The following is a 56,432-nucleotide window of genomic DNA, read 5'->3' as shown; positions in this document are numbered from 1 at the left end:
ATAACCTGGTTGGCCTTGTATTCGAGGTCGTTCTCGCGCTTGAATTTGCGCACGATCGCTTCACGAAGCTGCGGTATGCCCGCGACGGGCGTATATTTGGTTTCGCCGCGGCGGATGGCGGCAATTGCTGCTTCCTTGACATTATCGGGCGTATCGAAGTCCGGCTCGCCGACCGATAGGGAAATGACATCACGGCCCTCGGCTTTCAGATCGCGCGCTTTCTGGGTGATCGCAATGGTTGCGGAAGTCTTCACACGGGAAAGGGCGTCTGCGAGGAATGCCATTTTGTCGTTCTCCAGAAACGAGGGTTGATAACCGCCGGGCGGTTGCGGGGTTCGTATGTCGCAATGGAGGGCGAATCGCAAGCAAAAGCATGCCCTGAAGGCTTTTCATCGCTCACTTTCTATGCAGGGTGTGACATCGAACTGGCGAAGCATCAGCTTCGCTTGTCCCATCCTTCAAGCAAAATGATTGGACATTGCGCGAAGGAGCGAAAATATTCGCCTGCCACAGGAGACCATCCATATGCCGAAACTCTACTCACAGCCCGAATCCGGAAACTGCTACAAGCCACGACTTTTGATGGCGAAATTGGCGATGCCGTTCGAGCATATCCATGTGTCTTCCGTGGACGGTTCAACGCGCAAGCCTGAATATCTGGCAAAAAATCCGAACGGCAAGGTGCCCTTGCTCGAGCTCGACGACGGGCGGTTCATCGCAGAATCAAACGCAATCCTGCTGCACCTTGGCGAAGGCAGCCGCTTCATTCCCGAGGACCCCTACGAGCGGGCGCTGATGTATCAGTGGCTGTTCTTCGAGCAGTATACGCATGAACCGAACATCGCCGTGAGAAAGGCCTTGTTCGTCTATCCGGAACGGGCCAAGGAGGCGACGCCAGAGCGGCTCGCGGCAACGCTAGAGGGGGGAAACAAGGCGCTCCTCGTCATGGAAACGCAGCTGCAGAAAACGCCATATCTGGTGGGCAGCAGCATGAGTCTCGCCGACATCGCCCTCTACGCCTATACACACGAAGCCAATCGCGGCGGCTACGATCTTTCAGCCTACCCGTCGATTGCAAAATGGCTGAGCCGGGTTGCTGCAGACGAAGGACACGTGCCAATCACGTGGATTCCGTAAGAACCATCCCACTCGCCCTAGTCACTTGATCTCGCGGTCTGCGCCGGTCATGCCCGGAAGGCGGCTCGCCAAGGCGTCGACGAGGACGCGCAGGCGGGCGGGCATGAAGGGGGCGGTCGGCCATACCGCGAATGTGTCGAAGATCAGAGGCTCAAGCCCGGTCAACACCTGAACCAGACGGCCTGCGCGAACGTGATCGCGGATCAGCCAGCACGGCGCCCATACGAGGCCAAGACCGCTCGCGGCAGCATCCGCCGCAGCCTCAAGATCGTCAACGATGAGCAAACTTCGCGTCGGGGCAGCGAAGGTGCCGCCGCGCCCGTCAGGGAACAGCCAGGGGCGGGCATTTCCGTCGCGGCCATAGGTGATGGCATCGTGTGCAGCGACGTCATCGAGTGTACCCGGCGTCCCGCGCGCGGCGAGATAGTCCGGCGACGCGCAGATGGCCATGCGCTGGCGGGCGATACGGCGTGCGCTCAATCCTGCCCTGTCCGGAAGCACGGTGTTGCGCACGATCAAGTCGTAACCCTCTTCGATAAGGTCCACGGTCCGGTCGGTGAAGGAGACGTCAAATCGCAGTCGCGGATATTGCCGGGCGAGATCGAAGACGACCGGCGCCACGCAGCGCCGGCCGAAGATTGCCGGTACGCTGATCCGCATGCGGCCGGCTGGCTCGGCCATTTCCGAGGTCAGAGCAAATTCGGCCGCCTCGACTTCAGCGAGGACGCGCAGCGAGCGCTCGTAGAAGGCGTGCCCCTCTGCAGTCAGCGCAAATGCCCGGGTTGTGCGATGGCAGAGCCTCACGCCAAGCCGCTGCTCGAGGCGTGCCACGGTCTTGCCCACCGCCGACCTCGACATGTGCAGGCGTTCGGCCGCTGCCGAGAATCCGCCCGCGTCGACAACTGCAACAAATTCCTGAATGCCGGCGAGTTTGTTCAACGTCCTTGATCCTCATTGTAGACAGTAGCGATACAATATTGATGCTGATTGGCGCAACTGTTGTGCTCGCGGCGCATATATGGTCGACACCTCAACCCGGAGGCGGGTGCGATAGAAAGGTGTATCCATGACAACGACGATGCGACGCTGGCAATTGACCGCGGCCGGCAGGGAAAATCTAAAGTTGGCGGAGGTACCGGTTCCGCAACCAGGGCCCGGCGAAATATTGATCAAGGTCTTCGCCGCGTCGTTGAACTATCGTGACAAGCTGCTGATCGATGACGGTTTCGGCTTGCCCGATCCGCTGACGGAACCGGTGGTGCCTGCTTCCGACCTTTCCGGCATCGTCGCCGGGGTCGGCGACGGCGTGACGCGCTTTGCCGTGGGCGACAGCGTCATCTCCACGTTTATTCCCGATTGGATAGATGGCGACGGCCCGGGGACCGCGAGAGAGCCCAACGGGCGCACGCTCGGGGGCACGGTGCAGGGGGTTCTTGCCGAGTATGTCGTTCTCCACGAAGACTGGGCGGTGCGAGGCCCTGCCACCCTTACGCACAGCGAGGCCAGCACGCTGCCCTGCGCTGGACTGACCGCGTGGATGGCGCTTGTCGAGCGTGGACAATTGCGGGCGGGACAGACTGTCCTCATTCTTGGCACCGGCGGCGTTTCGCTGTTCGGGCTTCAAATCGGCCTGATGCACGGGGCCGAAATCATCGTCGTTTCAGGGGACGACAAGAAGCTGGCTCGCGCGAGCGAACGCGGCGCCCACCACGGAATCAATCGCAAGAAAGAGAATTGGGTGGCCGCCGTTCATCGCCTGACGCGCGATCACGGCGCCGATCATATTCTCGAAACCGTGGGCGGCGCCCATCTTGGCAAATCGCTCGAGGCGGCTGCCGTCGCGGGGCGCATCTCCCTTATTGGCATTCTCGAAGGGCTGGATGTGTCCGGGAGCTTTGGCGCATTCGCCCGCAAGCGACTGATCGTCGAAGGTCTTCAGGTCGGCCATCGGCGGGGACTTGAAGATCTGGTAAGGGCCTATGACGTTTCAGGCGTAAAGCCGATCATCGAGGCCAGCTACACGTTGGCTGAGCTCAACGCTGCGCTTGATCATCTTGATCGGGGACCGTTCGGTAAAGTTGTTGTTGAACTCGCTTAGAAGTTGAGTCCGGCGGACCGACGAATCTCTTGATATAAAACGAAAAAGGCGGGGTGAACCCGCCTTTCTCAATTCTGTGCTTCAGAAATCGAACGATTCCCGGTTTGCGGCATCAACCCGCGACGCTGAGGTTGTCAGCGGACGACTTGCCCGAACGACGGTCCTGAACGATTTCGTAGTTGACCTTCTGACCGTCATTGAGGCCGCGCAGACCTGCGCGTTCAACAGCGGAAATATGGACGAATACGTCGGCACCACCGGTATCAGGCTGGATGAAACCGTAGCCCTTAGTGCTGTTGAACCATTTCACTGTTCCCGTAGCCATGGGAAATTCCTTTCAGATGTATAAGACAGGCAGCATGCACATATGCAGCCCAGGGAATCGAACCTATGCAATGGAGTTCATCAGGAAGCGCAACGGGTTACGCAGGTCGCAAAGTCACTCGACCGATAAAATCGATGACGGATACATATGACAGATTCCGGCCCAAAACAAGCCGGATTCAAAATGGCCTGCCATCGAGGTTACCGCGCAGCGCTTGCGCGCGTAAATTTTGCCCCTACATTCCGTCTTGCATTTCAGCGCATTATCCGACGTGTGTTAGAAGGTAGAACAAGGCCGACTCGCGGTCGCCCACAGGGGAAACTCATGGCGGAGCAGAAACCGAACCGATCCACGCCCACCTCCGTCGCGGGCGAAGTGGAAGCGGGTCTCTGGGCGCAGCTTCGCGTCATCGGCAATATCTACTGGATTTCGCCGGTTCGTAACCGCCTTATTCTCCTCATTCTCGGCGTCTTCGCCATTATCATCGTCACCTCGGCGGGGCAGGTCCTTCTCAACCGCTGGAACGTGCCGTTCTATGATGCCCTGTCGCGCCGCGATTTTTCGGCGTTCGTCGATCAGCTCATGGTGTTCTTCGCCATTGCCTCGGTGCTGCTCGTGCTCAACGTGGCGCAGACCTGGCTCAACCAGATGGCGCGCCTCAAACTGCGCGAGGGGCTGACGCGCGATCTCGTCGGCGAATGGCTGCAACCAAGACGGGCATTCAAGCTCTCCAATTCTGGTCCGATCGGCGTCAATCCCGACCAGCGCCTGCATGAGGACGCCCGCCACCTCGCCGAAATGTCGACCGATCTCGGCTTCGGGCTGTTGCAGGCGTCGATATTGCTGATCAGCTTCGTCGGCGTGTTGTGGACGTTTTCCAGCGGCTTCGTCTTCAACGTGGCGGGCTACAGCTTTTCCATACCTGGCTACATGGTCTGGGCAGCATTTCTCTATGCCGGCATCGCTTCGTGGATCAGCTGGCTCGTCGGACGCCGGCTCATCCATCTCAATGCCGACCGATACCAGAAGGAATCGGAACTGCGCTTCTCGCTGATGCGGGTCAACGAACATATCGATGCGATTTCGCTCTACCGCGGCGAGGCCGACGAAAATCGCCGGCTCGGTTTCGATATCGACCGACTGCTTGGTGCAATTCGCCTGCTGGTCACCGCCTTGACCCAGCTGACCTGGGTCACGTCGGGTTACGGCTGGATCACCATCGTTGCCCCGATCCTCGTTGCAGCGCCGGTCTACTTTGCCGGTAACCTGTCCTTTGGCGGCTTGATGGCTGCGATCGGGGCGTTTAACCAGGTGCACGACGCGTTGAAATGGTTCGTCAACAATTTCGGCGCCATTGCCGATTGGCGCGCCACGCTTTTGCGCGTTACGTCATTCCGCCAGGCTGTTCAGGCGACCGACCTCATGAACAGTGTTGACCAGCGCATCAAGTTCACCGAGACGGATTCCAACCAGATCGTCCTGGAATCGCTGAAAATCACCGCGCCCCGGGCAACGGTTCGGCTGAAGGAAAAGAAGGCGGTCGTCAAGGAAGGCGAGCGGGTCCTGATAACCAGCGAAGCTGGGATAGACCGGACATTGCTGTTCCGCGCCATTGCCGGCCTCTGGCCGTGGGGTGCCGGAACGGTCAGCCTGCCCGCCAACACCTCGATCCTCTATATGCCGCGTTCGCCCTATTTTCCGCCGGGCAGCCTGCGGGGAGCGATGTCGTATCCGCAAGGCGAGGAAGCCTTTTCCGACGAGCAACTGGTATCGGCCCTTCATGAACTCGGCCTGACCCGGCTTGAATCAATGCTCGATTTCCGCGCGCGCTGGGACAGGGAACTCAGCGACGACGAACAGCAATCGCTGGCCTTTGCCCGCCTCAAACTGCACGAACCAAGCTGGGTGGTGATCGATGAGGCCCTCGACGCCATGGAACCTGCCGCGCATGAGCGGGTCATGAAGGTTTTGCGCAACCATCTCGCCAAGTCGACCGTGGTGCATATCGGGCGGGAGGACAAGGACGAAAAGCTCTTCGCCAAGGTGCTGCACTTCGTCAGCGACCCGTCGGGCCACGGGCTCGAGAACGAAGGGATCGAAGGGGTGTAGCGGCTACCAGATTGTGTGGCCTCGGCGTCGCGATACAGGATCAGCTATACCCAGTTCTCGACCTGAAGCCCCTGCATGCGGTCAAACTCTCGTCTATTGTTGGTCACGACGATCAGGCCCTCGCTGCGCGCATGGCCGCCGATCTGGATGTCATGGGCGCCGCAAGGCGTGCCGCTTCTCATCAATGCCGCTCGTATCTGGCCGTAGTGCATGGCTGCAGCCGCGTTGAAGGGTAGGACCTCCAGGCGGGCGACGAAATGCTCGATCGCCTGCAGGTTCTGGTCGATACGAGCGGATTTCTCCGCGCCAAAATAGAGTTCACCCAATGTGATGCTGGAAATGCACAAATAATCTGCCAGTCGGTTGAATTTATCCCGCAATTCGGCGGGATAGTTCTTCATAACGTAGATGCAAATATTGGTATCCAGCATGTAGCGCAGCATCATAGTGGCTCGCGCTCTTCAGCAGCAGGTTGCTCAAGCTCCGCCATAAAGTCGTCACTCAGCCTGGGGCCACCGCCGAAAAGGTCGTCCCACCGCTTGCCTTGCGGAACGATCAAGCGACTTCGGCCGATCTTGAGGATATCGACTTGATGGACGTTTTCGGGAAAGGCGACGGCTTTTGGTAAGCGCACCGCCTGGCTCCGATTGCTGGTGAAGACCGTTGAACTCGCCATACATGCCTCCTGTATATCCCGATGGGATATACATAATACGCGCGATTGTTTAAAACAAGCTTCCTGTCAGTTCAAACGAAATAATCCTGCAGCGGCCTGACCTCAAGCGAACCCGCCTTCAATGCCGCGATTGCTTCGGCGACCGCATCAGCACCCGAGAGGGTGGTGTAATATGGCACCTTCTGCATCAGCGTCGCGCGGCGGAGAGACTTGGAGTCCGAGATCGCCTTGGCGCTGTCCGTGGTGTTGAAGACCAACTGGACCTGCCGGTTGCGGATGGCGTCCTCGACATGCGGGCGGCCTTCCTGAACCTTGTTGATCTTCTGGGCCGCAACGCCGTTTTCCGAGAGGAAACGGGCCGTGCCGCCGGTCGCCATGATTTTGAAGCCGAGCCCCGAGAGACGCTTGACGGCCGAAAGTATACCCGGCTTGTCGTCGTCGCGGACAGAAACGAACAGCGTTCCATCGCGCGGAAGATCGACACCGGCGCCGAGCTGTGATTTGGCAAAGGCCAGTGCATAGTCATAGTCGAGGCCCATGACCTCACCGGTCGAGCGCATCTCTGGCCCAAGCAGCGTATCGACGCCGGGGAAGCGTGCGAACGGGAACACCGCTTCCTTGACGGCGATGTGCTTGCGGCCTGTCGTTGCCGGCTTGCCGCCATAATTAGCAAGCGCCTGATCCAGCGTTTCGCCCGACATTATCCGTGCTGCGACCTTGGCAATCGGCGTTCCGATGGTCTTGGCGACGAAGGGCACTGTACGAGACGCGCGGGGGTTCACTTCTAGCACATAGATCGTGTCGTCCTTGATGGCATATTGCACGTTCATCAGGCCGACGACATTGAGCGATTTGGCAAGCGCCGCCGTCTGCTTTTCGAGTTCCGCGACGGTTTCAGCGGAGAGGGAGTGGACGGGCAGGGAGCAGGCGCTGTCGCCGGAATGGATGCCGGCCTCCTCGATATGCTCCATGATGCCGGAAACCCAGGTGTCCTTGCCGTCGCACAGGCAGTCGACATCGACCTCGATGGCCTCTGTCAGATAGCGGTCGAAAAGCAGCGGGTTTTTGCCGAGGAGCGTATTGATCTGCCCGGTTTTATCATTGGGATACTTCTGCTTGATTTCCTCAGGCACGAGTTCGGGAACCGTGTCGAGAAGGTAGCTCTGCAGCGACCGCTCGTCATGGATGATCTGCATGGCGCGTCCGCCGAGCACGTAGGACGGGCGTACCACAAGCGGGAAGCCGAGTTCGCCGGCAATGGTGCGGGCCTGCTCAACCGAATAGGCGATACCGTTTTTCGGCTGGGTCAGATCAAGCTTGACCAGAAGCTTCTGGAAGCGGTCGCGGTCCTCTGCAAGGTCGATCGCGTCCGGCGACGTGCCGAGGATCGGGATACCGGCTTTCTCCAGCGCATCGGCGAGCTTGAGCGGCGTCTGGCCACCGAACTGGACGATCACGCCATGGAGCGTTCCGGCGCTCTGTTCCGTGCGTAGGATTTCAAGGACGTCTTCAGCCGTCAACGGTTCGAAGTAGAGCCGGTCCGAGGTGTCGTAGTCGGTCGAAACGGTCTCCGGGTTGCAGTTGATCATGATGGCTTCGTAGCCGGCGTCGCGCAGCGCGAAAGCGGCATGGCAGCAGCAATAGTCGAATTCGATACCCTGGCCGATACGATTCGGGCCGCCGCCGAGGATGACGACTTTCTTGCGATCGGAAACCTCGGCCTCCGAGGCGAGCGCGCCGGCGAAGGGTACTTCATAGGTCGAATACATATAGGCGGTCGGCGAGGCGAACTCGGCGGCGCAGGTATCGATGCGCTTGAAGACCGGATGGACGTCGAGCTTGTTGCGAAGCTTGGTGACATCGGAGGCCTCGACCTTGGCGAGGCTGGCGAGACGCGCATCGGAAAAGCCCATGCCCTTCAGCATGCGCAGGTTCTGCGCGTCCTGCGGCAGGCCATGCTCGCGCACCCGTTCTTCGGTGGCAATGATTTCCGCCATCTGTTCGAGGAACCACGGGTCGATCTTGCAGCCCTCGTGCACCTCCTCGACGGAAAGACCAAGCCGCAGCGCCTGCGCCACCATGCGCAGCCGGTCCGGCGTGGGCGTGCCGATGGCGGCGCGGATCGCATTGTTGTCGTTGCCCTCGCCAGTGCCGGGAATCGTAATTTCGTCGAGGCCGGTCAGACCGGTTTCAAGGCCGCGCAGCGCCTTCTGCAGCGATTCCTTGAAGGTGCGTCCGATCGCCATGACCTCGCCGACCGACTTCATTGCCGTTGTCAGGATCGGTTCGGCGCCAGGGAATTTCTCGAAGGCAAAGCGTGGAATCTTGGTGACGACATAATCGATCGACGGTTCGAACGATGCCGGCGTCGCGCCGCCGGTAATGTCGTTCTCGAGTTCGTCGAGCGTGTAGCCGACGGCGAGCTTGGCCGCGACCTTGGCAATGGGGAAGCCCGTCGCCTTCGATGCCAGCGCCGAGGAGCGCGACACGCGCGGATTCATCTCGATGACGATCAGCCGCCCGTTTTCCGGGTTGACGGCGAACTGGACGTTCGAGCCGCCGGTCTCGACCCCGATCTCGCGCAGCACCGCGATCGAGGCGTTGCGCATGATCTGGTATTCCTTGTCGGTCAAGGTCAGAGCGGGGGCAACGGTGATCGAGTCGCCGGTATGGACGCCCATCGGATCGACGTTCTCGATCGAGCAGATGATGATGCAATTGTCCGCCTTGTCGCGAACAACCTCCATCTCGTACTCCTTCCAGCCGAGCACCGACTCCTCGATCAGCACCTCGGTCGTCGGCGAGGCATCGAGGCCGCTGCCGATGATTTCATAGAACTCGGTACGGTTGTAGGCGATGCCGCCACCGGTGCCGCCCATGGTAAAGGAAGGACGGATGATTGCCGGGAGGCCGACATGGTCAAGCGCGGCCCCGGCCATGCCGAGTGCATGCGAGACATAACGCTGCTTGCGGTCGCCTTCCCCGAGCTGCCATTCGGTCTCGAGCTTGTCGAGCGCGGCGTCGAGTTCCGCGCCGGAAAATTTCGCTTTCACCGCCTCGCGCTGCTCCTGGTGCAGGCGGCGGTCGTGATCCTTGACGTCCGTGGCATTGGCCAGCATCGAGCGCGGTGTTTCGAGGCCGATCTTGGCCATCGCCTCGCGGAAAAGCGCCCGGTCCTCGGCCTTGTCGATAGCGGCGGCATCGGCGCCTATCATCTCGACATTGTAGCGATCGAGAACGCCCATGCGGCGCAGCGAAAGCGCGGTATTGAGCGCGGTCTGGCCGCCCATGGTCGGCAGCAGCGCGTCCGGACGCTCTTTGGCGATGATCTTCGCGACGACTTCCGGGGTGATCGGCTCGATATAGGTGGCGTCGGCAAGCTCCGGATCGGTCATGATCGTCGCCGGATTGGAATTGACGAGGATGACCCGGTAGCCTTCTTCCTTCAGCGCCTTGCAGGCTTGCGTGCCGGAATAGTCAAACTCGCATGCCTGACCGATGATGATCGGGCCAGCGCCGATGATCAGAATAGATTTGATGTCGGTGCGTTTTGGCATGGTCGGTTCCTATCCATAGCGTGCTGCACAAAAAACCGCACGGGTTTCGACCGTACGGACAGACACTTAAGTTCCAGATGCGAGGCTAAGGCTGCCTTATAGGCAAAGGAATCGCATTACGTAACCCCAAAAACGCGGCATTTCGTGCTTTTTCGCCGCAGTTTGGGGCATGTTTGCGGCTCGGCCTTGCCGCTGCATCGATCGGTCATGAAAGTTGATTATGTGTCGTCGGCGCCTCTGCGTTGAAAAATAGCCGCATGCGTGAAACAAATATCGCACTATACTGTTGATAGTGCAGCATATCGGCCGGTTCGTCGGCTGGCTTTGGGGAGATGGACATGCGTTGGCAAGGCCGCAGGCAAAGTGACAATGTTGAGGATCAACGCGGCGAGGGCGACGGCGGCTTTCCCGGAGGCATCGGGCGCGGCGGGTTTCGGTTGCCGACAGGCGGCGGTTTCAGCACGGCGCGCGGCGGCGGCTTTTCAGGCATCGTCATTCTCGCGGCGATTTTCCTGTTCCTGAAGTTCTGCACCAATATCGATCCCATGCAGATCCTCGTCGGTTCTGGCGAAGATGGCGGTACGCTTTCGCCGAGCCAGACCCAGTCGCCCTCGGGCGGCGACACGTCCGTCAAGAGCAATGACGAGATGACCCAGTTCGTCCGGACGATCCTTGCCGAGACCGAGGACGTCTGGAGCGGCATCTTCCAGGCAGAGGGCCAGACTTATCCGGCGCCCACCATGGTGCTCTTCAACGGGCAGGTGCGGTCCGCTTGCGGTTTCGCCAGTGCGGCGTCCGGCCCGTTCTATTGCCCCGGTGATCGCAAGCTCTACATCGATCTGAGTTTCTATGACGAACTGGACAAGAAGTTCGGCGCATCGGGCGACTTCGCCCAGGCCTACGTGCTTGCCCACGAAGTCGGCCACCATGTGCAGAACCTGATCGGCGTGCTGCCCAAGTTCAACCAGATGCGGCAGAACATGAGCGAGACAGATGCCAATGCCATGTCTGTTCGCGTCGAGCTCCAGGCCGACTGTTTTGCCGGCATCTGGGGTCACTTCACCGAGCAGAAGGGCATTCTCGAAACGGGCGATCTGGAAGAAGCATTGAATGCCGCACAGAAGATCGGCGACGATACGCTGCAACGCAAAATGCAGGGTTATGTCGTACCGGAGAGCTTCAACCATGGCACCTCGCAGCAACGCGCGACCTGGTTCAAGCGCGGATTCGACAGCGGCAAGCTCGATAGCTGCGATACGTTCAACAGCAAGATCTGATGCCGCCGGTTGCCTCCCGTAGCGGGAGGCACTCCGCTAGATGGCTTCTTGATCGCTGATCCGGTCAAGGCCGAGCGCATGGGCGACGGCCGCTCTAGAGTGGATCGTTGTCGAGTCGAATACCGGCAGGGCCAGATTGTCATCGGTCAGTGAAAGGCAGATTTCAGTGCAGCCAAGGATGACGCAATCGGCGCCGGCTTCCTTGCCGCGCTGCACGATCTTTTCGAGCGCATGACGGGAATCATCCTTGACGATGCCGCAGCACAGTTCATCGAAGATCACAGAATGAACCTTTGCGCGATCGATCTCGTTCGGCACCATGACCTCGATAGCAAAGTAATCGCGCATGAATTCGGCATAGAAGCCGTGTTCCATCGTATAGCGGGTAGCCAGCAGCAGCGGCCGGCTTTTGCCTGCGGCAGCCAGCGCTTTCGCGGTTTCGGTGCGGATATCGATAAGCGGCACGCGAATAGAGGCTGCGACGGGTTCGGCGACGAGGTGCATGGTATTGGTGCAGATGAGCACACAATCAGCGCCGGCAGCTTCGAGGTGCTGGGCCGCACCGGAGAGGAGCACAGCGGCATCGCCCCAGCGATTGGCTTTCTGCAAGGCAACGACTTCGGAGAAGTCGAGCGACTGCATGGCAATCTTTGCCGAGACCAGCCCGCCAAGTCGCTCACGGATCATCTCATTGATCTGGCGATAATAAACAGCGGTGCTTTCCCAGCTCATTCCGCCAATCAATCCAATAGTGCGCATACTAACCCCTTGCTGTGTGACCTGGGGAAAGGATAGGCGGGAACACGCGCAAAAGCTTCGCAAACTTGGCGCCTTTTGGTTGCGGCTTTGCAAAAAGTCAGCGTAGTATGCATCTAACATGCGATAATTAGGCTCGGTTTGATCAATGTTCGACGATCGCGATCGGAAAATCCTTGATTTGCTGCAGAATGACGCGTCCCTCGGCGTATCTGAACTCGCCGAACGGGTGAACCTTTCGGTATCGGCATGCTCGCGCCGCATCCAGCGCCTCGAAGAGGAGGGATTTATCGCGCGACGCGTGGTCCTCCTTGATCGTCCGCTGATGGGATTGCCGACGACGATGTTCGTCATCGTCCGCACTGCACGCCATTCGGCCGAATGGCTCGAACAATTCCGCAAGGCGATCAACGACATTCCGGAGATCGTCGAGGTGCATCGCATGACCGGTACGATCGACTATATCCTGAAACTCGTTCTGCCCCGGGTCGAGGCCTATGACGGCATTTATCGGACGCTGGTCGAAAGGGTCGAGTTCTTCGATATTTCAGCGTCGGTTTCGATGGAGATCCTGAAGACTACAACTGCTGTGCCGACGCGCTACGTGCGCTAGCATTTGGCAGCAGTTGTCAGGAGCAAGCCCGCTTTCAGCCAGAAATCGATGGCATTTTGCGCCATTTCCTGTTCATGTTCACGAATTGTTTCGCGCCTGACGACTGAAAATGCGCCCTTTGCGCCTCCGCTGCGCATATGAGGGCTGTCTGTGAGTTTTCCGATGATCGATCCGGTCCTTGCCAAACGCGGCCTCATTCTCGTTTTTACGATCCTCCTGCTCGACATCATCGGCATTGGGATCATCATTCCCGTTCTCCCCGAATATCTGGAAGAACTCACGGGCACGAACGTCGGACAGGCGGCAATCTACGGCGGCTGGCTGCTCTTCGTTTACGCGGGCATGCAGTTTGCATTTGCGCCGCTTATTGGAAATCTGAGCGACCGGTTCGGCCGCAGGCCAATCCTGTTGATATCCATCATCACCTTCTCACTCGACAATCTGATCTGCGCGCTTGCACCTAACTTCGCGATTTTGTTGCTCGGACGAATTCTCGCGGGGATAAGCGGCGGCAGTTACGCGACGGCCTCAGCCTACATCGCCGATGTCAGCACCGACGAGAACCGCGCCCGAAATTTCGGCCTGCTCGGCATCGCCTTCGGCATTGGTTTCATCCTCGGCCCGATCATAGGCGGCTTTCTCGGTGAATTCGGCCCGCGGGTTCCTTTCTTTGGCGCCGCCGCAATCTCATTCGTCAATTTCGTCGTCGCCTGGTTCATGTTGCCCGAAACACTCGCGATCAAGAACCGCCGGGCATTCGAGTGGAAGCGCGCCAATCCGATTGGCGCGCTGAGACAGATGCGCCAGCACAAGGGCATCCTCGCTATCGGACTTGCCTTTTTCATGCTTACGCTCGGGCATATGGCATACCCGTCGGTATGGGCCTATGTCGGAAGTTTTCGCTATGGCTGGAGCGAAAGCGATATCGGCCTTTCGCTCGGCGTCTATGGCCTCTGCAGCGCCCTCGTTATGGGGCTGGTATTGCCGCGCGTCGTCACGAAGTTCGGCGAATGGCGAACCGCGGTCATCGGCCTGACCTTCGCCATGCTCGGCTTCTTCGGCTATGCGAGCGCCTGGCAGGGCTGGATGGTCTATGCGGTGATCATCGCGACGTGCCTAGAAGGTCTGGCCGACCCGGCCATGCGCAGCATCGCATCGGCCAAGGTGCCGGCCTCCGAACAGGGCGAGTTGCAGGGCGCGATGACGAGCCTTTTCAGCATAACCAATATTATCGGGCCGCTGATCTTCACGCAGATTTTCGCGGTTTTCACCGCGGCGGACGCGCCGGTGAAATTTGCCGGCGCCGCCTACGTGATTGGCGGTCTGTTCGTGCTTGTTGCCGTCATCGTCTTTATCCTGCGCGTCGAAAAGCCTTCACCCGCAAAAGATGGCGCGCTTGCACCGGGCGCGCTTGCGCCCAACGAAGTGCAGTAGCTCAGGCGAGGAGCCTTCGTTCGATCCGGATCATGGCGCGCTCGAAGACCGAAGCATCCCCACGGGCCCGGGCCAATACCAGCGCGCCCTGGATGCCGGCTAGGGTCTCTTCGGCAAGATCTTCCGCGTCGACCGCACTGCAACCACTTTTGACGAGGGCCGCGGCCAGTGACGCCTGCCAATCGGAAAAGTAGGCGCTGATCCGATTGCCGAACCGATCGCGGACGTTGTCGAGAGCAAATGCGCCGACAAGGCACACGCGCCGTCCCGAGTGAAAATATCCGTTCACGCCGCGGCACATTGCTTCAATGGCTGCGCGGGGATCAGCGCCTTCCCGCAAGACCCGATAGATATTCGCTTCGAACCAGGCATCAATTTCGGCAAGCACCGCCGTTGCCATTTCCTCTTTGCCACCAGGAAAGAAGTGGTAGAGGCTGCCCTTGCCGAGGCCGGTGCGTTCACCGATGATGGCAAGGCTTGCACCCTCGAAGCCATATTCACGGAAGATTTCGGCAAGAACTGGAACGATGTCGGAGCGTTCGGCAACGGTTTTGGCCATAGCCTACAGACCGAGATCGGTTAGCCCGGGATGGTCCGCCGGACGAGGCTTCGAGCGCTCCCAGAAAAACTTCCTTTCCGATTCCTTAATCGGCAGGTCATTGATTGATGCGTAGCGTTCGCGCATTAGCCCGTTCTGGTCGAACTCCCAATTCTCGTTGCCATAGGCACGGAACCAGTTGCCCGAATCGTCGTGATATTCATAGGCGAAGCGAACGGCGATCCGGTTGTCTGTAAACGCCCAAAGCTCCTTGATCAGGCGATAATCGAGCTCGCGCACCCACTTTGCGGTGAGAAAGGCAACGATCTCGTCGCGTCCGCTGATGAAGGTGGAGCGATTGCGCCACGAGCTGTCGGGCGTATATGCGAGGGAGACCCGCTGCGGATCGCGGCTATTCCAGCCGTCTTCAGCGGCACGAACCTTTAAGATCGCTGTTTCGCGCGTGAATGGCGGCAGCGGCGGACGTTGCTCTGACATGTTAGGTTCCTTTGTGTACCGAAAGGTAAATTCTTGAGTGATTGGTACAGTCATCCCCTCTCATGTCAAGAGAGAACTCGGTAGTTTCATGCGCAAGCGAACTTACCTTCAGCCATTTTCACCATTTCACATTTGCTCTAGAAAATGGGCGCCGTTGGAAAGTGAGGTGAGAGAATGTCCCAAGGATTGCGCGTTACGCTGAATGGAGCAGGGCTCAGCCTGTCAAGGATTGTCCTCGGTGGATGGCGGCTCTTGGACGGAACTTCGAAACCAAGTGCCTCCGACGTTGCGCGGCTCATTCAGGGTTCAATCGACCTTGGAATAACGAGCTTTGACCATGCGGACATCTACGGCAACTACGGAGTCGAGCAAGCTTTCGGAGAGGGGCTTAAAGATTGGGGCGGTCCGCGGGACACGATAGAGTTGATCAGCAAATGCGATATCATGCTGAAATCAAATGCCCGCCCGGACAATCGTCTCAAACACTACGATACGAGCGCCGCGCATATCAGGGCCTCTGTCGAACGCTCGCTCACCAATCTCCACACCGACTATCTCGATATTTTGCTGATCCATCGTCCCGACCCTCTCATGAATGCGGACGAGACGGCCTCAGGTCTGGAAAGCGTCGTAAAAGCAGGGAAGGTTCGCGCTGTCGGCGTCTCGAATTTCTCGCCATCGCAATTCGACCTGTTGGCTTCGCGTTTGTCGTTTCCACTGGTGACGAACCAGATCGAACTGTCGGTGCTTCAAACATCGCCGTTATTTGACGGCAGCCTCGACCATGCGCAACGCTTGCGCTACGCGCCGATGATCTGGTCCCCACTTGGCGGCGGCAAGCTCTTCAGCAGCGATGGGCAGCGGGAAATCTACGTTCGTGATGTTTTGGGCGAAGTGGGAGCGAAAATTGGCGTGGAGGACATCTCCGCCATCGCGATCGCCTGGCTGCTATGCCATCCGGCGAGGCTTATCCCAGTGCTTGGCAGCTTAAACCTCGATCGTCTCGCAGCAATGACTCGGGCGCTCGACATCGAACTCGACCGCCAGCAATGGTTCGAAATCCTGAAAGCTGCTACGGGACGGGACGTGCCCTGATCAGGCCGCCTGGTCCCGCTCCGGCAGCGGTTCCAGACCCTTGCGCGCGCGAATGAGATTGAAGAAGCGGCGGAAGAGATAGTGCGAGTCCTGCGGACCGGGCGAGGCCTCCGGGTGATGCTGGACCGAGAAGATCGGGCGGCCGGTGACGCGCAAGCCGCAATTGCTGCCGTCGAACAGTGAGACATGGGTCTCTTCGACGCCAGCGGGCAGCGATTTGGTGTCGACCGCAAAGCCATGGTTCATCGAGACGATCTCGACCTTGCCGGTGGTATCGTCGCGTACCGGATGGTTGGCGCCGTGGTGGCCCTGGTGCATCTTTTGCGTGTCGCCACCCAGCGCGAGCGCCAGCATCTGGTGGCCGAGGCAAATGCCGAACATCGGAATTTCGGTCTCGATCAGTTGCTTGATCGCGGGGACCGCATATTTTCCGGTTGCGGCCGGATCGCCCGGGCCGTTCGAAAGGAAAATGCCGTCAGGCTGGTGGGCGAGAACGTCGTCCGCCGTGGCCGTTGCCGGAAGTATGGTGACCTTCGCGCCAAGCCCGGCAATGAGCCGAAGGATATTGCGCTTGATGCCATAGTCGATGGCAACCACGTGGAATTCCGGCGCCGACTGTTCGGCGAAGCCTTCATTCCAGACCCATGGCTTCTCGGTCCAGACCGAACTCTGGCCGGACGTGACGTCCTTGGCGAGATCGAGGTCGAGAAGGCCATGCCATGCAGCGGCGCGTGCTTTCAGCGCCGGGATGTCGAACTTGCCGTCCGGATCGTGGGCGATCACGGCGTTCGGCATCCCTTTTTCGCGGATGAGAACGGTAAGCGCGCGGGTATCGACGCCGGCAAGCGCGATGATGCCGCGCGCTTTCAGCCAATGATCAAGGTTGTCGGCGGCACGATAGCTCGACGGGGCGGTGATGTCCGCCTTGAAGATCGCGCCGACAGCGCCAGCCCGGTTGGCGGGCGTCAAATCCTCGATGTCTTCCTTGTTGGTGCCGACATTGCCGATATGCGGAAAGGTGAAGGTTACGATCTGTCCCGCATAGGAAGGGTCGGTTAGAATCTCTTCATAACCGGTAAGTGCGGTATTGAAACAGACCTCCGCCTCGCAACTGCCGGTGGCGCCGAGGCCCTTGCCTTCGATGACCGTGCCATCGGCAAGGACGAGAACTGCCGTCGGCTTTGCTTGCGTCCAGCCGGCTGTCTTCGGGCTCGTCTGGGCTGCAGCGTCTGTCGTTGTCGAGGGGTTCATGCGGCACTCCTGGCGTAGGCTTACGTCGTTGTTGTCCTTGTCGTTGCGGGGCATTGAAGAATGCCGTCCATGCGTCCATATGACGTGACTGAACGCGGTGGCCGGAAAGCTCTCCACCGCAGCAACAACAATAATAGTCTGGCTAAGGCCCACTCCATAGACAAAGCCGCGCCCGCGGTCAATTGGAACGCGAAGACTCCTGATGAATTCTCCAGGCGTCTGGACTAACGCCAATTGTTTCAGGCTGGCTCCGCGTCTAGGTTGCTCGCAAACAGGAGACGACGAATATGCGCGATACGATCGCACAAGCACTCACCGCCGCCGTCAAGGCACAGGACAAGCGCCGGGTCCCGACGTTGCGCCTGATCATGGCGGCAATCAAGGATCGCGACATTCTCAACCGGGGAACGGGCAAGGAGCCGGTGACGAACGAGGAAATCAGCACAATCCTCGCCAAGATGATCAAGCAGCGCGAGGAATCGGCGAAGCTGTACGAAGATGGCGGCCGCCAGGAGCTTGCCGAGCAGGAGCTCGGCGAAATCGAGATTATCCGCGACTTCATGCCAAAGCAGATGAGCGAGGCCGAAATACGCGCCGCTACATCGCAGGTCATCACGCAAACCGAAGCAAGCGGCCTGCGCGATATGGGCAAGGTGATGAACGCGCTCAAGGAGAAATATGCCGGCCAGATGGACTTCAGCAAGGCAAGCGCCCTAGTCAAGGAATTGCTGCAGTAGCTGTGCTCGAGTACCGTGTGCGACTTGCATTGTGGCCGGGAACTCATCGCAATTTCAGGGTTTTATGAGGAGAAGGTGGGCTCGCGCGCCATCGGGATTTGAAAGGTCAAAGCTTCAAGATGGGCAAATTGTCATCGTGCGCAATTTTTAGGCGTCATTGGCAAAAAACCATGTAGGATGCACTGAGCCACTCCGTCTGTTGCTTGCCGGAGTGGACGTTCTTCCAACGTAATTAAAGATCAGGCACAGGCGCCACTGCGATACATCGGTCGTCTGCTTTTATTGTTTTCGATTTTAGCCCCGGAGCGCCACGAATGAAGATTGAAGTCGGATGCAAGCTGACCTTCGAGTTTCCGCAGGAAACACCGATTATCGCCATACTGAATGTTCATCACTCGCGCGTTGACGATCTCATCGGCATAGAGACGTTCAAGACAGCACCACTGATCCATGCCCATGGCTACCACGATCAATTTGGAAACTGGTGCAATCGTATCCTGGCGCCAGCGGGCCAATTCAGTTTAAGCACGAATGCTGTTGTCAACGACAGCGGCTCCCCCGATCCGGTCCACCTCGGTGCCGTGCAGCATCTGGTTCAGGATCTTCCCGATGAGGTGCTGGTTTACCTGATGGGCAGCCGCTATTGCGAGACGGACTTGTTGAGCGATCAGGCCTGGCGGCTGTTCGAACAATTCCCGCTCGGCTGGCCGCGCGTTCAGGCCGTGTGCGATTACGTGCACCAGCATATAAAATTCGGTTACGCCTATTCCAATCCGACCCGAACGGCGAGCGGTGCTTTTGGCGAGGGCATTGGCGTCTGCCGGGACTTTACGCACCTAGCGGTCGCATTTTGCCGCTGTCTCAACATACCGACACGTTATTGCACCGGATATATAACCGATATCGGGGTTCCGCCGCCGCATTCGGAGATGGATTTCTGTGCGTGGATGGAGGTGTTCCTCGGCGGAGAGTGGCATGCGTTCGATCCGCGAAACAACGCGCCGCGCATTGGTCGCATCAAGGTGGCACATGGGCGCGATGCTGCGGACGTCCCGCTCACGAACGTCTTCGGTCCCAATGTCCTGACGCAATTCAAGGTGTGGGCCGACGAGGCAGTCCCGGCCTGACGGGCGAAACCTGCCTGCGCCCTCGACAGATCAGTTCACCAATTCGAAATCGCCGGGCTTCCAGCTCTTGTCGAACCACGGTTCAAGCGGTGCGTACAGGCGCAGGATGGAACTCCAGCCCTTGCCGGGTACGGTCTGCACCCAGTTGCTTTCGTGCCCGGCGGGCGCGCTCGGCGCAAACCAGACTGTCACTGATCCATCTTCGTTCTTCGTGATGTCGGGATTATTGCTGTCGATACCTGCCAATTTCTGGTCTGTTTCGAGCATGGAGCGCGTCTGATTGTCGTAGGCTGTGAACGACCAGAACTGGCCGGCGGGTATCGGCGCGGGGAGCGTGATCTTGTAGGTCTTTCCGCCATCAAGAAATGTCCCCGCCGCGTCGCGAACGGCAAAGGCGTAGGCTGATCCGGTGCCGGGCTTCGCGGCGGCCATGGCCGGCGTTATTCCGGTCGCCATGTAATGAAACATGGTACGCGGATCGAGCATGCGTTCTCCATCGTTCAGGAACTGGTAGCTGTTGCCGATGAACCCGTTGTTCCACTGGCGGTCGGGATAGAATTTGGCGCGCTCGTCGCGTGGAGCAAACACCATCGCCCGCGCCGTCGCGTTGCCCACCGCAATAGCGTCGGTGAGAATGGCTTTCATCCGTGCATCAGGCGCGAATGGCTTGCCCTTCTTTATGCCAATGGAAGCGAACAGACCGACAATCTCCGGATCGAACGCATCGCCCGGCTCGGCCTGGATAACCTCATTGATTTCTTCATAGAACTCGAAATCGTTGGAGTGGATCGTGTTGAACTGCTTGCCGGAACTGTTGACGAATATGGTTTCCGGCGGATTTTCGGCCGTCGCCAGCGGATAGACCCGGGCATGTGCCTTGACGCTTTTTACCGCTCCGGCGATGTCGCCGTCCTTTACGAATGCCCGGTAGAAGATGAGATTGGTAAAGGTCGGCGTCCTGGTGACGAAATAGCCTTGATCCGGCAATTGTCCTTCCTGGTTCGGACCGACGAACAGATACTTGCCGCCCTTGCCCTTATCCGGGCCGATCAGGCCGACATCTGTGACATAGCGAAAATAGGCGTCGTCCACAGGTCCAAGAACACCCGGCGGTACTTGGACGACGACGGGACCGTCCTTCAGGTCGATGCAGAAGAACACATATACCGTGGTCGAATTGGCTGTCAGGAACAGGGAGCGCGCATCAAGAAGGTCTTCGCTGATCGATACCGCCTCGTTTGGGTTGACGCCGATGCTCTTCAGCCCGTTGCACGCCGCGTGCACCGACGCGGCCGGCACGCCTGAGAGGAAAGCCTCGACACCGCGCGAGAAATCGATGTTGTCATAGACCTTCCGTACGGTTTCGTCGCTGGGAAGCCCGTCGGAGAACTTCAGTTCGCCAATGCGCGTCTGCACCGCGTTTGGGGTTTGGATATCCGCCGGAACTTTGGCGACAAACTTTGGCGGCTGTTGCTGCGCCAGGGCAGGCGAGGCGGCGGCGATGAGCAGCGCGGCTAGCGGTGCGTGGCAAAATCTGAACATGGATCGGCCTTTCCAACGACGCCGCGTGGGGCGGCATTAGCTTCGGAAGGTCATTGCCAAGTTATCGATGCCAGTTGAAGTACGTTACGGTAACAGTGACCGAGACCGTGCTCCTTCATCGGGCTCTCTTGAGAGGGCGCCGTACTGCCCGATCAATAGGGGCGATTTTCTGATGCCGCTTGCTCGGAAGAAGCCGGATTGCCGGATGCTTTGAAAGCGCCTTTCGCCGGGATAGCGAAGCGAAATACAGCTCCGCCGTCCGGATGATTGAAAGCCTCGATCGTTCCGCCGTGGGCCTTGACGATCGACTGGCATATGGCAAGTCCTATGCCGAGGCCGCCCTCCTTTGTCGTGAAGAAACTGTCGAATATCCGTTCCATGTGATTGACGGCGATGCCCGTGCCCGTATCCCGGATCGAGAAAACAACCTGATCGTTGTCGTCCAGGCTGGTCTCGAGGTAAATCTCGCGTCGGGTTTTCGGTGCCGACTTCATGGCCTGGATGCTGTTGACGATCAGATTGACGATGATCTGCTGCAGTTGAATTCGATCGCCATCGATCAACGGCAGGTTCGGCTCAAGACTGGATTTGATCACCACATCCTTATCTTCGCTTTCGTGGCGAAGAAAGATCAGGCATTGGCGCACGACGTCGTTCAAACCAAGCAAGGCGTAGGACGGGGCGCGCTTGCGCGCCATGTCCTGGATCCGACCGATAATATCGCTGGCGCGCTGGGCGCTGTCGACCACGCGAGACGTCAGTTGATCTGCCTTCTCGAGATTGGGCTCGGCTTTCCTCAGATATCGCAGGCTCGTCTGGGCATTCATCAGGATTGCCGCGAGCGGCTGCTTTATCTCGTGCGCGATCGACGTGGTCATTTCGCCCAAGGTCGAAAGCCGCGATGCGTGCGAAAAATCCGCCTCGATCCTGCGCAGCTTTGCTTCCGCCTCAAGGCGCGCCGTGTTGTCTATCATGATGATGATCGTTGTATCGAGCCGTTCGCCGGGAACCGGGAAGGTCACCAACAGCAGCACGTCAATCACTCGGCCATCGAACGTCTTCACCTTGAGTTCTTCGACGTGGTTCCGCGCGCCGGAAAAATGCGCCAGCATAACGCGCCGCGCGGCGCCGGGCGTGCCCGCAAACAGATAGCCGACCGGACCGGTAAAGTCCGAACGTTCCTTGCTCCCGAAGAGAGACATGGCATCATCATTGACGTCGAATACCTGCACAAGTTCGCAGGTAAGATCGACGAGATCGGGGTGTTCCTCTGAATAGGCAGCCATGTCGTCGAGGCCGCCCTCCCTCAGGCGGTCGAAAATACGCCCTGCGGCGCGGGCGTCGATCTGCCAGACCGGGATGGGCAGATAGGAGATCAGGTTGCGATATCGACTCTGGCTCGCTTCCAGTTCGATCAGCGCGTTTGGCGCGTTCAATACGGCTTTGACGCGGACGAAGACTGTATCGGGGCACCGCGGGTCAGTCGCTCGCCAACCCGTCAGAACGACTTGCTGCAATCGGCCAACGACGGGAATTTCCCGTATCTCCGGCTCCGCGTCGGTCTTTGCAACCAGGGCGGTGAGCAAATCTCCAAGTGCTGCGCGGCTTTGCTCGGGCCATAGGCTGGCAACAGGTCGGTCGATCACCCGGTCACGATCTTCCGGCAACCCGAACAGGCGTATGGCTTCGTCATTGACATCCGTTATCTGGATGGCGGTGAGGAGCGTATCCAATCGATCTGGACACCATTCATCGGCGCTCGGATCCCGGTTCGCCGGTGCATTGACGGGGGCAAACAGGGGCAGGGCACGTCTCAGGTTGAATTGCCAGCAGGCTGCCGTCCCCAACGCCGTGCTATGAGGCAGCGAGACGGCGGCATTGGCTTGCACCGTGGAAAATTCGACAACATCCAGTGGATTGCCCAAACCGTCTTTGCGAAGTGCCAACCGGATATTGGCCTCGACTACCGCGCCAGAATGCGAGAGCCGCTGCAACGCGCCGTCCCAATGCCCGTTCTTCAACAGATGATTCCAAAGCACGGTGCCCTGGTCAGGCTCCGGCATGAGATCCTGGAAATGCCGGCCGATCATGGTCGCGACAACCCATCCATAATGGGTTGTCGTCGCGGGGTTGCAGTAATGAATTGTGCCTTCGAGATCGTAGCGAATTGCACTGTCGGTCGCGTAATCTGCGAGTTCCATCTGCGACCTCCGTTTTCTGACGCGATGGTCGATTGCGTTTCAATTCACCGGCTGGCGGTGTCGTTCGTGATCGATCTTACTCCTTCGAACCACGATTGAGGGCGGATATGATGTGCCGATAGAGCACATTGTCGTCGATCGGCTTGTTCAGAAAGGCGATTGCCCCACAGTGAAGCGCCCTCGACCTTGCTGCGGGGTCCGAGTGTGCCGAAATGAAGACGATGGGTAAGCCGGGATCGACCTCGGCAAGCTTCTGCTGCAATTGAAGCCCGCTTATAGCTTTCATGTGAAGGTCTGTGATCAGGCAGTCGAACCGCCCCGGGGCATGCGCTGCCAGGAATGTTTCGGGGCTTTCGAACGCCCGGCACTTGAAGTCGAACACCTCGAGTAATTCCGCCAAGGCCTCGCGGACGCTTGCGTCGTCGTCGACGACTGCAATAACTGGTACTGGGGCCAAAATGAATACTTTCGCGCAACCTACTGTGACAACTCGATTTTAGTATCTGCTGAGTCCCGGTCTCATCACAGCCATACCAAAGACTAGGCCGCATAGTCATTGCGTATGTCCGATGGTATGGACTGCCAGGCGTGCACCAGTTGGGTGACGAACGAGGTTTTCATCTTGCGCATCACGCTGCTTCGGTGGAGCTTGACGGTAATTTCCGATATGTTCAGCTCAAAGGCGATCTGCTTGCTCAAGGCTCCCCGCACCACAGCTTCCATGACTTGCCGTTCGCGCGGCGTGAGCGTCGCGTAGAGCGCGATATTGGCGTCTTTGGTGAGTTGCGCGGCGCGTCTTTCCTTGTCGATTTCGATGGCTTTGTTCACCGCGTCGAGCAACGTCTGTTCGCGCACGGGCTTGGTGAGGAACTCGATCGCCCCCGCCTTCATCGCCTGCACCGTCATCGGTATGTCGCCGTAGCCGGTGAGGAAAATAATGGATGCTGAAATGCCACTTGCGGCAAGGCGCGATTGAAAATCCAGCCCGCTGACGCCAGGCATGCGGACATCGAGTATCATGCAGCCCGGCCGGTCGAGGAGGTCTGCGTCCATCAGCGCCTGCGTCGAGGCGAAACCGGCGGCTTCGATACCGACAGATTCCAGAAGATCGCAAATCGAAAGCCGGAGCGATTCGTCATCGTCGACAACAAGGACGATCGGATTTTGATCGGGATAAGTTGGTTTGGCAGTCACTAAGGTCCCCGTCGAAAGATTCATCTTGTCCATCCAGTGCGTTGCAAGGAGTCAAACTGTTGTTCGTCAACGATCACTCGTTGGTACTGCGCCGTCGCTTTCGTGAACTGTCCCTGACCGCCGAAATGCGGGCAATTTCGCGATTGGATGCGCGGTCATCCAGCCACTGACCGACATTTGGTCCGAAATCAGCGGGGGCCAGCTCGCCGAAACCCATTGCCAGGTCCAGCAAGCTTGTCCGGCTCATTTCATTGCGCATGCTTTTCTCGGCCCGCAGCATGACGGCGTGAACCCCGCAAACGCCACTCGTGATCCAGGTGGGGGCATTGCCGCGGAACAAAACGCAGTTCTTGCGGATATTCCTGCAGTCAAAGACGCCCTTGCCGCCATCGATCGCATCGACAACCTCGAGGACCGTGATGTCCTGCGGCGCCTTGGCGAGCCGGTAACCGCCGCTGATGCCGCTGGTCGATGTGACCAGCCCCGCCTTTTCAAGCTTGGGCATGATTCTCGACATCAATGCGGACGGCACGCCCTGCAACTCGGCAAGATCGCGGCTGCTGACCGGCTTCGCACGCGGCTCGATAAGCCAGAGCATGCAGTGAATGCCATACTCAACCGCGGCCCCATACAGACTCACTCGGCCGGCAGCACCGCCGTCTGCCGTTTTCGAGGGTTGTTCAATCCTGGGCTTCTTCATAACACAACCCATACAAGGTTGTGTTATAAATTTCCAGTTGTATTTTGTATAGGTCGAGGCCGATTGGCTCCGATCTCATCAGCGCTTCTTCGAGCGGCTGAAGTGGATTGCCTCGTCAATTCGCCATGGAGCGGTATAGCCAGTCGCCGTAGCGCAGCGAGCCAAGGCGCGATCCCTTCAGCGGAAGAAGCGTGTCGTCGTTGAGTTCGACACCATAGTAGCGCGCTCTGTCATCGCGGATGACCTCGCGCCGGTCTTCATCGGCGGCGAGCTGGACACGCGCAATTTCGTCGAGACCGAACTGTTCAGGTCCGCCTATCTCCACGGTATCGTTGCGCGGCGCTGCCATCGCCAGTTCGGCCAGAATTGCGGCGACATTATCGGCAGCGATCGGTTGGATGAGGGCCGAGGGGAGCCGGAACTCATCGCCCTTGGCGCTCATCTCGATCACCCCGTTGATGAACTCGAAAAACTGTGTGGAATGGAGGATGGTATAGGGCCTGCGCGCGGCTCTGATAAGATTTTCCTGCACCATTTTCGCGCGGAAATAGTCACTCTCCACCAGGCGAGGCGTACCGACCACGGAGAGCGCGAGGTAGTGGCTGACGCCTGCATCTGCCGCCGCGGCGAGGAGGTTCCTGGTAGATGCCTTGAAGAAGGCCAATGCCGAATCGTCGCCGAACGAGGTGGTGTTGGTGACATCGACGAGGACCTCAGCGCCGTCGATCGCTCCCCGCAGGCCTTCTTCCGTCACGCTGTCGACGCCGAGAGAAGGGGATGCGCCAACCACTTCCATGCCTGCTTGCCGAAGTTTTTCGACGAGACGCGTGCCTATGAGCCCGCTTGCTCCCATGACCGTGATTTTCATCGTTGCTTCCTTTCAGAGTTGCGTTAGGGGCCGCCGTTAGTCGCCAGGAATGCAGTTTCCATGGATTTCAGCATTTCGGTCACCGAGCGGCGGTGCGTTCGATTCCGCGTCGAATGAGCGTCGCGAAGGCCCAATTCAAATCGTTGCGCCAGTATCGCCGCAAGATCGCCGGCCATGTCAGGCCGCTCTTCGAAGAGGGGGGCCAAATGCTTCTTGTCCAACTCAAAGATTACTGTTGACGCAATTGCGGTCATGGTTCCGGGTTCTGCGGTTCCGGGAAGTAGAGCATCCTCGCCAAAGAAGTCGCCTGGAGCCAGGCGCATGATCTCGTCTTCGCCGTGCTGACCCTGCCGGGTGAGGAGAAGCACTCCGCGTTGGACAAACATTAACGAACCCAGTGTCTGCCCTTGGCGTGCGACGATCTCGTCTTTTCGGTAAATCCTGCTCGAACCCGCATCGGCCAGGGCCTGTCGCTCTTCGCCCGAAAGCGCTGCGAAGAATGGTACCGATTCGAGAAGTTCCCTGGCGGGCGAGTTTGGCGCGTCAGGGATGGCGGAGCTTGCTCCTCCCAAACTCGGTGAAGAGGCGGGGCTCGCCAAGGTCAGTCCTGCCGATCGCGTATGACGATAGACGAGGTCAATCAATTCATTCTTGGCCGAGATACTGTAAGCCAGGCTCGATACGCGAAACAGCAGATCGACCTCGATTGCCGCGGCATCGAGCCCCCGCAAGGCAACCAGCGGAGGCGGGTCCCTGACGATCGAATTGCAGCTCAAGAGGACCATCTCCATGCATTCGATGGCTGCGGCGGGTGGTTTGGTCGGCGCTATTCTCAACGACAATGGAATGCCGTGCGTCTCGTTCGGGTGGCTGACATTCGTCAGCCCAAGCTTGGCGAGAAAGCCGTTTGGCAGAACCGCGATGTTATTGCCGGAGGTCAAGAGGTGGGTTGCGCGCCAATTGCTTTCGACAACGCGACCCTCCGTGCCGTCGCTGAGCTTGATCCAGTCGCCGAGGACGAACGGCCGTCCGAGGTTGAGCGCCACTCCGGAGAAGGCATCGCTCAAAGTGTTCTGAAGGGCAAGGCCAAGAATGATCGCAAAGATACCGGATGTTGCAAGCAAGGTGCCGACGGGCACACCGAATACAAATGCGACGATCGACAAAGCGGTGCCGAGATAGATCAGCCCGACAACGATATCCTGGATGAGGCGTGCCTCGCGCGGCGTATGTTCCAGCACGAGAAACAACCTGACAAAGGCAACAAGCGCCCATGCGACATTCATCCACCACACGATTTTGACGAGTGCGAGAACGACCGTCTCGACCGCCGAGCCGCGGCCAGGATCGATGTCATAGGGCAGGATGCCGTTGGCGAGCAGTATTCCTGTCAGCGCTATGAAAAACGCAATCTGCGCAATCAGTTTCAAGATCGAATGACGGCGCACGAGCGCACGTGTGGCAGCAACACCGGCCAGGGCGACCCAGCCGGCGTTGATGATTGGCGAGGACATCATGTCCGCAATGGTTGGATCGATGTTCATGCCTCACCCTTGGCAACCTGTTTATTCATGGTAGGGCAGCACCAGATCCTTCTCGTCGGTATTGACGACGAATACCGCAAGCAGCTTGGCCGGTTCAGTCGTGCTGGCATTCTCGCTGACGGCATGGCGGTCGCCGGGATATTCCGAAAAGCTTTCGCCCGCCTTGTAGGTTTTTGCCGGGCCGTCATTGACCTTGCTCGTGACGGCTCCCTCAAGGACCGTTGCATAGATGAAAGCGGAATCGGGATGGGTATGTGCAGCGGACGATCCGCCTGGACCATATTCGACGAGTACGCCCTTCATGCTCTTGCCCGGCACATTGGGCAGCTCATGTTCGTAGACAAGCGTGACTTTCGATTCCTTGCCGGCATCGTGAGCCAAGGCGCCCGCTGCATTTCCGGCGACGATGATCGCCGATAACAAGATGGTTCTGATCATTTTGGTTTCCCTTCAGCTTGTGGAATTGGAAGGAATCACGGGAAATTCCTTCCCGTTGCTCAATTGCTACTTCGCTGGCGCCAGCTGCGATTGGCGCAGCCAATCCCGGAAGCCGATCTTGCCGATCCGTGCGCCGTCGCCGGGTACGAGCGACTGGTCATTCAGCTCGGACCCGAAGTAGAGCGCATGGGTGTCGGCCTCGACTGTCCGCGGATCGTTGATTTCCTTGAGGTAGCGGGCAACGAGTTCGTTCATCCGGACGCGCTCTGGTCCCGCAATCTCGATCATGCCGTTGATCGGTTTTCCGACCGCAACGGCCGCCATCACATCGGCAACGTCATCGGCTGCGATAGGCTGGAAATAGGCGGGTGAAATCCGGGCAACCTTACCTACCGTTCCTGTGTCGGCGATGCCCTTCAGGAACTCGAGGAACTGCGTGGAATGCACGATCGTGTAAGGGATCGAAGATTCCTTGATGAGCTTCTCCTGAACGAGCTTGGCCTTGAAGTATCCGTTCTCCGGCAATCGCTCCGTTCCAACGATCGAGAGGGCGATATGGTGCTTTACGCCGGCCTTGGTTTCGGCTGCGAGCAGATTGCGCCCCGACGTCTGAAAAAATTCAAGGACCGCCTTGTCTTCGAAGGAGGGCGAGTTTGCAAGATCGAGCACCACTTCAGCGCCGACCAGGGCCTCCGCCAGCCCTTCGCCGGTAATGGTGTTCACGCCGGTGTTGGGCGAGGCGGCCAGGACATCGTGGCCCTTGCTGCGCAGGCGCGCCGCAGTCTTGGAGCCGATTAGTCCCGTTCCGCCGATAAGAACGATCTTCATGGCAATTCTCCTGTCGAAAGTGAGTGTTCGGATTGGTTGACCGCTTTCGACAATGATTGGAGAGGGAAAATCATTCCATCGTGCACGGGGCCTAGCGCTCTAGTCACCGGGTTTAGGCGACCTATCCGGAAGTTTAGGCAGCCACCCCGCGCCAGCGTTAGCTTCGGTGTTGGGCTGATACCGCAACGAAAAAGCCTTCGCGATGAAGCGAAGGCTTTTTCAGCACTATAGGTCGTGACGGAGCAGTCGGAATCAGCCGGCAACGAGATCACGGTATTCGGGATGATTGGCCGAAAACCTTGCCATGAAAGGGCACTTCAGCACGACTTTCCGTCCGCTCGCACGAATGAGTTCGAACACGCCCGCGGCCAGTTTCGAGGCAATGCCTTGGCCCGAATATTCGAATGGCACTTCGGTATGAATCAATACCACCGCGTTATCCTCAATCCTGTAGTAGGCGGCGGCGATTGCTCCATCGGCAATCGGTATCTCGTAGCGACTGTCAGCAACATTGTCCTTGACGGGATTGCTCATCGATTGTCCCTCTGTGGTCCGGGGTGGCATCTGCAAAGCATGGTCAGGCCGCCGTCGCAGCGTGGACGGGGTGCGCGGCGCGGGCACCAACTTGCAGCCGATTCCAGAGGTTGATCATGCCGATCGCTATCGTGAGATAGGTGAGTTCGCCCTCATTGAACTGGTCTTTCACAAGGGCATAATCCTCATCGGGGGCACCGGTCTTCGCAACCCTGGTCAGGGACTCGGTCCACGCCAGGGCCGCGCGCTCGCGATCGGTGTAGAGCGAAGATTCGCGCCATGCATCGAGCATGAACAACCGCATCTCTGTTTCGCCGCGCGCGCGGGCGTCACTCACGTGCATGTAGATGCAGTAGGCGCAGCCGTTGATCTGGGAAGCGCGCAGCTTGACGAGTTCCCCCAGGCTGGGCTCGAGCCCGCCGGTGGCGAGGACCTTCTCCACTTTGGTAAGAGCTTCAATGAGTTCGGGAGCAGTTTTGAATGGCATGAATCGGGGCGACATTTCGGGTCCTCCTTAAAAATGATCTACGCGCCCATCATGACCCTCGCAGGCGCGTTCGCTATCGTACCGGATGGGGAGCGATCCTATTCTTTCGTTCAGGTGAACCATCCCGCAATGCCAGGAGCCGCGCGGCCCTGGTCGCCCGTTTCGGCAAACGATTGCTGATCGAGGCCGATCGCGCCTAACCGAACCGCCGCGACCCTCAATTTCAAACTGCTCAATGTCACCCTCGGTATGAGCCATCCAAACCTATGGATGGGATGCAGGAGCTCGGCTCAGCCGCTAATTTTTCAAGTGCGAGCCGTGTAAACCGGACGCGACAGGGATGATGAATGCAGGAGTTTTTCCGGTTTCTTCCTGCAGCTGACGAATTGGCAGGCGAGCATCCAACCTGTCCGGCCCAATCCATCGAGGAGAACTCCATGAAAGAACCCACTCCGATTGAACCGATCGAAGCATCCCGCCGCGACGTCCTGCTGCTTGCGGCGAGCGCGACAGTCTTTGCTGCCATGCCGTCGACGGCGTTCAGCGCAAAGCGGGTTTCACCTATGACCGCGAACCAGACAGAAAGGAACTACACTATGGGAATGCTGAAAACCAAGGACGGGACAGAAATCTTCTACAAGGATTGGGGAACGGGACAGCCCATCGTCTTCCATCACGGTTGGCCGCTCTCCAGCGACGATTGGGATACGCAGATGCTCTTCTTCCTGGACAAGGGATATCGGGTCATCGCCCATGATCGTCGCGGCCACGGGCGTTCGACCCAAACGGCGACCGGCAATGACATGGATACCTATGCCGATGATTTCGCTCAGCTCGCAAAGGCTCTTGATCTGCGCGATGCCATTCATGTCGGCCATTCGACCGGCGGCGGCGAGGCAGCCCACTATGTGGCGCGTCATGGCAAGGGGCGTGTTGCAAAGCTCGTCCTGATAGGCGCGGTTCCACCAATATTGGTGAAAACTGCAGCTAACCCAAACGGCACCCCGTTGGATGTCTTCGACGGAATGCGCCATCAACTCGCTGCCAACCGTGCGGATTTCTATTGGAATTTTCCCATCCCGTTCTATGGCTTCAACCGCGAGGGGGCGACTTTGTCTGAACCCGTGCGCGCAAACTGGTGGCGGCAGGCAATGATGGGCGGAGCGAAGGCTCAATATGACTGCATAAAAGCCTTCTCCGAAACCGACTTCACCGGCGACCTGAAGGCGATCGATGTTCCGACGCTGGTGATGCATGGCGACGACGACCAGATCGTTCCGGTTGCCGATTCGGCGCTCTTGACCGTGAAGCTTTTGAAGCATGGCACACTGAAGGTCTACGAGGACTTTCCCCATGGCATGTGCACGACCAATGCGGACGTCATCAACCCCGATCTGCTTGCGTTCATAAGAAGCTGAGCGATGCGTCGGCAGCAACCGGGCGTCGCTGCCGACATCAAAGTCGATGATGGGTCGCCAATAATCGAAGGTGTTAGATGGAAAGTTTTCACGACAAGGTTGTCATCATAACTGGTGGCAGCAGCGGCATCGGTTTGGCGGCAGCCAAGCAATTTGCGGCGCAGGGCGCTAAAGTCCTCATTACCGGACGCCGCCCTGGCGTTCTCCAGGAAATCACTGCCGCTAATCCCAACATAGAGGGCCTTGTGGCGGATGCAGCCGATCCGGCAGCAGCACATCAGACGGTCGATGCTGCCATCAGACGTTGGGGACGCCTCGATGTTCTCGTCAACAATGCCGGAGCTGGTGCAATCAGGCCGCTGATCGAAAGCGATGCCGACACCATTTCCAGCGTGTTCGCCGTCAATGTGACGGGACCGCTGCTTCTTGCCGCGGCGGCAGTCCCGCACCTGGCGGAGACCAAAGGCACGATCATCAACATGTCGAGCACATTCGGCAGCAAGGCAGCGGCGGCGCTTTCCATCTATGGATCGAGCAAGGCGGCGGTCGAGCATCTCACCCGTTGCTGGGCACTGGAACTCGCCCCGCAGGGGATACGCGTCAATGCCATCGCTCCGGGGCCGGTGGAATCCGATTTCCTGCGTGATCGCATGAACCTGTCGCCTGAAGAAATCGTTGCGGTCACTGAGCAGGAACGCAAGGCAATCCCGCTCGGCCGGCGCGGGGTGCCGGACGACGTGGCCATGTGGATCGTGCACCTTGCCGATCCGCGCGCCACATGGATGACGGGGCAGGTCATTGCCGTCGACGGGGGCCTTGTTACGACGTAGCCGGAACGGCGGCTTTTCCGGCCCCGAACCCGGGCCCTACGAGTAAGAAGCACCAGGCTACTGCGGCACGAACCCGGTTCCGTGCCGCCATCGCCTGTGTCTCGAGAAAGGGTCGCCCCTCTAACGGCAGCGCGCCGTATAAATGCGGCCGTTCCGGTCTCGGTACTGACAATACCCGTTGCGCAGGTTGCGGACCAAAAGGCCGCCAAGCGCGCCAACGCCCGCGCCAATCAGCGCACCTTTGCCGCCGTCAGCAATACCACCGATTATCGCGCCCGCCGCAGTGCCGACGCTGAGGTCCTTTTCCGTCGTTGTGCAGCCGGCCAACCCCATGATGAGGACGACTGTCAGTACGAACTTTGGCATTGAATATTGGTTCTGCTGAACGCGATTGTCTGGGACCAGATTCATGGTGAGGCTTTCCGTTTTGAAAGGGAACATAATCGGGTGTCACGCTGCGGCGAAGTTTGCCAGCGAAGTTGATATTGGCATATCGCAACACAAAGTCACGCGATTTTAGCGAGGCGCCCTGGTGGGATGAGCCATCGATCTGCCAAGGCAAGTTAACAGCGTCATCAGTCACTTATCTCGGCCTCGTGCAGTAGATCGCTGGCGGCTTGTCGCCGTTTATTCGGCCATATTCATTGACGGGCGCCTCCTTGCTCTGGAGGAACCCCCGCATTTTGTTGTAAAACTTTTGGATCGGACGAAAACGTTTGGTTCGCCACAACCTTCTGCAATCATGGATTTCCATGAGGTGCGATAAGCGTAGTGCTAGATTACACTATCGTATGACGTCGGCAGCTCTGAAATCGATAGTCAATGGTATAGGAAGCGTAGGCGGCCCGATGGTTTTCTTTGTCGGGGAGGAGCAGCCGATTATGCAGATGGAAATTGCCAATCAAATGCAGGCCGAAGAGGCGCTGCGCGATCGGGAGAGCGAGCTTTCCTTGCTCGTCGATATGGTTCCCAGTCACCTCTGGCGCCTCACACCCGAGGGTGAACCGACATTCTTCAATAAACGCATGACCGATTTCCTGGGTCTGGACGTTCCAGATACCGACAAACCTGGAATGAGCCGGCTGGACGTGCTCATAAGCACGGTGCTGCATCCACAAGACGCAGTGGAGTTTCGCGAAACGCTCCGCCACAGTCTCGCAACCGGCGTCCCCTTTTCCTTGAAGTATCGCCTTCGCCGAACCGACGGGCTCTATCGTTGGATGTCGAGCCGCGCCGAGCCGCTTCGCGACCACACCGGACGCATCGTTCAATGGTACGGTCTTTGCCATGACATCGACGACCTGGTGACGGCCCAGGAGGCGCTGAACGATCGGGAGCGGGAACTGTCGCTGCTCGTCGACATGGTCCCGAGCAATCTCTGGCGGCTGACCCCGCAGGGAGAGACCACCCTCGTCAACAAACGCATGGCGGACTTCCTCGGGATGGACTTGGAGGACACGCAACAACTGGCGGTGGTGTTCGATACTATTTTCCACCCCGACGATGCCGGGGAGGTGGAGGCCGTTCTCGGGAGCTGTTTGCGCACCGGCGAGCGCTTCTCGATGAAGTATCGTCTGCGCCGGTCGGATGGCGTATATCGCTGGATGTCCGGTCGCGCTGAGCCTTTGCGCGATGAGGACGGAAATATTGTCCAGTGGTTCGGCCTCTGTCACGATATCGATGATCAAATGCACGCGGAAGATGCGCTTCGACGCGCATACGACAAACTCGCCCAGGCGACGCAGGCAGCGAGCCTGGCCGAACTGTCCGCGTCTATCGCGCACGAGGTAAATCAGCCGCTGGCAGCCATCGTCGCCAATTCCCATGCATGTTATCGTTGGCTTTCCGCGACCCCTCCAAACGTCGAACGTGCCAAGATCACGGCCGAGCGCATCACCCGCGATGCGAATTCGGCCGCGGATGTCGTGAGCCGTGTGCGCGCGCTCTTCCGCCGAACGCCGCATGCCAGGTCGCCGGAAGATGTCAACCGGTTGACCAGTGAAGTCTGCCAACTGATGGTCGATGAGGCCGCGGCCAAGAACGTACGCATCAGGACGGAACTTGCCCCCGACCTTCCGTCGGTTGCGCTCGATCGCGTCCAGATACAGCAGGTACTCGTAAACTTGATCCGCAACGGCGTCGAAGCAATAGAAGCTGCGGCCGACAGCCAGCATATTCTGCAGATCCTCTCCTCTTTCGATGGCCCTGACGCCATTCGGATCGAGGTTCGAGATGACGGAACGGGCTTCAAGGACGCCGAGCGGGTGTTTGAGCCGTTCTTTACGACCAAGCCGCATGGGATGGGTATGGGGCTGGCAATCTGCCGTTCTATCATCGAATCGCACGGGGGCCGCCTCTGGATGGCCAACAACGAGATGCGCGGGGCGACTGTCGCCTTCAAGCTGCCGTTGGCGGCGAGCGAGACGCCATGAACTCGCGCGATGAAATCGTCTTCGTGGTCGATGACGACGCACGCGTACGCGAGGCGCTCGGCGAACTACTGGAATCGCTCGGATGGCGAACCGAGACCTTTGCTGCCGCCGCCGATTATCTCGCCTGTCCGAAGCCGGATCTTCCAGCGTGCCTGATCCTCGATGTCGAACTCCCTGACGTCAACGGCCTGGAATTTCAAAAGCAGCTATCGAGTGACGCGCATCCTCCGATCGTGTTTATCACGGGCCATGGCGATATTCCGTCATCGGTAAGGGCCATTCAGGGTGGGGCGGTCGACTTTCTTGCCAAGCCGGTCGGGGAGGATGATCTGATCGCGGCAGTGCGGGCGGCGATCCGGCGCGACCGTGAACAACGTACGACACGCGCCGAACTGGCTGAGCTTATGCGCCGGCTGTCGGCGCTTACGCCGCGCGAGCGAGAAGTATTGCCACTCGTTGTCAGCGGCCTTCTCAACAAGCAGGCGGCAGCGGAACTCGGCATCAGTGAGATTACTCTCGAAATCCACCGCAGCAAGATCATGCACAAGATGGAAGCGGCATCGCTCGCCGACCTGGTGAGGATCGCCGAGAAGCTGCGCATCCCTGTCACTCATTCCAGACGATCCGGAAGCTCGCGCGAATGTACAACCAGAAGTCTGTAGTTGCGATCGTCGATGATGATCAGCGCCTGCTCGACTCGCTCGAGGATCTCCTCGAATCCGCGGGACATGCCGTTCGGGCGTTTTCGTCCGCCAGGAAACTGCTGGAGAGCAACGCTGCGCATGAGATCGATTGCCTGATTACCGATATCGGCATGCCCGGTATGGATGGCTTCGAACTGCAGCGCTTAATGAAAGACAAACACCCCGATCTGCCTGTGATCCTGATTACGGGCAGGCACGAACTCGCAGAGCAAATGCAGCCCAAACATGGCTGGTTCTTCCGCAAGCCTTTCGACGGGCAAGCGTTGCTTGCAGCGATCGGCGATGCACTGACTGGAAAGGGGACTCCAAAATGAGCATAAGCTATCATGCAAATGTAAGCCTGGGGCATGCCGTACCCGATCGATCGCAGACCGTGAGCGATTGGGGCGGCGCGGAGCCTCCATTGGTTATCTTCGTCGATGACGATGCGAAGCTCCGTGAAGCACTCGATGAACTGATGCAGTCGGTGGGCCTCGACACCATCAGCTTCGGTTCGACGCAAGAGTTCCTCGAAGCCGAGCTTTCTGATCGGCCGGGATGCATTGTCGCCGACGTGCGCATGCCGGGCGTGAGCGGTCTCGATCTCCAGCATCGGCTCCTGGAAAGCGGCGATGAAAAGCCGATTATCTTTCTTACCGCCCATGGCGACATCCCGATGTCCGTTCAGGCGATGAAGGCCGGAGCGGTAGATTTCCTCACCAAACCGGTACGCGACCAGACGTTGCTCGATGCCATAGCCGCAGGAATTGACCGCGATGCCAAGCAGCGCGCCCAGGCGCGGATCGTTACCGACCACCTGAGCAAATTTGCGCTGCTCACACCACGCGAGCGTCAGGTGATGCAGGAGGTCGCGATTGGCCGTCTGAACAAACAGATCGCATTCTGCCTTGGCATCAGCGAAATCACCGTAAAACTTCACCGCTGCAACGTCATGCGCAAGATGAAGCTCACATCAGTCGGCGAACTCGTTCACGTCTGGGAGGCGCTGCCTGAAGGCGTGCGCAATTCTGTGGAAGCTCAGCCCTGTCCTGCCAAAATTGCGGATGCCGGCCGCCTCGCAATCTCGCATCGACCGGCCATGGCATTTTGAACAATGCGGCGGCGGCTTCGGCAGCGCGTGCGCTCGAACCTGCACGGCAGTTTCAAGCCGGAGCTTCAGTCGTTCCAGTACCAGTCGTTTCGCGAAGGCGGCGATTGACCGCCATCGCCAGCGCCCATGCCCCGGCGGTGATTGCCACGCAAGCCGCGGCGAGTCCGGCGTAGCCCGCGGCCGTGATCGTCGCACCAGCGATCAGCGGGCCTGTTGCGAAGCCGAGCAGATAGGCCGAACCCGCCGCTGCCGCCCAACGGCCGCTGCGGTCAAGTGCTGCTGAAAGACCAAAAAGATACGGGATTGAAAAATAGTAGATCACCACCGACGCGATGAGAGCGACCAAATAGACAATCGCGCTTTGCGAGAAGCAGAGCGCAATTGTGATGATGGCGAAACCGATACAAAACCCTGTGATCGGAATTGCCCGGCCCCAGCGCAAGTTGAGAACGGTGGCGGCACCAGCGCCCAGGAGCCCGATCAGCGATGCGATGGTCAGCGCATAGCTCACTTGCGAGGTGTCGAGACCGGCGCGCTCGCCGAGAGGTGCGCTGAAGGTGTAGACCGCAGCGGAAGCAGCCAGATAAAGCACGATGGCCGTGAACGTCATGACGCCGATCAAAGGCGGGGCCGCAACCCCGGCCGCCGAATATCGGTGGACGTTTCGGGCGCGGTCGCTCGGAATGAGGAGCAGCAATGGGGAGAGTGCGAGAGTGACCCCCGCGATAAATGCAAAAATGCCCCGATGTGCGAATGCGGCGGTGAGTTGGCCGCCAATAGCGAAGAGCCCAACGCTTCCAAGCGCCCAGACGACCTGAAAGTAGCCGTAAACCTTATCCGGGTTTCTGCACCGGGAAGCGACAATGGAAAGCGACACAGCGTAGATTGCGCCTTCCCCGACACCCGCGAAGCCGCGAAGAAATGCGAGCGATCCGAGAGAAGTGCTAAAGATCGACGCTCCTTGCGCCAACAGTGTCAAAGCGACGGCGGCGAGGCAGACGCGCCTGTAGGAAAACCGGGGCAGAACAGGCGCAATGAGGATCGCGGTGGCAGCAAGGGTGAGAAACTCCACGAAGGCGACAAAGCCTGCGTCGCGCTCTGAAAGCGAAAGCCCGTCCATCATACCGCTGACGAGGAAGGGTGCCATTTGCGGTACCAGTCCGCCGATTACCTGCGCGGCGATCGCACCGACCACGACGGGCCACGAATCGCCCGCTGCTGAAACGTCCCGCATCGCATCAGATCCCATGGTGGCCTCCCACAAGTGCCACAGGTTGTAGTCATGCCATCAAGTGTCTGACGGCCGCTTCCCTCTGGCGGCGCGCCAGATGCTTTCTGCCAGAATGAGAATGCATCCGGCAAGCAGCAACAGCCCGCCAGTCAGACCCGGCAGCCCCGCAAATTCCACGGCTGCAGCTATAATAGCGATCAGCAGGATCGACAGCAGCGCCAGTGCGCCGTCGTCGATGAACATGCCGATCAATTCCTTCAACGCGGAGGCGAGAAAGCTCATCGGAATACTGCCTTTACCTGACCTTCGTTATAGCTGCGCAGCAGACGCACTGCCATCAGCGAGAATAGTGCAAGAACGACGAAGATGGCGATGAGTGAAAGATCGGCGCCCGGCCAATGCGCACCAAGGCCTTCTCCGGTCCAATAAACGCCGAAGGCGGTCAGCAGCAGGCCGACGACGAATTTCAGCGTGTTTTCCGGAACGCGCGCCAGCGGCTTATGCACCGCTGCGCCAATGGCGAGCACCAGCAGGCACGCAGCAGCAGCGCCAAGGGCCGCATAACCGATCATCCCGCGTCCGGCGCCGACGGCAATGACGATGAAGACCACTTCGATGCCTTCGAGCAGGACGGCCTTGAACGCCGCCGTGCCGGCGATGAAGTCAGCGCGGCGCTCGGCGGCCTGACGCTTGAGCAAGTCGGTTTCTTTTGCAAAAGCTTCCGTCTCGTCATGCAGGGCAATGAATCCCGACGCGCGCAGGATCGCCTTGCGCAGCCAGCGCATGCCGAACAGGATCAGCAGCGTGCCGATGACGAACTGCAGCAGTTCCACCGGAATCAGGCCAAGGAGCGGCCCGAGGACTATGACGATCAAAGCAAGGACGACGAGCGCGAGAACCGTGCCGATTATGGCGGGCCGCCAGCTGCGCGATACGCCTACGGCGAGAATGATCGTGAAGGCTTCGACGACCTCGACGAAGGAGCCAAGGAAAGCCGCCGTCATGGTGGAAGCGATTGTCGTGATGTTCGTCATGGAATAAATCGTTCCGTAATCAGAGGTTTAGGCAACGTGGCACTGTAACGGTTGCCGGCGCGGCCGCTAGATAGACGCAAAGCCGTGTCAAGAATTTAAATCGAATCCATCGACGTGATCCACATTTGCTGCCCGGTGGCGGATCGAGGTCAACGCTCCAGATTGCATGGCTCGCATGCAATTTTGTGCATTGCAATATCCGAGGGTGAACACTATCTTCAAACCGTTGGGTTCTTCTCCTCCCAGAAACCCCAACCTGGAATGTACTGCACCTCCTCCCGCGGTACATTTACAATCAGGACCGCTGCACCTCCTCCCGCAGCGGTCCTTTTCGTTTTTGCCTCATTCCGATTTGTCCGCCGTATCCTGTGACTTGGCCAGTTCCTGCACGGTCTCGGCAAGGGTCACAACTTCCTTTTCGCGCATCTGGTCGATTTTCTGATGCAGGAGTTCGATCTTCTCGTGCAGCAGCTCGATCTCGAGTTCCGCCTTGATATTTATCTTGTAGTCGTTCTCAGCTTCCTTGCGGTCGATATCCTGCTGCCGATTCTGGCTCATCATGATGAATGGCGCCGCATAGGCTGCCTGAAACGAGAGAGCAAGATTAAGCAGGATGAAGGGGTAGGGGTCCCAATTGCGCACATAGGCCGTGATGTTGAGGATGATCCAGAAGAACAGGATCGTCGTCTGGATGATGATGAACGTCCAGGAACCCATGGTCGCGGCGACCGTGTCGGCGATCTTCTGCCCCGGGGTTAGTTGCGCGCGATCGGCCGGCTTCTCCTTGCGATGTTCACGGCGAACTGCACGCAGATGATGCAGGAGCCTGAGTTCGGCTTCCTGCAATCCGCGCTTCACTTGCTCGACGTTAGGCATGGACGTGCTCCCCTATTCACTGAGACCTGATCGTGGACTGGCAATCAATGACGGAAATGCACTACAACTCAGGCAAAATGATTGCAGTTGAAAGGACCTTCACAGTGCCAGCAACAGCCGTGTTCGAAAAGAGTTATTCCGCTTTCCTGTTCGACATGGATGGCACCCTCATAAGTTCGACGCTCGCCGCCGAACGGGTCTGGGCGAAGTGGGCCGAAGGTCATGGGATCGACGTCCGCACGTTCCTGCCAACGATGCATGGCGCGCGCGCCGTCGATACGGTGCGCCGGCTCGGCCTGCCGGGCGTCGACCCGGAAGCCGAAGCGTTGAAGATCACGCGGGCCGAGATGGACGACGTTGGCGGCATCTTCGCGCTCAAGGGCGCCGTTGAATTTCTTGGCAAGCTGCCGCAGGCCCAATGGGCGATCGTCACGTCGGCGCCGCTTGATCTTGCCAGGCGGCGTCTCGCGGCGGCGGGTGTTCCGCTTCCTCAGACGATAGTGGCCGCAGAAGATGTCGCAATCGGCAAGCCCAATCCGGATTGCTATCTGCTTGCAGCAAAAAAGCTCGGCGTCGATATCGGCGATTGTCTCGTCTTCGAGGATGCGGTGCCCGGCATTCTGGCCGGCGATGCGGCCGGTGCGGATGTGCTTGTCATCACGGCAACCCACAAGCATGCGCTCGAGACCGCGCATGCCGTGGTGTTCGATTATCGGCATCTCGACGTGGTTGTCGAAGACGACGGGCGAATGTCGCTGCGCAGGGTTGATGTAGCGTAACGCAAGGGCGCCGTCGGGCGCCCTCGTTGATTTCAAGGTAACGGTTCGTCAGACGTACACGTTGTCCGGCGTCAAATCTTCAAGCGATGCATTGGCAATAAGGATGCTCGATGTCGACGCGCCGTCGCCGTCGAGATCGACGAGCACGCCGTTCTCCGTCTGGGTGGCGGCGTGCATGAAGTCCTCGAAGGAATGCAAAGTCGAAATAAGGTCGCGCTGGACGATGATAATGTCGCCCTCGGCTCCATTGAAGTCAGTTATGACATCATGGCCCTGTCCGGCGATGCTGTTGAAGATGAAATAGTCCCCGCCGGCCCCGCCCGACAATACGTCATCACCGGTTCCGCCGGTGAGTTCATCATTGCCGTCTTCCCCATAGAGCATGTCGTCGCCATTGCCGCCATGCAGCGTATCGTTGCTGAAGCCGGCGCGCAGCAGATCGTTGCCGTCGCCGCCTTCCAGAAGATCCGCATGGCGTCCGCCGATCAAAACGTCGTCGCCCTGGGCGCCATAGAGCTCGAAATGCTCGACGTTGAAGATGTGCTGGCCCTGCAGTCCGGTGGTGCGCACGTCGATATATCCGCCATCCCGCTCGGTGACGGTGAGCCGCAGAAGATCGTCCCCTTCACCACCGTCGATGAACGCAAATGAATTGCCTGCGTTGAGAATGTCATCGCCGCTACCGCCATCGAGATAGTCTCCGGCGTTGGGAATGTCGTTCTGCAGGCCCTGTATGCCCGCATAGAGAGTATCGTTGCCAGCGCCACCCTCGAGATGATCGGCGCCTCGGCCGCCTACGAGAAGATCGTCGCCGTCATTGCCGATGAGCTTGTCGTCATTGTCGGTGCCGACCGCGAGATCGCCGTGCTTGCTGCCGTAGAATTCGAGACGCTCTATGCCCGTCGCGTACTTCGTGTGTGAAGGATACGCATAGGGGTATTCGGAGGTTGAAAGTTGGATATCGCCGTGGTTCCACGCCTGGTAAACGGCCTTGAAACCGTCGCTTTGGCTCTCGTAGCGATCGTAATCGGTCACGTTGACGATGAGGGTATCGAAGCCTGCGCCGCCGGAGACCTTCGACAGGCTGCTTATTTCGATGGTGTCGTTGCCTTCGCCGGCATTGATGCGGTCGAAACCGCCCCCGCCGACAATGGTGTCATTACCGGCATTGCCGGTCAGGAAGTTGTCGCCCGCATCACCGACAATGTGGTCGTCGTACTTCGAACCATAAACGCCTTCGAAGCCGATGAGCTGGTCGCCCTCGGCTGCTCCGCCGTGCTGGACGATGCGGTTTAGGTCGACATCGATGCCGGCCTTGGAGCCGGTATATTCGGCGATGTCCTCGGTGCCGGAGCCGCCATCCATGAAATCGGCACCGTCGCCGCCATTGATGACATTGTTGCCGGCATCGCCGATCAAACGATCGTTGAAGGCCGAGCCGCTGAGATTCTCGATGCCGTGCAGCCGGTCGCCTTCGGCATCGCCGCCGAACTGCTGGCCCGTGCGGCGCAGGTCGACATCCACAGCTTCGGACGATGTCGTATAGCTAGCCCGATCATGGTCGGTGGTGGAATTGTCGAAAAGGCGGTCGGCTCCTGCGCCCCCGGTAAAAACGTTGTCCTTCGCATTGCCGGTGATGGAATCATCATGGGCTGAGCCCATCACGTTTTCGATGTCTATCAGCGTATCGCCGCTGGAATAGCTGAGCCCCGGCGTTACGGCCTGCCTCTCGATCTCAAGGTCGACATTGATGCCAGCCTCCGAGCCGCGATAATCGACCGTGTCGCGTCCTTCCCCGCCATCAATGCGGTCTTCACCGGCGCTGCCGATCAGCCGGTCATTGCCGGCAAGGCCGGACATGGTGTCCTCGTCGGCCGTGCCCTTGAGCACATCGACATTCTCAGAACCTGTGACATTTGCCATTTCCGAACTCCCCACGTTGGATGCTGGCGGCAATCTCAATCAATAAATATACACAGTCAAATGTTTGAAATTACTTCAATAATCCGAGCAAATTTCTGAAACTGGCGCGTCAGAAACAATGTTTTCGTCGGCTATTCGTTGCCCGGTTCAGGAGTATTGAAGAAGCATTCGCCCTACATTTTCGAAGCGATACCCCGCGTCCAACCTCAGGTGGACAGCACCGATCAACTGAAGGTGATAGTTAATGTCGGATGGAACCAGCCGCCTAGATCTACGTTGTTGAGCAAATAACGGAGGCGACAATGAAAGAACATCGGTGGTCGACAATTATCGGAATACTGGCAGGGTTGTCGGTGGGTGCAGGTGTGGGCGAAGCAATGATGGGAAATATATTGCTCGGCCTATTGATCGGTTCGGCCATGGGTGCCTTCATAGGTTCTAACACGCACGTCCATCGCGACTATTGATCCTGTTGCCTCAAGAAATCTGCTCAGCTGTGCAGCGCACGCAAACGTGTGGTGTTGAGGAGCCCCTGTTCCTCGAGCACGGGATAGGCCATTGCGGCGAGTAGCGAGTTGATCTGCTTGAGATCGCGGATGGTATCGAGGTGGATCGAACTCGTCTCGAGGCTGCGGGTCGTTCCTTCACGCAATCGGTTGAAATGTCTGTCGCTGGTTTGCTTCTCGGCATCGCGCAGATGATCCTTTTCCAGTACCAGCTGATGCGCGGTTTCGCGATCTCGTGACACGAGGACGTTGAACGCCATCCGCGCATTGGTCAGAACCCTTGCATGGAAATCGCTGAGTTCGCGCCAGCCCTCATCGGTAAACTGCAGCTTGCGGTCCATCTTCTTTTGCACGAGCGCCAGCATGTTGCGCACGATGATATCGCCGACCTGTTCGAGTTTGACGCAGGCGCCGAGTAGTTCGCGCGCCCGGCCCACCTCATAATCCGACAGTTTCCGCGTCGTCAGTTTGGCGAGATAGAGCTTGATGGCGGCGTGCTTGCGGTCGACCTTGTCATCGAGCGCCGAGAGTTCGTCGATGCGTGCCTGGTCGGGATTTTCATAAAGGTCGATAATGCCGCGCAGCATGATCTCGACCGTTTCGCAGACGCTGACCGTCTCGCGTGTTGCATTGGCAAGAGCAAGGCTTGGCGTATCGAGCACGCTTTCATCGAGTGCACTAAGTTCGATATGGTCGATGGGCTTTTGCGGCTCGGCCGGTGCGTTAAGGGCCACCACCGCCCGCGTCGCCTTGAGAACGAGCGAGGACAGCGGCACCCCGGCAAGAAGGATGATGACATTGAAGAGGATGTGGCCGTTGATCACCTGGTCGGCCGGCGTGCTGCCAAGAATGGCAACGGGCGGACGGAAGGCGAGATAGAGCGTCAGGATGACGATGGAGCCGAGCCCGCGCATCAGGAGATTGCCCATGGGCACGATGCGGGCTTTCGGTGCGGCGTTGCGGGTCAGGACCGGCGCGATGAACGACGAGCCGAGATTGACGCCGCAGATCATGATGATGCCGAGTTCCGGCTGGATCAGGCCGCGCGCGGCGAAGGTGACAACGAGCAGCACCGCCGCAATGCTCGAATGGAAAAGCCAGGTCATGAGCGCCGCGAGAAGGAAAGCCGTCACCGGGTCGGTATTAAGGTAACTGACGATGACCGGCAGGAGTTCGCTGTTGCGCAAGGGTTCGGTGGCCTGCCCGGTCATTTCGAGCGACAGCACGAGCAGTCCGATACCGACGAGAATGCGGCCCATCTGCCGCCAGTTGCTGCGCTCGGTCGACATGAAGATTACCGTGCCGGCGACGAGGCAGAGCGGCACCAGCAGCGTCAGGTCAAAGCTCAGGATCTTGACGACGAGCGCCGAGCCGACCTCGGCGCCGCGCACTGCCATCAGACCGGCAATCCCGCTGACAATGCCGGACCCGACAAAGGAACCGACCAGGAGGCTGACTGCGGTCGAGGATTGCAGCGCGATCGACAACATCAAGCCCCAAAGCACGGCAAGCACGGGATTGTGCAAAACGCCGCGCAGGCTGCGGCGCATGCGCTCGCCATAGGCGCGCTCGACACCGGTGCGGACCATGCGCGTTGCCCACAGGAGCAGCGCCACCGCGCCGGCCAAATGCAACAAAACCGAGGAACCGTTCACTTGGTGCAATCCATTCGTGTTGGAGATTGCGGTATAGCAGCCAGAAGAATCTAGCAGCCGATTGTTAAGATAACATATCGCGGTAAAAGCGAAAAAAATATGTTCCGGCTAAGAAAAATCATGTCGCATTTGGCATAATTTATCAGTTTGATGACAGATTTGTGTCGCCCCGGCAGAAGTTTGCCGGCTACGCAAAATCGTAAAGTTCAAACCGAATCACCATAACGCGATGAACAGGGGATGACGGGGTTGCCGCCCTTCCGCCCAAACCTTATTTGTTGCAGTATGGTCAGCACATCGGGTTCGCAGCGATCCGACCTTGCTTACAATCTGACGAACGAAGAGCAGCATGCGATTTTCGCCATCCTTTCTCGATGAGATCAGGGAACGCGTACCGATTTCCAGCGTGATCGGCACGCGGGTTTCGTTCGATCGCAAGAAGACCAATGCGCCGAAGGGCGATTTCTGGGCCTGCTGCCCGTTCCATGGGGAGAAGTCGCCGAGTTTTCATTGCGAGGACCGCAAGGGCCGCTACCATTGCTTTGGCTGCGGGGTGACCGGCGACCATTTCCGCTTTCTGACGGAACTCGAGGGGTTGAGCTTTCCGGAGGCCGTGCAGCGTGTCGCCGACATGGCGGGCATTCCGATGCCCGCGCGCGACGTTGAATCGGAGATTCGCGAGGCAAAACGCGCGACGCTCTATGACGTCATGGAAATGGCGACCCAATTCTTCGAGGAGCGGTTGCAGGCAGCAAGTGGTGCCAAGGCACGCGCCTATCTGCGCGATCGCGGCTTGAGCGCGGCAACGCAGCATGCCTACCGCCTCGGTTACGCGCCGGAAAGCCGCAATGCGCTGAAAGAACATCTCGCATTGAAGGGGGCGACGAAGGAGCAGATCGAGGCGTGCGGCCTCGTCGTTTACGGTGATGACAAGCCGGTCTCGTTCGACCGGTTTCGCGACCGCATCATGTTCCCGATTGAGGATCTGCGTGGCCGTATCATTGCCTTTGGTGGGCGGGCGCTGACGCCGAACGCCATTGCCAAATACATGAACTCCAATGAAACCGAGCTTTTCCACAAGGGCAAGGTCCTGTTTAATGCGCTTCGTGCCCGCAAGGCGGCGCAGCCGCAAGGCGGGCAACCGGCAAAAGCCGTGATTGCCGTCGAAGGCTATATGGATGTTATTGCGCTGGCGCAGGCTGGCTTTGCCCAGGCGGTCGCGCCGCTCGGCACGGCCTTGACCGAGGATCAGCTCGATCTTCTCTGGCGCATGTCGCCCGAGCCCGTCCTCTGCTTTGACGGCGACAATGCCGGCATCAAGGCAGCGCACCGGGCGATCGATCTCGCCTTGCCGGCGTTGAAGCCCGGACGCTCGCTGCGCTTTGCAGTGCTGCCGGAGGGCAAGGACCCGGATGATCTCGTCAAGGCGTCCGGCCCGCAGGCATTCCAGGCCGTGCTCGATGATGCACGTCCGCTCGCGGATATGCTGTGGGCGCGGGAAACGAGCGGTGGCATATTCGACACGCCCGAACGGCGCGCCGAACTCGAGGCGCGGCTGAAACAGATGACGAGCCTTATCGGTGACGAGAATGTGCGCCGCCATTATGCCCAGGACGTTCGCGACCGCATCCAGCAGTTTTTCAGCGCCAATACGCGAGGCAATGAGCGTCGCGGGGCCGGACAAGCGGGAAGCAACCGCAACAGCTTTGGCCCGCAATCCGGATACGGGCAGCGAGGGCGAGGGGCCCCCAATGGGCGGCTCGCCGTATCGGAAAGCCTGGCGCGCTCGGTTCTCGTCAAGACAAGCTCCGCTACGCTTCCCCTGCGCGAGACCGCCATCCTTATGACATTGTTCAACCATCCCCGGCTTATCGAGGATGATTTCGAGACGATCGTGCGGCTTGAATTCAGCCATCCCGATCTGAAGCGCTTCCATACCGCTATGCTTAACGCCATGGCTGAACATCACGTGGCGGACGGCCGTGAGATGCGCAAGGCGATGACCGAGACCGGCCACGGAGCGCTGATCGAGGCGCTGGAAGCGCTGGTAAGGCGGGCCCGCATGTGGACGGCGACGGCGGAGGCGGCGGAAGAAGACGCGCTTGAAGCGTTAAGACAGGCCATTCACTTGCATCAGCGCGCCAGCACCCTACATAAGGAGCTGAAAGTCGCTGAAACTGCATTGGCTACGGAAGCCACCGACGAAAATCTCAACCGGCTGCTCGATATTCAGAATGCCATCCGAAGTGCGCAGGCAACCGAAGCACTGATCGAAGGGTTCGGAATACCCTCGGGACGGTCGGGCAAGGGGTTTTGACCGAATTGATTCGCTTTTTTACCGCGAATCAGTTGAGTCGGGGTTGACGTGGGTCAATAATGACGGAATCAGATTGCGCGGAATTGTAGATATTGCGTTGATGTTTGCGGGTCCAGCAGAAAATCCTGCAAATGCGGCAAATATCCAATGTGCTCGCCATCACCGGGATAACAAGGTTAATCCGACATTAACAGGATTTCGGCTACTCGAACATTCAATAGCTTGATGGTGCAGGGGAACCGGGGTGCCGCCGCACCGTTCCACCATGCATGAACAAGGCGAAGGCCGCTTGGAGATATAGAATATGGCAACGAAGGCAAAGGAAAACGAGGAAGTAGAAGTCGAGCGCGAGGGCGCGCCGGACGGTCCGCTTCTCGACCTTTCCGATGACGCTGTCAAGAAGATGATCAAGCTCGCCAAGAAGCGCGGCTATGTGACGATGGACGAACTCAATGCGGTTCTCCCATCTGAAGAGGTCACTTCCGAGCAGATCGAAGACACGATGGCGATGCTCAGCGACATGGGCATCAATGTCGTGGAGGATGACGAGCAGGACGCAGACGCCGAGGAAGCCGACAGCAGCGCCGATGAAGAGAGCGATGCCCGTGAGCTTGCGGATGCGACCGGCACCGCCGTTGCTCCGACGACGACCAAGAAGGAACCTACCGACCGCACCGACGACCCCGTCCGCATGTATCTGCGCGAAATGGGCACGGTCGAGTTGCTTTCGCGCGAAGGCGAAATCGCCATAGCCAAGCGCATCGAAGCGGGCCGCGAGACGATGATCTCCGGCCTTTGCGAGAGCCCGCTGACCTTCCAGGCGATCATCATCTGGCGTGAGGATCTCAACGAGTCGAAGATTCTGCTGCGCGAAATCATCGATCTTGAAACGACCTATGCCGGTCCGGAAGCCAAGCAGGCTCCGGTCATCGAACGCGTTGAAGAAGAACGGCCCGCAGGCGGCAACGACAAGTCGCGCCGTTCGCGCGACGATGACGACATCACCAATGTCGGCGGCGACGCTCCGGTCGAGGAAGAAGACGACGAGGATGACGAGGCCAATCTGTCGCTTGCCGCGATGGAAGCCGAACTGCGCCCGCAGGTCATGGAAACGCTCGATGTCATCGCCGATACATACAAGAAGCTGCGCAAGCTGCAGGACCAGCAGGTCGAGAACCGCCTTGCTGCCTCGGGTTCGCTTTCGCCGAGCCAGGAGCGCCGCTACAAGGAACTCAAGGACCAGCTGATCAAGGCGGTGAAGTCGCTTTCGCTCAATCAGAACCGTATCGAGGCTCTGGTTGCCCAGCTTTACGACATCAACAAGCGCCTCGTGCAGAACGAAGGGCGCCTACTGCGCCTTGCCGAATCCTATGGCGTGCGTCGCGAGGATTTCCTGAAAGAGTATCAGGGCAACGAGCTCGATCCGAATTGGCTGAAGGCCGTTTCCAACCTGACGACCCGTGGCTGGAAAGAGTTCACCAAGAACGAGAAGGACACGATCAAGAACCTTCGAACGGAAATCCAGAACATGGCGCAGGAAACCGCCATTTCGATCTCGGAATTCCGCCGCATCGTCAATCAGGTGCAGAAGGGCGAACGCGAGGCCGCTCTGGCCAAGAAGGAAATGGTCGAGGCCAATCTGCGTCTCGTCATTTCGATCGCCAAGAAATACACCAATCGCGGCCTGCAGTTCCTTGACCTGATCCAGGAAGGCAATATCGGCCTGATGAAGGCGGTCGACAAGTTCGAGTATCGCCGCGGCTACAAGTTCTCGACCTATGCGACCTGGTGGATCCGTCAGGCGATCACCCGCTCGATCGCCGATCAGGCCCGCACGATCCGCATTCCGGTGCATATGATCGAGACGATCAACAAGATCGTCCGGACGTCGCGCCAGATGCTGCACGAGATCGGCCGCGAGCCGACGCCGGAAGAGCTTGCTGAAAAGCTTGCCATGCCGCTGGAAAAGGTGCGCAAGGTGCTGAAGATCGCCAAGGAGCCGATCTCGCTCGAAACTCCTGTGGGCGATGAAGAGGATTCGCATCTCGGCGATTTCATCGAGGACAAGAATGCGCTCCTGCCGATCGACGCCGCCATTCAAGCCAACCTTCGCGATACGACGACGCGGGTTCTCGCTTCGCTTACGCCGCGTGAGGAACGCGTGCTGCGCATGCGCTTCGGCATCGGCATGAACACCGACCACACGCTGGAAGAAGTCGGCCAGCAGTTCTCGGTAACGCGCGAGCGTATCCGCCAGATCGAGGCAAAGGCGCTGCGCAAGCTCAAGCATCCGAGCCGTTCGCGCAAGCTGCGTTCGTTCCTGGACAGCTGAGACAAAAAACTGTGTGAACATGAACCGGGATGGCGTAACCATCCCGGTTTTTTTGTTTTAGCGGGTAGGAGTGTCGCAAATGCTATTTACGATGCGACGCACAAGAGGGAGCACCAGCAAGAGCGTCGGAAAAGCGATAATCCACGACAAGGCCCAAGCTGTAACCCAATGATAGGGCAGGTCAGCGTGTATGCCGAGATTTCTTACGGTGGCGATTAGCGACACTATCAAAGTCATCATCAGCGAAAGGATGAGCGGTGTGATGACAGCACTGTACTTGGCCGGTAGCTTGCGGCGTGAAAAATATCCTGGATTGTAGTTCATGGTCTTTCCGTAAGTGGCGGTCTCATACGCAACGATCCTTGGCTGATTGAAGCCATGCCGGTTAGAGACCGGAGGGATGCGTTGCCTAACGTAAGACGCTTACGGCAGAGCTGAAAATTCAGCCTACATTTGCCACTTACACGTGGCGGACGCGTGTTGGCAAGCAAAAACCCGGCATTTGCGGGGTCGTTTACTCAGAGCGAAGGCTCGTCGGACTTCTTCTCGCCCTTGTCCTTCACCATGAGCTTGTCGATATAGGCAAGAAACAGTGCGGAGAACACGAAAGTCAGGTGGATCAGCGTAAACCAGGTCAGTTGCGAAGTTGAGAACTGCGTCAGGTTGAGAAAGACCTGGAGCAGGTGGATCGACGAGATGGCAACGATGGTCGAGGCGACCTTGATCTTCAGGGATCCGGCGTCGATCGTGCCGAGCCAGTGCACCTCGTCCGCCTGGTCGAAGCGGCTCACGAAGTTCTCATAGCCAGAGATGATGACCATGACGACGAGGCTCGCGACCAGCGCGGCATCGATCAGGCCGAGCATTTTGAGGATTGTGTCGGTCTCGTCGAGTACAGTGACCTTGGCTACGAAATCGATCAGCTTACCGGCGAACGAAAATGCATAGATTGCGAGCGCGAGGGCGAGGCCAAGGTAAAAAACCACCAGCAGCCAACGCGAGGCGAGAATGATATTTTCGACAAGTATTTCAATGCGTTTCATAGTGTGGGTCCAATTTCTCGAACTGGGCTCAGCCAATAAATGCTCCAGGGGTTCAGCCAACACATAGCAATCGACGTTGCGAACTCAACCCGCAGCGACAAAAAACCCGGGCCATCGCCCGGGTTTTTTTGCTTCAACGGTCTCCTTGCAATCAATTGTTGCTGGCGACCGGTGCGACAAGCGGCGTGATGCGGCGGATCGCAACCCGTCGGTTCTGCTGCTCGGGCGATTCCGTCCTGATCTTCAGGTAGCGCTCGCCATAGCCCTGCGTTGCCATGTTCTCCGGCGGAATGTCGAAGACGTTGGTGAGCGCCTGCGCCACCGATTCGGCGCGCTTGTCGGAAAGAACGAGGTTTGCCTGGTCCGAACCCACCGCATCGGTATGGCCCTCGATCAGGAAGGTCTCGGCCGGATTCTTCTTCAAGGTCTGCGCCATTGCCTTGGCGACGCTATCCAGGCGCGTGATCTGGTCTTCCCCGATCTCGGCCGACCCGAAGGCGAAGGTGATCGTATCGAGATCGACGCGGCGCACCTTGTCGCGGATACGCGCCGAGCGCTTGACTTCATCGACCGAATAGATTCGCTCCACACGCTCGACCGGCGGGCGGGCAAAGAAGTCATAGACTTCTTCTTCCGGCGCCTCTTCGGCATCGAGGATGTAGTCGCGCACCGGAATGTCGAGGCGCAGCGGCGGCAGGTCGTCGCCGGGATCGCGCCAGTTAACACGCTCCTCCCGGTCATAATCCGGCGCGTAGGTCAGCAGAACTTCGCGACCATCCGGGGTAATGCGCGAGCGCTGAATGACATCGCCGTAGCGGTTGCGGATCGTAACGATCTGTACGCCGTTCTCCCGGACGATGGTTTCGCGCGTGCGCCGCCGCGGCAGGTCTTCATAATAGACGTCCTGGGCGTTGCGGCTCATGCGCGGGCGGTCGGAGCTTTCGACGAAGATATTGTTGTCGACCTCGACGATGGCGCGGTTGTCATATTGCTTGATGACCTGCACATCGCCCGGCCTCTCGTCGCGCCGCGCCTGTTTGGTGCGGGTGCCCTTTTCGACAAGTACGGGCTCGATCTTGACGGGTGCGATTGCCTGCTGCACGTCGGCATCGGTCTTCGGCGCGGGTCCGGCGGGTGCCGCCGGTTGCAGGGCGACAGGTTGCTCGGCTGGTGCTGGAGGCTGGCCGGCCTGCTCGGCCTTGTTGCCGCGCTTGCCGCCCTTCTGTTTTGCATCCGCCGCTGGAGCGGGCTTGTCGCTGTCAAGCACCGGCGCGGCATTGGCCGGGAGGGGCGAGGCTTCCTGCGGTGCGGGCTTCGCGGCTTCGGCAGGCGCTGGTGCTGCCGGCTGGCCGCTCGCGGCGTCGGCCGGCTTGGCGGGCGCAGTTTCAGCCGCGGGTTGATTGGGCGTCGCTGCGGGCTGCTCGGCCGTCGCGGGTGCCGCGGTTGCGGGCGCGGCCTGTTTGGCTGCTTCATCGGCAGCCTTCTTGGCGTCTTCCGCTGCTTGTTCGGCCTGTTTGCCGGCAGCCTTCTGCGCGCTTTCGGCCTTCTTACGCGCTTCTTCTTCGGCGGCCTTCTGGGCTTCTGCCGCCTTTGCAGCTTCAGCCTCTGCTGCCTTTTTTGCCTGTTCGGCCTGCTTTGCGGTTTCGCCTTCAGCAGCCTTTGCCGCATCGGCTTCGGCGGCGGCTTTCTTTCGCGCTTCTTCTTCTATGGCTTTTTGCTGCTCGGCTGCCTTGTTGGCCTCAGCCTCGGCGTCGCGCTTGGCCTTCGCTGCGTCCTCTGCCGCCTGTTTCGCGGCAGCCTTCGAGGCCTTCGCTTCTTCGGCTGCCTTGCGCTTTGCTTCTTCTTCTATGGCCTTCTGCTGTTCGGCGGCCTTGTTCGCTTCGGCTTCAGCGGCGCGCTTGGCTTCCTGTGCCTGCTTGGCAGCTTCGGCATCTGCAGCCTTCGCGGCTTCCGCAGCCTTGCGGTTTGCCTCTTCTTCTATGGCTTTCTGCTGCTCGGCGGCCTTTTCGGCTTCCGCTTGTGCAGCCCGCTTGGCTTCTTCGGCTTGCTGCTTGGCTTGTTCTTCTGCCTGTTGCTTGGCCTGCTCTTCAGCCTGTTGCGCCGCCTTGCGCTTCAATTCCTCCTGTGCCGGGTCCTCCTGGGCGGGCGCGGGCTGTTCGGCCTGCGCGACTACCACCGGCATGTTGGAGTTGGAGGAAATATAGGGGCGGTTGAGCGGCGGCTGTTCCGCCATGGCATAAGGCGAGGAAAAGAGAATTGCTGTTGAAGCAAAAAAGAGCGCTGTACGTTTCATTGTCATCCCTGTCTCGCGTTCCTTCTTGTTGAAACACGTCAAAAGTTCGCGATCGCAACCTTGTTCCGGTTTGTGGCAACGGCTTGACCATTGCGATCTTCGTTTCAGTTTTCATCACCCGTGGCAATGCGCCGGTCCGACGTTGACCGAACTGATCGAACCCACGTTTGCAGCTTTCGCCTGTATCCCCCATGAAGGCGCCGTTCATCTGGCATTCATGTTTTAAGAATGGACGCGGCCCGGCTGGCGATGTATTTCAGCGCATGCCCTCTGAACCCTTCTGGAAGACAAAGATCCTCGATGAGCTCAGCCGCTCCGAATGGGAAAGCCTGTGCGACGGCTGCGGCCGTTGTTGCCTGCACAAGCTCGAAGACGAAGACACCGAGGAGATTTATTTCACCACCGTCGCCTGTACCTTGCTCGATGCCGGCACCTGCCAATGTTCGGATTACGTACATCGCAAGGCCAAAGTCCCGGACTGCGTTTTCCTGACCCCCGAGATCGTGCGCACCGTCGACTGGCTGCCGGAAACATGCGGTTATCGCCTGATCGACGAAGGGCGTGACCTCTACTGGTGGCATCCGCTCATATCCGGAAGCCGGGAAACCGTGCACGAAGCCGGGATATCAGTGCGCGGCAAGGTCACCGCCTATGATCATGAAATGAAGAGCGACGAGGATTATTTCGATCACATGATGACGCTCGAAGAATCCGACTGAGATAAACCGAATGTGAATGCTCCGTTGAGGAATTGTTCAGATCGAATGTGGAACAAAGCGCTCCTGTCCGGATTCCAGTAAGCCTGGAAATTCCCCCCATCCCGGACACAAAAACAGGAGAACGCCAAATGGCTGTTTCATTCAAAACGTTGGCTGTTACCGCGACCATCGCCCTCGGTTCAATTATCGGCGTCAACGCCGCTTCAGCAGCGCCGATCGCGGCCGCACCAATGACCGATGGCGCTTCGCCGCTTGTGAAGGTCGATTATTATCGCCGCGATTATTACCGTCCACCCTACCGTCCGGCTCCCGCCTGCACGCCGGGACAGGCTGCGAGCAAGGCAAGCCGCATGGGCCTGTATAACACCCGCGTCGTCGTCAACCGCAATGTCGTTCGCGTCGCCGGCTGGAAGCGCGGCTACCGCACGGCAGTCGTCTTTGCCCGCGCACCGGGTTGCCCGGTCGTCCGCTAAGCGTAACATAACAATGAAAAAGGGTGCCGGTCGGCACCCTTTTTTATTTGCGCTCTACGCTTTAAACTCAGTTCTTAAGCTCAAACGTCATGTTCACATTGACGTTGTAGGTGTTCTCGCCGGCAGCAACGGGAACGGGTGATGCCGCGTCCATTGCCATCATCTTGCCGCGTGCCGCCATCGGAACCGGGCGCGGACTGAAGCTCTGTTCGTTGATTTCGATGACCCGGCCAAGTTCGACGCCGGCCGCGGCAGTCAGCGTCTTTGCGCGCGCAACGGCATTTGCAACGGCGTTCTTGCGCGCTTCTTCAAGAATTGTGTCCGGCTTGTCGTTGGTGAAGGTGATGTTGCCGCCCTGATTGACGCCGAGCGTGACCGACTGGTCGAGGATGTCGCCGACCTTCGCGAGGTCACGTACGCGCACCGTCAGGGAATTTGACACGGCATAGCCGACGATCGACGGCGGTTTGGGCGGCTGGTTATTATTGTTTTCCGGGAACACGTAGCGCGGGTCGATGCTAAAGCCGGAGGTCTGCAGATCGCGTTCGGCTATCCCAGCCTTTTTCATGGCGTCGAGTACCTTCGCCATGGCTTCATTGTTGGCGGTCAGCGCCTCGCGGGCCGTTGGCTTTTCCTGCATGACGACCAGCGAAAGGATCGCGGTGTCGGGCGCAGCAGCGGCTTCGCCTTCACCTGTGACCGTGATACGCGGGCGCGGCGCGTCCTCGGCATAAGCAGCCATAGGCACCGCGACCATGGTGGTTACTGCAAGGGCCAGCGTCAGGATTTTCGATGTCATGGATAACTCCCCAGATGAAGTGACGTTGCTGCGTCGCAGGTGATTATGGGTGGATTAGGGCAAAAGACAAAACTTTTGAACAGGATAGGTTTTGTGCATCCAAACGGCATCCTGAACGTTACCAAGCAAATGTCAGAGGAGTTTTGACGATGAACTGGACCGAGCCCAAGCAAAAGCCCCGCAGGAACGAATCGCCCGAGACCGAAACGTCCGGCCCGCAGTCGTTCGACCGGGACGAGATCGTCGACGACGATGTCATCGCGGATGACGAACTCTCCATCCTCGGCGAACGTCAGGTCGAGCCGGAAGATGCCGGCGAGGTATCGGAGGAAGATGACGACAATCCCTATCAGAACAGCGACGAAGCGCTGCCTGATGACGAGGAGGAACTGGAAATTGCGCGCGACCCCGAACGTGAGGGACGCCGCTTCAACGATTAGACATCCACGCGCCGATAGCGTTCCAGTCGGAAAACACGGCCGAAGCGCCCTTTGCGATAAGCGCGGGGGCGTGATCCTCATGGGTGTGGGTGCCCCCGGTATAGCCGATCGCGGTCATGCCGGCCGCAACCGCACCCTCGACGCCAAAGGGCGAATCCTCGATGACCACACATTTGGCCGGGTCGGCCTGCATCTTTTCGGCGGCAAAGAGGAACAGGTCCGGCGCCGGCTTGCCCCGCTTGACCATGAAAGAACTATAGACCGCATCGCCGAAAAAGCGCGCCAGGCCGGTGATTTCGAGGCTGAAGCGGATGCGTTCGAGCGACGAGCCGGAGGCAACGCAGTGCGCCGTTTCGAGGCCTTCCAAAAATGAGACGATTCCCGGTGTCGGCTGCAGCGACTCTGCGAAGATGCGCTTCGTCTCCGGCCACAGACCGGTCTCCGCTCCGTCCGCAAGCTGCAAACCCGTGAGTTCAGCGACGCGGGCGATGATGTCGGCCTGTTTCAGGCCGATGCATTGCGCGATCGTGCCATCCGGCAGCGAGAGGCCCTGCTGGGCATAGATATTGCGATAGGCGAGCGCCGCGAGCGGTTCGCTGTCCACAAGCACGCCATCGCAATCAAAGATCACCAGTTCGAATCGGTTCTGCGGCATTTCCATCCTCGTTGTTGGCCCTTCCGGGCATCTTAATGATCGATCTTTACCGCTCTTATAATGCACATAGGTCTTGACTAAAATACAAATGTTCAATATTCGATGATTGTAATTTGAAAGGCTCCGCACAAGCCGGCGGGGACCGCTGAGGGAGGCGTTATGGCGAGCAATGTTGCACTGACGGGACTGGCGCGAGACATGCAGGCGCGGGCGGATGCCGGGCGGCCGATCCGCATCGGGCTGATTGGTTCGGGCGAGATGGGCACCGATATCGTGACGCGCGTGGCGCACATGCCGGGCATCGAGATCGGCGCGATCTCGGAACTGAAGCTGCCGAATGCGCTCAAAGCCGTCGACATCGCCTACCAGGAGAGCGGCCATGGCCGCGAGGTCGCCAATGCCACGGCGCTGACGGCGGCGATGGAGGCCGGCAAGGTCGCCGTCACCGACGATGCCAATCTCATCCTTGAAAACGACCTCATCGACGTCGTCATCGATGCGACCGGGGTCCCGGCGGTCGGAGCCGAGATCGGCCTGCGGGCAATGGAGCACGGCAAGCACCTCGTGATGATGAATGTCGAGGCGGACGTGACCATCGGCGCCTATCTGAAGAGCGAGGCCGACCGGCTTGGCGTCACCTATTCGCTCGGCGCCGGCGACGAGCCGTCGTCGTGCATGGAACTCATCGAATTCGTCTCGGCCATGGGCCATCCGATCGTCGCCGCCGGCAAGGGCAAGAACAACCCGCTCAACATCGACGCCATTCCCGACGACTATGCCGAGGAAGCCGAACGCCGGCACATGAACGTGCGCATGCTGGTCGAGTTCGTCGACGGCTCGAAGACCATGGTGGAGATGGCGGCGATCGCCAATGCCACCGGGCTCGTGCCCGACAAGCCCGGCATGCACGGTCCGGCGGCAACGCTCGACCAGCTGTCGAAGACGCTGATCCCGGAAAAGGATGGCGGCGTGCTCTCACGGGTCGGCGTCGTCGACTATTCGATCGGCAAGGGCGTTGCCCCCGGCGTCTTCGTCGTCGCCGACATGTCGCATCCGCGCATTTCCGAGCGCATGGAAGATCTGAAGATGGGCAAGGGCCCGTACTTCACCTTCCACCGGCCCTATCACCTGACCTCGCTCGAAGTGCCGCTGACCTGCGCCCGTGTCGTCCTTTACGGCAAGCCCGACATGGTGCCGCTGGCCAAGCCCGTTGCCGAGGTCTGCGCCGTTGCCAAGAAGGACATGCAGCCCGGAGAGAAGCTCGATGCCATCGGCGAATATTGCTACCGCGCCTGGATCATGACCGCGGCGGAAGCGCG

The 56,432-nt window shown here is 59.0% G+C and carries 56 protein-coding genes (1 of these 56 running past the window's edge); 23 read left to right on the top strand and 33 right to left on the bottom strand.

What is annotated here, in order from left to right:
- A protein-coding gene (locus BR48_RS0122560; RefSeq protein WP_027233383.1) for a pyridoxal phosphate-dependent aminotransferase crosses the window boundary here: on the bottom strand, positions 1–284 show its beginning. 919 nt of this gene lie to the left of the window's left edge; only the first 284 of its 1,203 coding nucleotides appear in the window; its start codon is at positions 282–284; its stop codon lies off the left edge, out of view.
- A gap of 241 nt (positions 285–525) precedes the next feature.
- On the opposite strand from BR48_RS0122560, the gene BR48_RS0122555 reads away from it, so the two are divergent.
- Positions 526–1,137, top strand: a complete 612-nt coding sequence (locus tag BR48_RS0122555; protein WP_027233382.1) for a glutathione S-transferase family protein — start codon at positions 526–528, stop codon at positions 1,135–1,137.
- Between the two features lie 21 nt (positions 1,138–1,158).
- On the opposite strand, the gene BR48_RS0122550 is transcribed toward BR48_RS0122555, so the two are convergent.
- Positions 1,159–2,076, bottom strand: coding sequence for a LysR family transcriptional regulator (locus BR48_RS0122550; RefSeq protein ID WP_027233381.1), 918 nt, complete (start codon positions 2,074–2,076; stop codon positions 1,159–1,161).
- Positions 2,077–2,203: 127 nt separating this feature from the next.
- Between BR48_RS0122550 and BR48_RS0122545 the strand changes: the two genes are divergently transcribed.
- Positions 2,204–3,235: an NAD(P)-dependent alcohol dehydrogenase gene (locus tag BR48_RS0122545; RefSeq protein ID WP_027233380.1), complete on the top strand. Its 1,032-nt coding sequence runs from the start codon at positions 2,204–2,206 to the stop codon at positions 3,233–3,235.
- 112 nt (positions 3,236–3,347) lie between these two features.
- Here BR48_RS0122545 and BR48_RS0122540 read toward each other — a convergent pair whose 3' ends face one another.
- Positions 3,348–3,560, bottom strand: coding sequence for a cold-shock protein (locus tag BR48_RS0122540; protein ID WP_027233379.1), 213 nt, complete (start codon positions 3,558–3,560; stop codon positions 3,348–3,350).
- Between the two features lie 324 nt (positions 3,561–3,884).
- On the opposite strand from BR48_RS0122540, the gene BR48_RS0122535 reads away from it, so the two are divergent.
- Complete coding sequence (locus tag BR48_RS0122535) at positions 3,885–5,669, top strand: ABC transporter ATP-binding protein/permease (protein ID WP_081815997.1); 1,785 nt, start codon at positions 3,885–3,887, stop codon at positions 5,667–5,669.
- A gap of 44 nt (positions 5,670–5,713) precedes the next feature.
- On the opposite strand, the gene BR48_RS0122530 is transcribed toward BR48_RS0122535, so the two are convergent.
- The 3 genes from BR48_RS0122530 to carB form a co-directional block, all read right to left on the bottom strand.
- Entirely contained in the window at positions 5,714–6,112 is a 399-nt protein-coding gene (locus BR48_RS0122530; protein ID WP_027233377.1) for a type II toxin-antitoxin system VapC family toxin, read from the bottom strand.
- The gene (locus BR48_RS0122525; protein ID WP_027233376.1) at positions 6,112–6,345 is read right to left on the bottom strand and encodes an AbrB/MazE/SpoVT family DNA-binding domain-containing protein; all 234 of its coding nucleotides are present in this window, start codon (positions 6,343–6,345) and stop codon (positions 6,112–6,114) included. The genes BR48_RS0122530 and BR48_RS0122525 overlap by 1 nt, the downstream gene beginning before the upstream one ends.
- 71 nt (positions 6,346–6,416) lie before the next feature.
- The gene (carB, locus tag BR48_RS0122520; protein WP_027233375.1) at positions 6,417–9,902 is read right to left on the bottom strand and encodes a carbamoyl-phosphate synthase large subunit; all 3,486 of its coding nucleotides are present in this window, start codon (positions 9,900–9,902) and stop codon (positions 6,417–6,419) included.
- Positions 9,903–10,240: 338 nt separating this feature from the next.
- Here carB and BR48_RS0122515 point away from each other — a divergent pair, with 338 nt between their 5' ends.
- Positions 10,241–11,179: a neutral zinc metallopeptidase gene (locus tag BR48_RS0122515; RefSeq protein WP_027233374.1), complete on the top strand. Its 939-nt coding sequence runs from the start codon at positions 10,241–10,243 to the stop codon at positions 11,177–11,179.
- 36 nt (positions 11,180–11,215) lie between these two features.
- On the opposite strand, the gene BR48_RS0122510 is transcribed toward BR48_RS0122515, so the two are convergent.
- A complete protein-coding gene (locus BR48_RS0122510) occupies positions 11,216–11,938 on the bottom strand; it encodes an aspartate/glutamate racemase family protein (protein ID WP_027233373.1) in 723 nt (240 codons plus the stop codon).
- A gap of 145 nt (positions 11,939–12,083) precedes the next feature.
- On the opposite strand from BR48_RS0122510, the gene BR48_RS0122505 reads away from it, so the two are divergent.
- Positions 12,084–12,548, top strand: a complete 465-nt coding sequence (locus BR48_RS0122505; RefSeq protein ID WP_027233372.1) for an Lrp/AsnC family transcriptional regulator — start codon at positions 12,084–12,086, stop codon at positions 12,546–12,548.
- Positions 12,549–12,710: 162 nt separating this feature from the next.
- On the top strand, positions 12,711–13,982 hold the full coding sequence (locus BR48_RS0122495; protein ID WP_027233371.1) for a tetracycline resistance MFS efflux pump: 1,272 nt from the start codon (positions 12,711–12,713) through the stop codon (positions 13,980–13,982).
- 1 nt (position 13,983) lies between these two features.
- On the opposite strand, the gene BR48_RS0122490 is transcribed toward BR48_RS0122495, so the two are convergent.
- Entirely contained in the window at positions 13,984–14,541 is a 558-nt protein-coding gene (locus BR48_RS0122490) for a TetR/AcrR family transcriptional regulator (protein ID WP_027233370.1), read from the bottom strand.
- A gap of 3 nt (positions 14,542–14,544) precedes the next feature.
- Positions 14,545–15,018 (bottom strand): nuclear transport factor 2 family protein, encoded by a 474-nt coding sequence (locus tag BR48_RS0122485; RefSeq protein ID WP_027233369.1) that lies wholly within the window; start codon positions 15,016–15,018, stop codon positions 14,545–14,547.
- A gap of 174 nt (positions 15,019–15,192) precedes the next feature.
- Between BR48_RS0122485 and BR48_RS0122480 the strand changes: the two genes are divergently transcribed.
- Positions 15,193–16,113 (top strand): aldo/keto reductase, encoded by a 921-nt coding sequence (locus BR48_RS0122480; RefSeq protein ID WP_027233368.1) that lies wholly within the window; start codon positions 15,193–15,195, stop codon positions 16,111–16,113.
- On the opposite strand, the gene carA is transcribed toward BR48_RS0122480, so the two are convergent.
- Entirely contained in the window at positions 16,114–17,364 is a 1,251-nt protein-coding gene (carA, locus tag BR48_RS0122475) for a glutamine-hydrolyzing carbamoyl-phosphate synthase small subunit (protein ID WP_027233367.1), read from the bottom strand.
- A 287-nt stretch (positions 17,365–17,651) separates the two neighbouring features.
- Here carA and BR48_RS0122470 point away from each other — a divergent pair, with 287 nt between their 5' ends.
- On the top strand, positions 17,652–18,101 hold the full coding sequence (locus tag BR48_RS0122470; protein ID WP_027233366.1) for a GatB/YqeY domain-containing protein: 450 nt from the start codon (positions 17,652–17,654) through the stop codon (positions 18,099–18,101).
- 314 nt (positions 18,102–18,415) lie between these two features.
- Entirely contained in the window at positions 18,416–19,228 is an 813-nt protein-coding gene (locus BR48_RS0122465) for a transglutaminase family protein (RefSeq protein ID WP_027233365.1), read from the top strand.
- 30 nt (positions 19,229–19,258) lie between these two features.
- Here the strand turns inward: BR48_RS0122465 and BR48_RS0122460 are convergent, their stop codons facing one another.
- The 11 genes from BR48_RS0122460 to BR48_RS0122410 all read right to left on the bottom strand — a co-directional run bounded on the left by BR48_RS0122460 (position 19,259) and on the right by BR48_RS0122410 (position 29,579).
- A complete protein-coding gene (locus BR48_RS0122460; RefSeq protein WP_027233364.1) occupies positions 19,259–20,770 on the bottom strand; it encodes a DUF1254 domain-containing protein in 1,512 nt (503 codons plus the stop codon).
- 152 nt (positions 20,771–20,922) lie between these two features.
- Entirely contained in the window at positions 20,923–22,971 is a 2,049-nt protein-coding gene (locus BR48_RS25300) for an ATP-binding protein (RefSeq protein ID WP_051615413.1), read from the bottom strand.
- A 76-nt stretch (positions 22,972–23,047) separates the two neighbouring features.
- Positions 23,048–23,428 (bottom strand): response regulator, encoded by a 381-nt coding sequence (locus BR48_RS0122450; RefSeq protein ID WP_027233363.1) that lies wholly within the window; start codon positions 23,426–23,428, stop codon positions 23,048–23,050.
- A gap of 83 nt (positions 23,429–23,511) precedes the next feature.
- A complete protein-coding gene (locus tag BR48_RS0122445) occupies positions 23,512–24,165 on the bottom strand; it encodes a response regulator transcription factor (protein WP_228017919.1) in 654 nt (217 codons plus the stop codon).
- Positions 24,166–24,238: 73 nt separating this feature from the next.
- Entirely contained in the window at positions 24,239–24,805 is a 567-nt protein-coding gene (locus BR48_RS0122440) for an Rrf2 family transcriptional regulator (RefSeq protein ID WP_027233361.1), read from the bottom strand.
- A 175-nt stretch (positions 24,806–24,980) separates the two neighbouring features.
- Complete coding sequence (locus BR48_RS0122435; RefSeq protein ID WP_027233360.1) at positions 24,981–25,733, bottom strand: SDR family oxidoreductase; 753 nt, start codon at positions 25,731–25,733, stop codon at positions 24,981–24,983.
- Positions 25,734–25,756: 23 nt separating this feature from the next.
- Positions 25,757–27,277: a cyclic nucleotide-binding domain-containing protein gene (locus BR48_RS0122430; protein WP_027233359.1), complete on the bottom strand. Its 1,521-nt coding sequence runs from the start codon at positions 27,275–27,277 to the stop codon at positions 25,757–25,759.
- A 21-nt stretch (positions 27,278–27,298) separates the two neighbouring features.
- Positions 27,299–27,715, bottom strand: coding sequence for a cupin domain-containing protein (locus tag BR48_RS0122425; RefSeq protein ID WP_027233358.1), 417 nt, complete (start codon positions 27,713–27,715; stop codon positions 27,299–27,301).
- Between the two features lie 66 nt (positions 27,716–27,781).
- Positions 27,782–28,543: an SDR family oxidoreductase gene (locus BR48_RS0122420; RefSeq protein ID WP_027233357.1), complete on the bottom strand. Its 762-nt coding sequence runs from the start codon at positions 28,541–28,543 to the stop codon at positions 27,782–27,784.
- A gap of 252 nt (positions 28,544–28,795) precedes the next feature.
- A complete protein-coding gene (locus BR48_RS0122415) occupies positions 28,796–29,077 on the bottom strand; it encodes a GNAT family N-acetyltransferase (RefSeq protein ID WP_027233356.1) in 282 nt (93 codons plus the stop codon).
- Positions 29,078–29,120: 43 nt separating this feature from the next.
- Positions 29,121–29,579, bottom strand: a complete 459-nt coding sequence (locus BR48_RS0122410) for a carboxymuconolactone decarboxylase family protein (RefSeq protein WP_027233355.1) — start codon at positions 29,577–29,579, stop codon at positions 29,121–29,123.
- Positions 29,580–30,160: 581 nt separating this feature from the next.
- Between BR48_RS0122410 and BR48_RS0122405 the strand changes: the two genes are divergently transcribed.
- Positions 30,161–30,982, top strand: coding sequence for an alpha/beta hydrolase (locus BR48_RS0122405; protein WP_027233354.1), 822 nt, complete (start codon positions 30,161–30,163; stop codon positions 30,980–30,982).
- A gap of 77 nt (positions 30,983–31,059) precedes the next feature.
- Positions 31,060–31,812, top strand: coding sequence for an SDR family oxidoreductase (locus BR48_RS0122400; protein ID WP_027233353.1), 753 nt, complete (start codon positions 31,060–31,062; stop codon positions 31,810–31,812).
- A gap of 120 nt (positions 31,813–31,932) precedes the next feature.
- On the opposite strand, the gene BR48_RS0122395 is transcribed toward BR48_RS0122400, so the two are convergent.
- Positions 31,933–32,178 carry a YMGG-like glycine zipper-containing protein gene (locus tag BR48_RS0122395; protein ID WP_027233352.1) on the bottom strand — a complete coding sequence of 82 codons (246 nt, stop codon included), beginning with the start codon at positions 32,176–32,178 and terminating at the stop codon, positions 31,933–31,935.
- Positions 32,179–32,660: 482 nt separating this feature from the next.
- Between BR48_RS0122395 and BR48_RS25295 the strand changes: the two genes are divergently transcribed.
- Genes BR48_RS25295 through BR48_RS25290 form a run of 4 tightly spaced genes read left to right on the top strand, consistent with a single transcriptional unit; the run spans position 32,661 to position 36,038 of the window.
- Positions 32,661–34,244 (top strand): PAS domain-containing protein, encoded by a 1,584-nt coding sequence (locus tag BR48_RS25295; RefSeq protein WP_051615409.1) that lies wholly within the window; start codon positions 32,661–32,663, stop codon positions 34,242–34,244.
- On the top strand, positions 34,241–34,906 hold the full coding sequence (locus tag BR48_RS0122385; RefSeq protein ID WP_027233351.1) for a response regulator: 666 nt from the start codon (positions 34,241–34,243) through the stop codon (positions 34,904–34,906). The genes BR48_RS25295 and BR48_RS0122385 overlap by 4 nt, the downstream gene beginning before the upstream one ends.
- Positions 34,885–35,262 carry a response regulator gene (locus BR48_RS0122380; RefSeq protein WP_027233350.1) on the top strand — a complete coding sequence of 126 codons (378 nt, stop codon included), beginning with the start codon at positions 34,885–34,887 and terminating at the stop codon, positions 35,260–35,262. The genes BR48_RS0122385 and BR48_RS0122380 overlap by 22 nt, the downstream gene beginning before the upstream one ends.
- The gene (locus tag BR48_RS25290) at positions 35,259–36,038 is read left to right on the top strand and encodes a response regulator transcription factor (RefSeq protein ID WP_081815994.1); all 780 of its coding nucleotides are present in this window, start codon (positions 35,259–35,261) and stop codon (positions 36,036–36,038) included. The genes BR48_RS0122380 and BR48_RS25290 overlap by 4 nt, the downstream gene beginning before the upstream one ends.
- A gap of 52 nt (positions 36,039–36,090) precedes the next feature.
- On the opposite strand, the gene BR48_RS25285 is transcribed toward BR48_RS25290, so the two are convergent.
- The 4 genes from BR48_RS25285 to BR48_RS0122355 all read right to left on the bottom strand — a co-directional run bounded on the left by BR48_RS25285 (position 36,091) and on the right by BR48_RS0122355 (position 39,179).
- Positions 36,091–37,287, bottom strand: coding sequence for an MFS transporter (locus BR48_RS25285; RefSeq protein ID WP_081815993.1), 1,197 nt, complete (start codon positions 37,285–37,287; stop codon positions 36,091–36,093).
- A gap of 39 nt (positions 37,288–37,326) precedes the next feature.
- Positions 37,327–37,551, bottom strand: coding sequence for a hypothetical protein (locus BR48_RS0122365; protein WP_027233349.1), 225 nt, complete (start codon positions 37,549–37,551; stop codon positions 37,327–37,329).
- Positions 37,548–38,303, bottom strand: coding sequence for a TMEM165/GDT1 family protein (locus tag BR48_RS0122360; protein WP_027233348.1), 756 nt, complete (start codon positions 38,301–38,303; stop codon positions 37,548–37,550). The genes BR48_RS0122365 and BR48_RS0122360 overlap by 4 nt, the downstream gene beginning before the upstream one ends.
- A gap of 342 nt (positions 38,304–38,645) precedes the next feature.
- On the bottom strand, positions 38,646–39,179 hold the full coding sequence (locus BR48_RS0122355; protein ID WP_027233347.1) for a DUF1003 domain-containing protein: 534 nt from the start codon (positions 39,177–39,179) through the stop codon (positions 38,646–38,648).
- 104 nt (positions 39,180–39,283) lie between these two features.
- Here BR48_RS0122355 and BR48_RS0122350 point away from each other — a divergent pair, with 104 nt between their 5' ends.
- Positions 39,284–39,958, top strand: a complete 675-nt coding sequence (locus tag BR48_RS0122350) for an HAD-IA family hydrolase (RefSeq protein WP_027233346.1) — start codon at positions 39,284–39,286, stop codon at positions 39,956–39,958.
- A 48-nt stretch (positions 39,959–40,006) separates the two neighbouring features.
- Here BR48_RS0122350 and BR48_RS0122345 read toward each other — a convergent pair whose 3' ends face one another.
- Positions 40,007–41,881, bottom strand: a complete 1,875-nt coding sequence (locus tag BR48_RS0122345) for a calcium-binding protein (protein ID WP_027233345.1) — start codon at positions 41,879–41,881, stop codon at positions 40,007–40,009.
- Between the two features lie 302 nt (positions 41,882–42,183).
- Here BR48_RS0122345 and BR48_RS26395 point away from each other — a divergent pair, with 302 nt between their 5' ends.
- A complete protein-coding gene (locus BR48_RS26395) occupies positions 42,184–42,348 on the top strand; it encodes a hypothetical protein (RefSeq protein WP_153668500.1) in 165 nt (54 codons plus the stop codon).
- A 23-nt stretch (positions 42,349–42,371) separates the two neighbouring features.
- On the opposite strand, the gene BR48_RS0122340 is transcribed toward BR48_RS26395, so the two are convergent.
- A complete protein-coding gene (locus BR48_RS0122340; protein WP_027233344.1) occupies positions 42,372–44,042 on the bottom strand; it encodes a Na/Pi cotransporter family protein in 1,671 nt (556 codons plus the stop codon).
- A 349-nt stretch (positions 44,043–44,391) separates the two neighbouring features.
- Between BR48_RS0122340 and dnaG the strand changes: the two genes are divergently transcribed.
- Both dnaG and rpoD read left to right on the top strand, forming a co-directional pair.
- A complete protein-coding gene (gene dnaG / locus BR48_RS0122335; RefSeq protein WP_027233343.1) occupies positions 44,392–46,359 on the top strand; it encodes a DNA primase in 1,968 nt (655 codons plus the stop codon).
- Positions 46,360–46,663: 304 nt separating this feature from the next.
- Positions 46,664–48,691, top strand: a complete 2,028-nt coding sequence (gene rpoD, locus BR48_RS0122330; protein WP_027233342.1) for an RNA polymerase sigma factor RpoD — start codon at positions 46,664–46,666, stop codon at positions 48,689–48,691.
- A gap of 57 nt (positions 48,692–48,748) precedes the next feature.
- On the opposite strand, the gene BR48_RS0122325 is transcribed toward rpoD, so the two are convergent.
- The 3 genes from BR48_RS0122325 to BR48_RS0122315 all read right to left on the bottom strand — a co-directional run bounded on the left by BR48_RS0122325 (position 48,749) and on the right by BR48_RS0122315 (position 52,027).
- Positions 48,749–49,015 (bottom strand): DUF2798 domain-containing protein, encoded by a 267-nt coding sequence (locus tag BR48_RS0122325; protein WP_027233341.1) that lies wholly within the window; start codon positions 49,013–49,015, stop codon positions 48,749–48,751.
- A gap of 194 nt (positions 49,016–49,209) precedes the next feature.
- Entirely contained in the window at positions 49,210–49,734 is a 525-nt protein-coding gene (locus BR48_RS0122320; protein ID WP_081815992.1) for a TIGR00645 family protein, read from the bottom strand.
- 151 nt (positions 49,735–49,885) lie between these two features.
- Complete coding sequence (locus tag BR48_RS0122315; RefSeq protein ID WP_027233339.1) at positions 49,886–52,027, bottom strand: OmpA family protein; 2,142 nt, start codon at positions 52,025–52,027, stop codon at positions 49,886–49,888.
- 263 nt (positions 52,028–52,290) lie between these two features.
- Between BR48_RS0122315 and BR48_RS0122310 the strand changes: the two genes are divergently transcribed.
- Both BR48_RS0122310 and BR48_RS0122305 read left to right on the top strand, forming a co-directional pair.
- Positions 52,291–52,746, top strand: coding sequence for a YcgN family cysteine cluster protein (locus BR48_RS0122310; protein ID WP_027233338.1), 456 nt, complete (start codon positions 52,291–52,293; stop codon positions 52,744–52,746).
- A 128-nt stretch (positions 52,747–52,874) separates the two neighbouring features.
- Positions 52,875–53,219 carry a hypothetical protein gene (locus BR48_RS0122305; RefSeq protein ID WP_027233337.1) on the top strand — a complete coding sequence of 115 codons (345 nt, stop codon included), beginning with the start codon at positions 52,875–52,877 and terminating at the stop codon, positions 53,217–53,219.
- A gap of 67 nt (positions 53,220–53,286) precedes the next feature.
- Here BR48_RS0122305 and BR48_RS0122300 read toward each other — a convergent pair whose 3' ends face one another.
- Positions 53,287–54,018 (bottom strand): SIMPL domain-containing protein, encoded by a 732-nt coding sequence (locus BR48_RS0122300; protein ID WP_027233336.1) that lies wholly within the window; start codon positions 54,016–54,018, stop codon positions 53,287–53,289.
- 149 nt (positions 54,019–54,167) lie between these two features.
- On the opposite strand from BR48_RS0122300, the gene BR48_RS0122295 reads away from it, so the two are divergent.
- Positions 54,168–54,458, top strand: coding sequence for a hypothetical protein (locus BR48_RS0122295; RefSeq protein ID WP_036815342.1), 291 nt, complete (start codon positions 54,168–54,170; stop codon positions 54,456–54,458).
- Here BR48_RS0122295 and BR48_RS0122290 read toward each other — a convergent pair.
- Positions 54,448–55,113 (bottom strand): HAD family phosphatase, encoded by a 666-nt coding sequence (locus tag BR48_RS0122290; RefSeq protein ID WP_027233334.1) that lies wholly within the window; start codon positions 55,111–55,113, stop codon positions 54,448–54,450. The genes BR48_RS0122295 and BR48_RS0122290 overlap by 11 nt on opposite strands.
- 159 nt (positions 55,114–55,272) lie before the next feature.
- On the opposite strand from BR48_RS0122290, the gene BR48_RS0122285 reads away from it, so the two are divergent.
- A partial coding sequence (locus tag BR48_RS0122285; RefSeq protein WP_027233333.1) for an NAD(P)H-dependent oxidoreductase occupies positions 55,273–56,432 on the top strand: 1,160 nt, incomplete at its 3' end.

Source organism: Phyllobacterium sp. UNC302MFCol5.2 (assembly GCF_000686005.1).
In the GTDB taxonomy this organism is placed as follows: domain Bacteria; phylum Pseudomonadota; class Alphaproteobacteria; order Rhizobiales; family Rhizobiaceae; genus Phyllobacterium; species Phyllobacterium pellucidum.
Note: the sequence above shows the minus strand (reverse complement) of the source record. Positions and strands in the feature narration are given on the sequence as shown.

Bases quoted from the DNA above. Each gene is read 5' to 3' on its own strand.
- BR48_RS0122315 (WP_027233339.1), bottom strand. From the start codon at position 52,027: ATGAAACGTACAGCGCTCTTTTTTGCTTCAACAGCAATTCTCTTTTCC.
- dnaG (WP_027233343.1), top strand. From the start codon at position 44,392: ATGCGATTTTCGCCATCCTTTCTCGATGAGATCAGGGAACGCGTACCG.
- BR48_RS0122300 (WP_027233336.1), bottom strand. From the start codon at position 54,018: ATGACATCGAAAATCCTGACGCTGGCCCTTGCAGTAACCACCATGGTC.
- BR48_RS0122320 (WP_081815992.1), bottom strand. From the start codon at position 49,734: ATGAAACGCATTGAAATACTTGTCGAAAATATCATTCTCGCCTCGCGT.
- BR48_RS0122535 (WP_081815997.1), top strand. From the start codon at position 3,885: ATGGCGGAGCAGAAACCGAACCGATCCACGCCCACCTCCGTCGCGGGC.
- BR48_RS0122365 (WP_027233349.1), bottom strand. From the start codon at position 37,551: ATGAGCTTTCTCGCCTCCGCGTTGAAGGAATTGATCGGCATGTTCATC.
- BR48_RS0122465 (WP_027233365.1), top strand. From the start codon at position 18,416: ATGAAGATTGAAGTCGGATGCAAGCTGACCTTCGAGTTTCCGCAGGAA.
- BR48_RS0122470 (WP_027233366.1), top strand. From the start codon at position 17,652: ATGCGCGATACGATCGCACAAGCACTCACCGCCGCCGTCAAGGCACAG.
- rpoD (WP_027233342.1), top strand. From the start codon at position 46,664: ATGGCAACGAAGGCAAAGGAAAACGAGGAAGTAGAAGTCGAGCGCGAG.
- BR48_RS0122460 (WP_027233364.1), bottom strand. From the start codon at position 20,770: ATGTTCAGATTTTGCCACGCACCGCTAGCCGCGCTGCTCATCGCCGCC.
- BR48_RS0122525 (WP_027233376.1), bottom strand. From the start codon at position 6,345: ATGGCGAGTTCAACGGTCTTCACCAGCAATCGGAGCCAGGCGGTGCGC.
- BR48_RS0122555 (WP_027233382.1), top strand. From the start codon at position 526: ATGCCGAAACTCTACTCACAGCCCGAATCCGGAAACTGCTACAAGCCA.
- BR48_RS0122435 (WP_027233360.1), bottom strand. From the start codon at position 25,733: ATGAAAATCACGGTCATGGGAGCAAGCGGGCTCATAGGCACGCGTCTC.
- BR48_RS0122430 (WP_027233359.1), bottom strand. From the start codon at position 27,277: ATGAACATCGATCCAACCATTGCGGACATGATGTCCTCGCCAATCATC.
- BR48_RS0122510 (WP_027233373.1), bottom strand. From the start codon at position 11,938: ATGCGCACTATTGGATTGATTGGCGGAATGAGCTGGGAAAGCACCGCT.
- BR48_RS0122325 (WP_027233341.1), bottom strand. From the start codon at position 49,015: ATGAACTACAATCCAGGATATTTTTCACGCCGCAAGCTACCGGCCAAG.
- BR48_RS0122305 (WP_027233337.1), top strand. From the start codon at position 52,875: ATGGCTGTTTCATTCAAAACGTTGGCTGTTACCGCGACCATCGCCCTC.
- BR48_RS0122415 (WP_027233356.1), bottom strand. From the start codon at position 29,077: ATGAGCAATCCCGTCAAGGACAATGTTGCTGACAGTCGCTACGAGATA.
- BR48_RS0122490 (WP_027233370.1), bottom strand. From the start codon at position 14,541: ATGGCCAAAACCGTTGCCGAACGCTCCGACATCGTTCCAGTTCTTGCC.
- BR48_RS0122495 (WP_027233371.1), top strand. From the start codon at position 12,711: ATGATCGATCCGGTCCTTGCCAAACGCGGCCTCATTCTCGTTTTTACG.
- BR48_RS0122400 (WP_027233353.1), top strand. From the start codon at position 31,060: ATGGAAAGTTTTCACGACAAGGTTGTCATCATAACTGGTGGCAGCAGC.
- BR48_RS0122480 (WP_027233368.1), top strand. From the start codon at position 15,193: ATGTCCCAAGGATTGCGCGTTACGCTGAATGGAGCAGGGCTCAGCCTG.
- BR48_RS0122295 (WP_036815342.1), top strand. From the start codon at position 54,168: ATGAACTGGACCGAGCCCAAGCAAAAGCCCCGCAGGAACGAATCGCCC.
- BR48_RS0122310 (WP_027233338.1), top strand. From the start codon at position 52,291: ATGCCCTCTGAACCCTTCTGGAAGACAAAGATCCTCGATGAGCTCAGC.
- BR48_RS0122515 (WP_027233374.1), top strand. From the start codon at position 10,241: ATGCGTTGGCAAGGCCGCAGGCAAAGTGACAATGTTGAGGATCAACGC.
- BR48_RS25285 (WP_081815993.1), bottom strand. From the start codon at position 37,287: ATGGGATCTGATGCGATGCGGGACGTTTCAGCAGCGGGCGATTCGTGG.
- carB (WP_027233375.1), bottom strand. From the start codon at position 9,902: ATGCCAAAACGCACCGACATCAAATCTATTCTGATCATCGGCGCTGGC.
- BR48_RS0122425 (WP_027233358.1), bottom strand. From the start codon at position 27,715: ATGATCAGAACCATCTTGTTATCGGCGATCATCGTCGCCGGAAATGCA.
- BR48_RS0122485 (WP_027233369.1), bottom strand. From the start codon at position 15,018: ATGTCAGAGCAACGTCCGCCGCTGCCGCCATTCACGCGCGAAACAGCG.
- BR48_RS25300 (WP_051615413.1), bottom strand. From the start codon at position 22,971: ATGGAACTCGCAGATTACGCGACCGACAGTGCAATTCGCTACGATCTC.
- BR48_RS0122395 (WP_027233352.1), bottom strand. From the start codon at position 32,178: ATGCCAAAGTTCGTACTGACAGTCGTCCTCATCATGGGGTTGGCCGGC.
- BR48_RS0122360 (WP_027233348.1), bottom strand. From the start codon at position 38,303: ATGACGAACATCACGACAATCGCTTCCACCATGACGGCGGCTTTCCTT.
- BR48_RS25295 (WP_051615409.1), top strand. From the start codon at position 32,661: ATGGTTTTCTTTGTCGGGGAGGAGCAGCCGATTATGCAGATGGAAATT.
- BR48_RS0122405 (WP_027233354.1), top strand. From the start codon at position 30,161: ATGGGAATGCTGAAAACCAAGGACGGGACAGAAATCTTCTACAAGGAT.
- BR48_RS0122410 (WP_027233355.1), bottom strand. From the start codon at position 29,579: ATGTCGCCCCGATTCATGCCATTCAAAACTGCTCCCGAACTCATTGAA.
- BR48_RS0122540 (WP_027233379.1), bottom strand. From the start codon at position 3,560: ATGGCTACGGGAACAGTGAAATGGTTCAACAGCACTAAGGGCTACGGT.
- BR48_RS0122545 (WP_027233380.1), top strand. From the start codon at position 2,204: ATGACAACGACGATGCGACGCTGGCAATTGACCGCGGCCGGCAGGGAA.
- BR48_RS0122290 (WP_027233334.1), bottom strand. From the start codon at position 55,113: ATGCCGCAGAACCGATTCGAACTGGTGATCTTTGATTGCGATGGCGTG.
- carA (WP_027233367.1), bottom strand. From the start codon at position 17,364: ATGAACCCCTCGACAACGACAGACGCTGCAGCCCAGACGAGCCCGAAG.
- BR48_RS0122530 (WP_027233377.1), bottom strand. From the start codon at position 6,112: ATGCTGCGCTACATGCTGGATACCAATATTTGCATCTACGTTATGAAG.
- BR48_RS0122380 (WP_027233350.1), top strand. From the start codon at position 34,885: ATGTACAACCAGAAGTCTGTAGTTGCGATCGTCGATGATGATCAGCGC.
- BR48_RS0122355 (WP_027233347.1), bottom strand. From the start codon at position 39,179: ATGCCTAACGTCGAGCAAGTGAAGCGCGGATTGCAGGAAGCCGAACTC.
- BR48_RS0122345 (WP_027233345.1), bottom strand. From the start codon at position 41,881: ATGGCAAATGTCACAGGTTCTGAGAATGTCGATGTGCTCAAGGGCACG.
- BR48_RS0122420 (WP_027233357.1), bottom strand. From the start codon at position 28,543: ATGAAGATCGTTCTTATCGGCGGAACGGGACTAATCGGCTCCAAGACT.
- BR48_RS0122385 (WP_027233351.1), top strand. From the start codon at position 34,241: ATGAACTCGCGCGATGAAATCGTCTTCGTGGTCGATGACGACGCACGC.
- BR48_RS0122505 (WP_027233372.1), top strand. From the start codon at position 12,084: ATGTTCGACGATCGCGATCGGAAAATCCTTGATTTGCTGCAGAATGAC.
- BR48_RS25290 (WP_081815994.1), top strand. From the start codon at position 35,259: ATGAGCATAAGCTATCATGCAAATGTAAGCCTGGGGCATGCCGTACCC.
- BR48_RS26395 (WP_153668500.1), top strand. From the start codon at position 42,184: ATGAAAGAACATCGGTGGTCGACAATTATCGGAATACTGGCAGGGTTG.